We start from the raw sequence: 57,671 nt of genomic DNA on the forward strand, positions 1-57,671 counted from the left end.
CGGGGAACAGCCTGCTGCATGGCGCGGTATTGAGTTTATGGCGGCCCTTACCTGTCACTCAGGCGCTACTCGCCACCTTTACCGGCGGTATTCTGCTGGTGCCGTTCACCTACCTGATCTATGAATACTTAAAACAGCAGCATATTCGCAATCTATTCTCCCAGCAGATCCCTGATCCGCCGTTGCGCACCTCACTGCTGATTTGGTGCTCACTGATCTTTGCCATTTTGGTTTGCGTGCAGGTGGCGATTGCTCCCAATATGGAGCGCCTGTTGCTGATTTTCGTCTTTCTGCCCAATGTGTTTATGGCGTACAAATTTGGCTGGCAAGGTGGGGTATTGGCGGCGGTATTAGGTAGCCTGATGATCACTGTCACTCGGCAAGCCAGCGGCGCATTTCATGATTTAGCCGAACTGGAACTTTTCCTCTCGACCCAAGCACTATTGGGGCTGACTCTGGGGATCGCCATTAGCCGCCAGCAGCAACTGGCGCAGCGCCTACACCGCTATCGCAATCAGTTGGAGCAAGAGCTGCAAACCCGCCGCAAGCTGATGGCGCGCTTGGTGCATACCGAAGAGGATGTGCGCAAAGAGATTGCCCGTGAGCTACATGATGAGATTGGTCAGAACATCACCGCCATCCAAATTCAGGCGATGCTGGTTAATCGTAGTGCGCCTACACCGGCGGCGCAATCTGCGGCCAATCAGATCAGCAACTTATCGCAGCGAATCCATCAAACCACCCGCCAGCTACTACGCCAATTGCGCCCGCCGGTGCTAGATGAGATGCCGCTGGATGAAGCGCTACGTCATCTGGCGGAAGAGTTTGCCTTTGCCGAGCAAGGGATCGATTTCCAGCTCGACTATGCACTGCCGCCGACCCCCGGTGAAGATGCGGTGGTGTTTACCCTGTACCGGCTGGTGCAGGAGTTGCTCAATAACATTAATAAACATGCCAACGCGCGCAATATTCAGGTTAGCCTGCGCCTCACCGACAACATCATCACGCTGGATGTGCGCGATGATGGCATGGGCATTTCGGTGCAACCGCAAGGCGGAGGGCTGGGGTTGCGCGGTATTGAGGAGCGGGTGCGCGCGCTGGGCGGTGACTGGTTACTGCTACGCCGTTTAGGGACGCGGGTGGTGGTGAACCTACCCACGCAGGTCCGCACCAGCGATTCTGTGAGCCTGCCCACAGAACCAGATCAAAAACCGTCATAACTAAGCATTATTCCTAGCCGTCTAACATCTTGTCTCATCTCTTTCTCGTTTACCGTTCTTACACTCAACCCAATAACCGGAGAAATTCATGGCTGCATCATTTTTGTCGGCGAAGAGTTTACCCCCTGAACCTTTGACGCCGGAACAGGTGAATGCGCGTTACCGCTACTGGCGACCGCGCCTGATGGCCGCCATGGTGATGGGTTACGCCGCCTTTTATCTGACACGCAAAAGTGTCAACTACGCCATGCCGGTGATGCAGTTGGAATTGGGGCTGGATAAAGGGGATATCGGCTTGCTGGGCACACTGTTTTATCTGGCTTACGGCGGCTCTAAATTTGTCTCGGGGATCGTCAGTGACCGCACGCAAGCCCGCTGGATTATGGGTATCGGCTTGATGATGACCGGGGTGCTAAATGTGGTGTTTACCCTGTGCCACACCCTGCCCGCCCTCTTGGTGGTCTGGACATTAAATGGTTTCTTTCAGGGGTGGGGCTGGCCACCGTGTGCCAAATTGCTGAGCACTTGGTATTCACGCAATGAACGTGGCACCTGGTGGGGCTGCTGGAATACCTCCATCAGCATTGGCGGTGCGGCGGTGCCGCTGCTCTCGGCGTTTCTGGCCTCGCAATATGGTTGGCAGGCCGCGCTACTGGTGCCGGGCGCAATCGGTATCGTATTAGGTATTTGGCTGTGCTGGCAATTGTGCGATAAGCCGCAGCAGCAAGGTTTGCCGACTATCGGCCAATGGCGGCGCGACCCGCAGGATCAGTGGCAGGAGCAGCAAAGCCCGCCGATGCCGATGGGGCAAATTTTTCGCGATGCGATTTTGCGCAACCGCACTATCTGGTTGCTCGGCGTCTCTTATGTGCTGGTCTATCTGATTCGCATCGCCCTCAACGACTGGGGCAATATCTGGCTGGCAGAGAGCCATGGGGTGAATTTGCTCAGTGCCAACGCCACCTTGTCGCTGTTTGAGTTGGGGGGATTATGTGGCGCACTGTTTGCCGGTTGGGGGTCGGATCTGCTGTTTCGCGGGCAGCGGGCGCCGATGATTTTGTTATTCGCACTCGGGCTGTTTCTGACCATGACCGCGCTGTGGCTAGCTCCGGTGCATAACTATCCACTGCTGTCAGTGACCTTTTTCAGTATCGGTTTTTTTGTCTTTGGGCCACAAATGCTAATTGGTCTGGCAGCAACGGAGTACACCCATAAAGACGCCGCAGGGACGGTCACTGGATTTCTCGGTTTGTTTGCCTACCTCGGTGCCGCACTAGCCGGATGGCCACTGGCGCAGGTGCTGCAACATTATGGCTGGCCCGGATTTTTCGCCTTGCTAACACTAGCATCGGCCTGTGTCGGTTTGTTATTGATGCCGCTGTTGATGACCGGTATCAATCGATTAGGGTTTGAACCGACGGGAAAGCGCGTTGTCCCGACGGATAAAGAGTAAAAGTACGTCAAATAATACCTCTCCTACAACAACAGCTCTGTTTGCACCCGGATTCGGGCCATCAGGGAATAAAAAGGATAATGTTATGAAACTTGCACCACTCACTGTACTCGTTGCTGCGGGCCTCGCACTGAGCGCCTTTGCTACCGTCGCCAAGGCCGAAGGCCGGTTGGTTATCTATTGCAGCGCCACCAATGCCATGTGTGAAGAAGAAGCTAAAGCGTTTGGCGAAAAATATGATGTCAAAACCAGTTTTATCCGTAATGGCTCTGGCAGCACACTGGCCAAAGTGGATGCCGAGAAAAAGAACCCGCAGGCGGATGTCTGGTATGGCGGTACACTGGACCCACAATCCCAGGCCGGTGAAATGGATCTGCTCTACCCTTACCAGTCCCCTAATCTGTCTCAGATCATGCCGCAATTCCGTGACCCGGCAAAACGCAAAGGCAACTACTCCTCGGCGGTCTACATTGGCATTCTGGGCATAGGCGTGAATACCGACCGCCTGAAAGAGAAAGGGCTGCCAGAGCCAAAATGTTGGAAAGACCTGACCAATCCGGCCTACAAAGGTGAAATCCAGATTGCCGATCCACAAAGCTCCGGCACCGCCTACACCGCGTTGGCCACCTTCTCGCAGCTGTGGGGCGAAGATGCGGCCTTCGATTATCTGAAAAAACTGAATGCCAACGTGTCGCAATATACCAAGTCGGGTATTGCTCCGGCCCGTAACGCCGCCCGTGGTGAAACCACTATCGGCATTGGTTTCCTGCACGACTATTCGCTGGAAAAAGAGAAAGGCGCACCGCTGAAACTGATCTCGCCATGTGAGGGTTCCGGCTATGAGATCGGCGGCGTCAGCATTCTAAAAGGCGCGCGTAATCTGGATAACGCGAAGTTATTCGTTGATTGGGTGCTGTCAAAAGAGGCACAAGAGTTGGCGTGGCAGAAGGGCCAGTCCTACCAGATTCTGACCAATACCACCGCCGCGACCTCACCTAACTCACTCAAACTCGATGATCTAAAGCTGATTGACTACGACATGGACACCTATGGTGCGACCGAGATGCGCAAGAAGCTGATCACCAAGTGGGTTAATGACGTCAAGATGGGGCAATAGCAGCCCACTATAAATTCCGACGCATATAACTAATTTATCGCTTATCTCTCTAACCTCGTCATTGGCTTGCCGCCGCAAATAGGGCTGCAACGTCAATGACGAAGGTTATCTCAGGGGAATACCATGACACACGCCCTGCGGCTCCCGCAGACACGGGATGCCATCTTCTATTGGCTGGCTTTCGCCGTGGCTGCATTTGCCTTGTTACCTGCATTCAGTCTGGATTACGGCCTGCTTGAGGCCAGCCGCGCGGAGCTACTGGCCGCTTATGGTTGGTCTGGGCTGAACATCAGCACCTTGTGGTTTGCCCTGCCGCTACTGCTACTCTTGCGCCCTCTGTCACCGGCGGGCCGTGAGCAGCGTAGCCGCCACTATTTTGATGCCGGTTATGCGCTATTCTGCGCCCTGTTCGTGGTGGTGACCTCCGCCTGGCTAGGACGCGGGCTAGGCTTTGCCACCATTGGGCTGTTTATCGCCTTGGGCGCCATCATTACGTTGGCACTGGCTCGCCTTGAGTGGCTGGGGGGGGATCGTTTTGTCCTCGGCTCACTGGTGACCATTATTGCCCTGATTACCGTCTTTATCCTGTTCCCTAGCATCGCGATTTTCATCCCGATTTTTACCGATGAGAGCGGGGCTTTTGCGCCATGGCAATTTATGGCGATCCTCGGGCAGGCGCATATCCTGCAGGTGATCTGGAACTCGTTCCTGCTGTCGGTTGCGGTCGGCATCGGTTGTACTTTCTTCGGCATGGTGCTGGCGATTTACACCACCCGCATAGCCAAACGCTCGGCGCTGCTGGGGCGAATTTTCTCGATTTTACCGATTGTCACCCCGCCCTTTGTGGTCGGATTGGGTGTCACCCTGATGATGGGCCGCTCCGGCTACGTGACCGAGTTGATGGTCACCTGGTTCGGGCTGACCAATACCAACTGGCTATATGGCTTTACCGGCATCTGGCTGGCACAGGTTCTGGCTTTTACGCCGATGTCATTTATGATCCTCGACGGCGCGATTAAAACCATCCACCCGTCACTGGAGGAGGCCTCCTACACCTTGCGCGCCAGCCGTTGGCAGACCTTTATGCAGGTGTTCCTGCCACTGCTAAAACCTGCGCTAGCTAACTCATTTTTGATTGTTATTGTGCAATCCCTGGCTGACTTCAGTAACCCGCTGGTACTGGGGGGGAACTTTGACGTGCTCGCCACGCAAATTTACTTCTATATCACCGGCGCACAACTCGATTATCCGGCGGCCTCCACACTGGGTGTCATTCTGCTGATGTTCTCGCTGTTCATCTTCTGCATCCAGTATATGTGGATAGGTAAGCGCTCCTACGTCACTATCTCCGGCAAATCCTCCCGTGGCGATGTTCAGCCACTGCCGGTATCACTGGTGTGGGGCACCACCGCCATGTTGTATGTGTGGATTGCCTTTAACCTGTTGCTGTACGGCAGCATTTTCTACGGCAGTTTTACCGTCAACTGGGGGGTCGACTACACCCTGACGCTAAATAACTTTAATCAGCTATTTGGGCAAGGTTTCAGTGACGGCGCATGGCCTTCGCTGCTAGATACCCTACTCTATGCCGGTATTGCCGCGCCAATCACGGCCGCCTTCGGCCTGTTGATCGCCTATATCGTGGTGCGCCAACAGTTCCGTGGTAAAAAAACCATCGAATTCAGCACCATGCTCTGCTTCGCCGTCCCGGGCACCGTCGCGGGCGTCTCCTATATTCTGGCCTTTAACAGCGCGCCGGTCTATCTGACCGGAACCGCCGCCATTGTCATTATCTCCATGGTGATGCGCAATGTGCCGGTGGGAATACGTGCCGGGATTGCCGGACTGGGGCAGTTGGATAAGTCGCTGGATGAGGCATCACTGAGCTTGCGGGCCGGTTCACTACGCACCGTTATCTATATTTTGCTGCCCTTGCTACGTCCGGCGATTTTATCCGCGCTGATTTACAGCTTTGTCCGCGCCATGACCACCGTCAGTGCCATCGTCTTTCTGGTCACACCGGATACCCGCGTCGCCACCTCTTACATCCTTAACCGCGTGGAAGATGGGGAGTATGGGATCGCAATTGCCTATGGTTCCATCCTGATAGTGGTGATGCTCGCCATCATCTTCCTGTTCGATTATCTGGTTGGCGAGGCGCGTATTGCCCGCTCGAAAGCCAGCAATGCTGAATAATGACGTACTGATAAGGCCAAATATTATGTCTAATACCGATACCGCTTTTGATAAAAAACATTTTGTCGAACTCAAGCACGTCACCAAACGTTTTGGCAGCAATACCGTGATTGACGACTTAAATCTGGCTATCCCGAAAGGCGAGATGGTCACCCTGCTCGGGCCATCCGGTTGCGGCAAAACCACGGTTCTGCGGCTGGTCGCTGGATTAGAGAAACCCTCCGGCGGTCAGATTTTTATCGACGGTGAAGATGTCACCGACAGATCTATCCAGCAGCGGGATATCTGCATGGTGTTTCAGTCCTACGCCCTATTCCCCCATATGTCACTGGGGGAGAACATTGGCTATGGCCTGAAAATGCTCGGGCGACCGAAAGATGAAATTCGTGAGCGGGTGCAGGAAGCATTGGCGTTGGTGGATTTAGAGGGCTTTGCTGACCGTTTTGTCGACCAGATCTCTGGAGGGCAACAACAGCGGGTGGCACTGGCGCGGGCGTTGATCCTCAAGCCCAAAGTGCTGCTGTTTGACGAACCACTGAGTAATCTGGATGCCAACTTGCGCCGCAGTATGCGCGATAAAATCCGCGAATTGCAGCAACAGTTTAATATCACCTCGCTATATGTCACCCATGACCAAAGTGAAGCTTTTGCCGTCTCTGATACTGTTTTGGTGATGAATAAAGGCAAAATCATGCAAATTGGCGCGCCACAAACACTGTACCGCCAGCCAGCTTCCCACTTTATGGCCAGTTTTATGGGGGATGCCAACGTCTTTCCGGCGCGAATCAACAGTGACAGTGTTGAGATATTGGGTTACCACATCCCGCGCCCGCTAGGATTTGCCGCCGAACACCAGCACGCCACAGTGGGCGTGCGGCCAGAGGCCATCACCCTAAGCCAGCAGGGCGAACCGAGCCAGCGATGCATCATCAATAAAGTGGCCTATATGGGGCCGCAATATGAAGTTCTGGTGGATTGGCATGGGCAATCATTGCTGCTACAAGTGAACGCCACACAACTGCAACCAGCCCCTGGCGACAGCTATTATCTGCAAATCCACCCGTATGGCATGTTTGTGCTGGCGGATACCCCCGAATAACAGGGTGGCGGGCAGTGTAAAGCAGGGCTGCCCGCCCCTTTATCAGATACCTGCTCGCTATTTCTCGCATAAATATTGAGCTAAAAGCCAAAAATCTCAATAAGTTGCACAAACTCTAAGCAAACAATCCAAATTTACGGTTTCCCCTTTGACATGCCCCAGATACCCCGCTATTATTCGCCTCGTTCACACGATTCCTCTGTAGTTCAGTCGGTAGAACGGCGGACTGTTAATCCGTATGTCACTGGTTCGAGTCCAGTCAGAGGAGCCAAATTAGAAAATCCCGCTTAAGGAAACTTAAGCGGGATTTTTGCTTTTTTGTATTGTGACATCTGTTTTCCCCTCTCTTATCAATGTAGACGCAGCTTCACCCTGATGGCACTGGCCGAAAACATAGCAACTGATCAACGATGCGCTGAAAGATGCCATTCTGGGCAAATGCGGTATTGCCTTACTGCGATTGAGAACCATCGATAGTCAGATTGAAGTCAAAATAGCGGCGTTTCTGACAAGGGTCTTGCAAGAAGATACTATCGCGGAGGGCGCACTGTAGTTGACCTGCTTAGCCATCTAACCGTCGCTAATGTAATATCATTAATTGAATTATGCTGTGGGGGGATGTCATTATCAAAGCGCTAGCTATCCTCCTGATATTTATACCAGAATAAAAAGCAGAATCGATTATAGAATTTTCCTACACCCCAACCTGAAAAATCGTATATATTTACATTTAGAATTATAAATTAACTATTTCTCATCTTTTTTCCTGAATAATTTATTTTTATTTCAGTAAAAAAAATCCTAAATCGTTTATAATCAAATCACTAGGTTGAATAAGCCCATTGGGTTGAAGTGAGCTGCGTAACCTATACATAAGAAAGAATCTTTTCTTGATAATCTATAATTAGAGATTAGAATCACCGAAATAGTACTTTAGGCATCGGCAGTAGCGGTTCTTGTTTATCTCGTCTTGGGTAATCATTTGGAGTCTATCGGTGCAAGTGAGGGGCAGTGAATTAACCCTGCGAATCCCAAGATATAACAGTTTATGGAGATAACATGACAAAATCAGTGATGATAGTTGATGACCATCCGGCTATACGTGTCGCCATTCGGGCATTACTATCACAAAGCAATGAATTTTCAACAATTTATGAATCTGTCGATGGTAGCGAAGCACTAGAAATATTAAAAAACAGTCCTGTTGATTTAGTTATCATTGATATTGAATTACCTAATTTCGATGGTTTTTCGTTGCTAAAAAAACTGCAACAACGTGGATTTACCGGTAAATCATTATTCTTGTCCGCCAAAAATGAGCAAGTTTTTGCGGTACGGGCATTACAGGCTGGTGCCAACGGATTCATCAGCAAAAATAAAGATATTAGCGAAATTCTGTTTGCGGCACAGAACGTATTACGTGGGTATTCATTCTTCCCATCTGAAGCTTTGACCCAATTAGCCGGGCAACCTTCGAGCCATGATCCTGTCAATCGGGCGCGTTTGTTATCTGAGCGAGAAATTAATGTTTTACGTTATTTGGTAAATGGCTTGTCTAATAAGCAAATCGCCGACGAAATGTTTATCAGCAACAAAACTGTCAGTACCTATAAAACCCGTATCCTGACCAAATTAGGGTTAAGTTCTGTAATTGAACTGGCAGATTATGCGCATACCCATAATTTGGTGTAGTTCAGCCAGGTCTGATTTCCGACGAGCCGAATCTTCTTTACGTAGTGGGTTTTCCTTACTCATCTTACTATCTTGCTTGCTGTTACTTAGCGGGCAGCTTCATGCCGCCGTGATGACCGGCCGTCAGGGGTGTGACACCGGGCAACCCCTGTCGATACACAGCATCGCCAATAGTTACAGCGAAGATTTATTACTGACGCCCTCCACCGACACACGCCAATCGAGTCGACGCACGGTGAAAGTGGGCGTGGTGATTGATGCCAACACCCCATTTGTGGTTAATCGCGATGATAATGCCATTGAAGGTATTGTCGCCGATTACCTGCAAATCATCAGTGATGCCAGTCAGTTATCCTTCCAGATGATTGGCTATTGCGACTACGGACTAGTGTTAAATGCGCTGGAAAATGGTCAGATTGATTTAATGGCCGGAACCCCGATGCCCGCTCAGCCGGGGTTGATCGCCTCCCATGCATTCTTTACTAATCGGCATGTTGAAGTCCGCAGCAAAAAGTGGGACCCAACCAAACGTACCCACCCGGAAACAGTGGCTATCGTCAATAATGAGCCGCTCTCGCCAGAGTTTTTATTTAATTATCATGCCGATAAAATTGTCGCCTACCCTAACCAGTTACAAGGGTTGCTGGCGGTTGCCTATGGTAATGCTGATGTATTTGTCTCTAATGCCACCTCTGCCAACTATTTGATTGACCAATTGCAGTTGCTGACGTTGCAAATTCGCAACTTTGCCCCTTACCACCCGGCCCCCTATACATTTCTGGCGCGGGAAAGTAATCAAAAACTCATTGATTACATTAATCAGATTCTAGAACTGCTACCCACCCGGGCGACCGGTGATATTCAGCAGCGTTGGTTTGGTAGCAAACATCATTACAATATTGATGCTAAGTTGCTTTTGACCGAACAAGAAGTTAGCTGGATTCAGCAACACCCGGTGGTGAGTTATGTCGCCCCACTTGATTTGGCCCCCCTGATTTTCCGTGATCGTCAGACCGGCGAAATGGCCGGTTTCTCCATTGACCTCATTGATATTATTTCACGTCGGACCGGACTTAAATTTGAACCGGTTTTCACCAAAGATAGCGGTGAAGGGGTACGTGATTTTATCGCCGGTAAAATCGATATGCTGCCGATTGTGGCGGTACGTAACGGCATGTATGGGCACAATCTTTACTCCTCGCCTGTTGCCCAATCCCTATGGGGTATTTTGACCCGTGAAGATCGCATTGATATCAATAATGTGGCCGATCTGGCAGGAAAACGGGTAGGCGTACAGGCGGGTAGTGCTTCCAGTGGGATTATTGGTAATCCCCTATTAGCCCAGAAGATTACCTTTGTTCAAGCCCCCGATACCATGACGCTGGTGCGGTGGTTGCAGCAGGGTAAAGTTGATGCAGTCCTCAAAAATATGATGACGGCCAACTACTTATCAGCGCAGAATTTTAGTCCCAATATTAAAACCGTGGCTGTCGCCGGTGAAGAGCCATTGATGATGGCATTTGGCATCAGCCCGAGGCTACCTGAATTAAAAGCCATCATTGATAAAGTGATTGAATCTATTCCGCCGGAAGAGCTAGATAATCTGATCAGTGATTGGAGCACATTTAAACCTAACCCTGCGAGTTTCGATAACAACTCATTAGATAATGAATTACTGATGCTCGCGCTGAAAATAAGCTCAGGGCTATTATTGGTCTTCGGCTTATATCTTTGCTATCTCGTATTTAACAAGCGCCGTCAGGCCATGTTGTTACATACCCGCTTACTGCAACAAGAGTCCATTATTAATGCCCTACCCTTCGCCGTATTTATCCGTGCTAAGAATGGGGATCTTGCGGTTTATAACAGCCACTTTGCTGCCGCACACCAGGATAAACTGAACGATATGCTCAATCAAAAGAGCGAGTCTGCCCACTGGCCAATGACCAGTCAGCTCGATCGTGAGATAGATAAATATTGTCGATTCGTCTTGCTGGATAGAAAACCACAAATGGTGGATTTGTCCCTTGAGATTAACGAAGAGCTGCGGGATATCTTCCTGTGGATTATTCCGCTGGATAATGCTGAGCGCAGTTTACTGGGCGGCTGGCTGGATATCAGCCAACGGAAAACGGTCGAGCGTGAATTGGAAGCGGCCCGTGTCGAAGCCGAAAGCGCCAACCGCACCAAAAGTACTTTCCTTGCCACTATCAGTCATGAACTGCGCACCCCCATGTACGCCATTATGGGTTTGCTAGAGCTGGAAATTCGCAGTGAGCAGCCGGTCGAAAAAGATACCTTAGTCACCGTATCCAAAACAGCGCAGTCCCTGATGCTACTGCTGGATGACATTATCGACTCCGCCAAGATTGAGGCCGGTCAACTGAGTGTTCACCCGGCGGTGGTTGATTTCCGCCAGGAGATGGAGCGGATGTTCACTATCTATCAACCGATCGCCGATGAGCGCGGACTACGATTCTCTGGCTGGCTGGATGAGCAGATCCCGGCGTTGCTGATGGTCGATATGCTGCGAGTGCGGCAAGTCATGGGCAATCTGTTGGGCAATGCGCTGAAATTTACCGAGCAAGGTGGTGTCTCGGTGGATGTCACTTGGGAGCCGACGGATGGGCAACATGGCGTAATGAATATCGATATTACCGATACCGGCATTGGCATCTCGTCGGCCGCGCAGGCCACACTGTTCCAGCCATTTAGTCAGGCTAATGAAGGTAAATCACCGCGCTTTGGTGGTTCGGGATTGGGGCTTTGGATCTGTCATCAGTTGATTCATAAGATGGGCGGGCAAATCATCCTGGAGAGCAAACTGGGTAAAGGCACCAGCCTATTTATTACCTTGCCGCTGGAGATAGCCACTGAGGATGATATACCGCAAGATACGACTGTTTTGTATGCTGATGAAAAGCAACTGAATCATTTAAAAAACCTACGTGTTTTAGTGGTGGATGATTTACCGGCTAACCGTCAGTTACTGCAACAGCAGCTAGCTTTTATCGGAATTGAGCAGGTGATGAGCGCAGAAAATGGCGCGGAGGCCTGGCAGATATTGCAGCATTATAGTTTTGACATAGTCATCACCGATTACAGTATGCCATTGATGAATGGTTACGAACTGGCCGGCCATATCCGTAGTAGCCCAACAATAAAAGAGATGATCATTATTGGCTGTACCGCAGATGCGCGGGAAGAGAGCACGGCCCGCTGTTCTAATGCAGGGATGAATGATTGCATGATCAAACCGGTGACCATCGACACCTTGCGCACCGTGCTCCTTCGCCAAGAGATTATTGGTGATATAAGCGCGGACCGTCATCACAGCGCAAGTGACAATCCCGTTAGCCCAAAAAATAGTGAAACAGCTAAATTACCGCCATCCCCAGTGACGGCGGCGCAAGATAAATTAAGGTCGCTCTCTGGAGGCAGTGCTGAGGTGGAGTTGCAGTTATTGCAATCACTACTGGAAAGTCATTCGCAGGATAGCGAGGCGTTGACACAGCGATATCACCAGTTGGCGGCGGATAGCAACGCAATTTCCGATGATATTTACACAGAGATGGCAAGTCTGGTGCACCGGATTAAAGGCGGTGTACAGCTAATTGATGCACAAGCACTGGTAGATAGCTGTATTAAGTTCGAGTCGCTGCTGCATACGCATGATAAGCCGGCAATTATCACGCACGGAGTCGAATATCTGGCACTGCTAACCGAGACTAACCAATTATTAATTGAGCTACTGGCTTCATACTCCAAAATAGGTAGTAGTGATGCAGTAAATAGGCAGTAGTGACACAGTCAAATAGGTAGTGACGCGATAAAATAGAAGTGTATGGTGTGTCACCATTAAAACCCGTCAGAACTTGTGGCGGGTTTTCTTATTTAACTCGAAATTACTTTTACTTAGAATAAAAGCCTAATTGCGTCACCAGGCAAGAAAATCAACCTAACATAATAAAATAAAACGATTTTATTATTCTTCCATTTTTAACCGGATCTGTTCCTACATATTTTGTGGGAAATTTCAGATATAAAACAAGGACGCATCTCATTCTCCTCACCTCAATTTCCCCCTACACTAGCATCGGCCCAAAAACTGAACAGAAAAAACGAAATAACGGCTAATTCTATTCAACTGAGTGATCGCTCACTCACTGAATACAAAAGGTCTCTATTTGCCAGAATATTAATCATAAATTTAAGTAGGAATTCATGGGAAAAACTCTAATGGCGTTGATGCTACTTACCCTACCGGGTATAGCGTTAGCCGCTACCTCAAATAACACAATTAAGTTTCAGGGCGAAGTGGCCGAACAGACTTGCATGGTTGATATTAATGGCACAGCTAACACCCCGGTTGTTTTGTTACCCACAGTCTCAACTAGCAATCTGAATCAAGTTAATTCTGTTGCGGGTAAAACCAATTTCACGATTAACCTCACCGGCTGCAACATTGCCATTCAAGACACCAAAATCAGCTCAGTTTTTCAGGGAATGAATGTCACGAGCGCAGGTAACTTGGGTAATGTCGGCACAGCACAAAATGTTGCAATTCAGCTACTTGATACTCATGGCGCACCGATTCGCATGTCTGGCGGTAGCGTTGAAGTCCCCGGTATCACGCTAGTCGCTGGCGCAACATCCGCATCACAAGATCTGGCTGCACAATATATTACCGAAGAGGGTCGTGCGACGGCTGGGAGTGTCATTGCATCTGCCCAATATGCGATCACTTACCCCTGACTATTCGTGAAATCGTCCGTTTCATGAATATGTTGGCCACCCGGTAACGGAGCCTAAATAAACCAGAAAAACCAAGGATAAGTAAGCGCTATGACACTGACTGCCCACAAAATTATCGCCTGCTCGTTGTTGCTGCTCAGCGGCGTACCCTTATGGACAAAAGCCAGTGTTGTCATGACAGGGACTCGTATTATTTATCCTGAAGGCACGCGGGAGAAAGTATTACAACTCAGCAATAAAGATGACTACCCTAACCTGGTCCAACTCTGGATGGATGATGGTAATAATCAGTCCTCGCCATCAAAAAGTGATGTTCCTTTTACATTGACACCACAGATATTTCGCATGGAGCCTCAAAGCGGACAAGTGATACGGCTGGCATATATTGAGCGTAATTTACCCAAAGATCGTGAATCAGTGTTCTATCTTAATTTTTTGCAGATCCCGGCATTAAAAGCAGATAACCAGTCGGAGAATAAGCTGGTTTTGATCGTGAATAATCGACTGAAAGTCTTTTACCGCCCTGCCGCGCTAAAAGAAAATGTCGATACCTTAGGTGAAAAAATCCAAGTCACGCTGGATAGCGTTGCCGGTGATAAAATCAAGATACATAACCCAACGGGTTATTATATCAGCCTACGTGATGCCAAACTGGTCAGCGATGGGAAAACCATTTCGTTTGCTACGAGCGAAATGTTTGCTCCCAATTCAACCACTGATTTAGCCTTCCCCGCCGGGGTTAAGGGCAAAAAGGGTGAATTGTTGACGCTAAACGTGGTTAACGATTATGGCACCAACATCCCCTGTAATTATCATCTGTAATCTATCTGTGATGATAATCCAGAATCGACTCCGGCGCAGGGATAGCCAGTGAGGTATAGCTCCTGGCTATCCTACTTGCTAACACAGGGCTTGTTAGTCAGTTATAGCCTGTCAGCAGCGGATGAGCATCATCAAGATGAATACGTGTTTGAGGATGCGCTATTGCGTGGCTCCTCTCTCGGCTTAGGTTCTATATCTCGCTTTAATAAAAAAAATAGTTATGAGGCAGGCAAATACCAAGTTGATCTCTATATGAACAACAAATTTGTCGATCGTGTTGAACTGACCTTTATCACTAAAGGTGATGACGTTGTTCCCTGCCTATCAGGTGCGCAGTTACTACAGGCAGGTGTGGAAGAGTCAGCCCTGAAACAGGCCAATTTGGAAGATAACTGTCTGGATTTAAAAACTATTCTTCCTACCAGCGATTATCATTTTGATTACGCCAAATTACGTTTTGACCTGTCGGTTCCGCAGCTATTTGTTAAGAAAATGCCTCGGGGTTATGTCGATCCGCGCAATCTCACCTCAGGCGAGACTATTGGTTTCAGTAATTACAATTTCAACCAATATCACGTGGGCTATAACAAAGATGGCATTAAGCGCGCCACTGATTCGAGTTATTTGAGCCTGACCAACGGTATCAATGCCGGTATGTGGCGTTTTCGTCAGCAGGGCTCCTTGCGTTATGACCAGACCCGAGGGGCGAACTGGACCTCTAACCGGCTGTACAGCCAGCGCGCACTGCCGTCAATTGGCAGTGAAGTGACCGCCGGTGAAACTTTCAGCGCCGGTCAGTTTTTCTCAAGTATGGGGTTTACCGGCATCGCGCTGGCAACCGATGACCGCATGCTGCCGGAATCACAACGTGGCTACGCCCCTGTGGTGCGCGGCATCGCCAGAACCAACGCCAAGGTGACGGTATATCAGAATAACCGCTCGATTTACCAAGCTACCGTTTCACCGGGGCCGTTTGAGTTTGATGATTTATCAGCCACCAATTTTGGTGGTGACCTGACCGTCGAGATTCAAGAGGCAGATGGCAGCCTGAGTACCTTTCAGGTGCCCTTCTCCTCGGTGCCTGAGTCATTACGACCTGGCTATTCACGCTACAGTTTTGCCGCTGGGAAGGTGCGTGATCAGGGTAATCATGAACTCTTCAGTGAGCTGACCTATCAGCGTGGCGTCAGTAATGCCATTACGGCAAACAGTGGTTTACGTCTGGCCCCCGGTTATCAAGCCCTCATGCTGGGCGGCGTCTTTACCCACTATATTGGTGCCTTAGGGCTGGATGTCACCTATTCGAAAGCCAGCTTACCTGATGATGAGCAACAGAGTGGCTGGATGGCGCGAGCCGCTTTCAGCCGCACCTTTGAGGCCACCAACACCACGCTATCGGTGGCCGGTTACCGCTACTCAACTGAGGGCTACCGTGATTTGAGCGATGTATTAGGCGTTCGGGCCGCCACTCAGGGCAAAGTTTGGAGCTCCGGCTCTTATCAACAGCGCAGCCGAGCTGAAATTTCGCTTAATCAGAATTTTAACCGTTACGGTTCACTGTATTTAACCGCCTCCTCGCAGGATTACCGGAGTGACCGCAAACGGGATACGCAGTTGCAGTTGGGTTATGCCAATACCCTATGGCGCGATACCAGCTTCAACCTTGCAGTTTCACAACAAAAAACCGGGGGTGGCAGCAATGAAGTTTACTTTGTCGACCCCGGCAGTGGTATGCCTGCGGCAAATGGCGCCAATACTCTCGGCGTCAGCGAAACCCTGGTGCAGATCTCCATCTCATTCCCGTTAGGCGGTAGCCCACGTGCGCCCTATATTTCAGCCGGCGCGGTCAACAGCCAGGCCAGCGGTGCCAGCTATCAGACCTCATTATCCGGTGTGATGGGCGATGACCAATCAGCCAGTTACAGCATGGATTTTGCCCGCAGTGAGCAGAACAAAGAGAGCACCTTTAGCGGCAGTTTGCAAAAGCGGTTACCCGTGACCAGCCTGAGCGGCAGCGCCTCCAGCAGCCCCGGCTATTGGCAAGGATCAGCCAGTGCGCGAGGCTCGGCGGCCGTCCATAGCGGCGGTATCACACTGGGGCCATACCTGAGCGATACCTTTGCCTTAATCGAGGCCAAAGGTGCCAGCGGGGCCAAGGTGATGTATGGGCAAGGTGCGCGTATTGACCACTTTGGCTATGCCTTAGTACCCACCTTGACGCCCTATCGCTACAACACCATTACGCTCGATCCTGATGGTATGGATTTCAATACCGAGTTGCGAGATGGCGAGCGGCAGATTGCGCCCTATGCCGGCTCTACGGTGAAGGTCACTTTCCGCACACTGAGCGGATATCCGGTGTTAATTAACGTCAAGCTCGCTGATGGCAGCCAACTGCCCATGGGTACTGTGATTTATAGCACCAACGGCAGCGCCGATAGCAGGCATGACGACAGTAAACAGCAACATGAAGTCGGAATGGTCGGACAGGCCAGCCAAGCCTACTTACGGGCGGCATCCCCTAGCGGGACGCTCATGCTGGTATGGGGGGATGCTGCCGATGAGCGGTGTCAGCTTGATTACAATTTAGGCACCCCCAACAACGATCAGCAACTTTATAAACTCGATGCCTTGTGTGTCGTTACTCAGCCTTGAATCAGAGAAACAGTATGAATCCTATGACGACCCGCCGCGCTACGTTAGATCGACGCCGCCCCTTATTCTCTCAGGGTATGGGATTGTTTTTGGCATTCGGCTTACTGAGTGTGACGCTACCCAGTTATGCGCAATGTGTCTGGAAAGGTGCCAACATCGGTGGCGATAACTACGGTGCCTCATTGCAACTAGGCAATATCAATATGACGAGCAACTATATTCAGCCCGTTGATTCGATTCTGGCCTCCAGTATTATTAGTTTAGTCCCCGCCCGTTTCTGGGCAGATCCAGAAGCCGTTATCTATGAATGTGATATCGCCGATAAAGAGAGCATTTTCGAAGTTTTCGCCACAAATGGCGACAGTAATGTCGGCGGCTACACCAACATGGGGGATAACTATTTTCAGACGTTCTTCCCTTATACCGCATTGAAATTGATTCATGTCGATTCAGGTATTGAATTCAGCCGCATCTGGCAACAAGTGCCCCTGAAAAAATTCGATGTACTGGGCAATAAGATTCAGATTAAAGGCAAGCATTTCAGCCAGATCCGCGCTGAATTAAAAAAGGTCGGCTCAGTCGACCACAACCCTGGCCCCTCGACCTGGGGATGTCCGGGGCCAGCGGCAGATAACTACTCCGGCAGCTACACCTGCAATCAACCCAATGGCTATGTGGTTTTCAAAGGCCCCGGTATGCCAGTGCCGGAAGCCGGGTATGATTCGGCGACTAATTATCAAACATGGGGGAGTGGGCGCTATATGGCGTTTGGCATGAATACCTCGCCGGTCGCCGTCCTGACACGTAAAAATACCTGCGTGGTGCGCAACGTCACGCCTTATGTGGTTTTCCCTATCATCACCGTGAATGAACTCAACAATAACCAAACACGCAGTGCCGATATTACGGTGGATATTGAGTGCCAATCCGGCACGGAGTCGGGCATTAATAGCGGTCAAACGGCGCTGGGTATCCAAACCTCATTACCGGGCTACCTGAAAGCACAGAGCTTAGGGTTGGTGAACGCGGCCGGTGGCGTAAGCTACTTACTCTCCGACCATTACGGTACGGATAACCGCATTGCCACCGGGGTGGGGATCAGCTTGAGTGACAGCAATGGCGCGGCAATGAATTTTGTCGGCTGGGGCGGATGTGTCAGCAATTGCATCACGGGTTCCAGTGCTGCGGGTTGGTATCCCATCTTAACGGGGGCCAGCGCCAATGGCAGTAGTGCCGCCGGCTATAACAACTACTCCCATCACTTCACCGCCACATTGAAAAAACTGCCTAAGGGCAGCCCAACAACCGGTAAGATCGATGCCACCGCTTATGTTTTGGTGAAAATACAATGAGATATTTATGCTTATTTTTACTCATATTAACTATCAATCAGCACGTTTCGGCCGGTTTAGTCGCGGGAGCGACGCGCATGATCTATCAGCCGGAGTCGCGCGAACGCACACTGATGTTAGCGAATACCAATGATTATCCGGTGGTGGTACAAACCTGGATTGATGATGGTGATGTAGACAGCACGCCAGACCAGAGCAAAGCGCCATTTATGGTGTTACCGGCTGTATTTAAGATGCAAGCGGGCGCGGCTCAAGGGCTACGAATTATCAATAAAGGGGAGAATCTGCCTACCGATCGGGAGTCAGTTTACTGGCTGAATCTGTATGAGATACCGCCCAAAACGCGGCGTAATGTCGATGCCCATGCTCAGGTGGCGATGGCGATGAACACCCAGATGAAGATTTTTTATCGCCCCGACGGGTTAACGCCACCACCGGCCGAAGCGCTGAAAAAAGTGAGTTTCACCCTCAAAAAGCAAAATAGTGAATACGTTCTCATCGCCCATAACCCCACGCCATATCATGTCTCTTTCGGCCAGATTCAGCTGCAAAGCCAGCAAAAAAACGTTCTGGTCGCCCAAGAGATGGACATGATGTTGGCCCCATTTGCTGATCGGCAGTACCATTTTGAACAGCAGCCCACCTCACTTAACGGTGAGGTGACCCTGAATTATATTTATTTTAATGATGCGGGTAATGAGGTCAAAAATAGCCAACGCATAAAGGTGACAATGTAACAAATCACTTTTTGCCGGGTTAACCTGAGAGAAATTTTGACTTGAGCGGATACCTACCCGCGGCAGTGGGGCTTAAATCGCTATTTCAGCCCGCCACGGGAGGTGCTTAGATGATCTTCAGTGCAGAGGCCGTTTCCAGCCGTTGGTGATAGTTTCCTGCCGTTGGTAATAATAGTGCAGATTTAGCGCCCTTTCTTCTTACGCCCAGGCTGGGCAAAGCGCTTACGGGAAGCGGCATTACCATCAGGTTTTTCGGTTTTTTTCGGCCCGCTGATGCTCACTCTTTTCGCTTCAACCGCTTTAACCGGCGCTTTTTTTACTGGTTTTTCATCGGACGATGAGTTTTCGATCAACTTAAATAACTCGATGAGTTCATCTTCAGTCAAATCTCGCCATTCACCCTGCGGCAGCCCTTTCAGACTGATATTCATGATACGTACGCGTTCTAGCTTGGTAACTTCATAGCCAAAGTGCTTACACATGCGGCGAATCTGGCGATTAAGACCCTGCACCAGGGTGATACGAAACACAAAAGTGGCCTCTCTCTTCACTTTGCATTTCTTGGTCACCGTTCCCAGCATCGGCACACCGGCCCCTAAACCGAGAATAAATTCGTCAGTCACCGGTTTGTTGACGGTCACAACATACTCTTTTTCGTGATCGTTCCCAGCACGCAGGATTTTGTTGACCAAATCGCCGTGATTCGTCAGTAAAATCAGCCCTTGCGAATCTTTATCCAGCCGCCCGATAGGAAAGACCCGTTTGCTGTGGTTAACAAAATCAACGATGTTATTCTGCTCACCATCTTCCGTGGTGCTTATTACGCCGACGGGCTTATTCAGCGCAATCAGTATTAAGTCCTCTTCATTACGCGGCTCGATAATCTGACCGTTAACTTTCACCACATCTCCGGCAGAGACCTGAACGCCAACCGTAGCACGCTTGCCGTTAATAAAAACATTGCCTTGTTCGATATAGCGATCTGCATCGCGTCGAGAACAGATACCGCTCTCGCTAATGTATTTATTGAGACGAATGGAGGAGTTAGTCAGCATGATACCTTCGCAAAAAGCGGAACTATACCTTATCCGCGTGAGGATGCGAAGCTTGGTCGGGGGAATAATGTGAGCAGCTTAACAAGGGGGATAACTTGCGGGATAAATAGCAAGTTTGCTGAAAAACAAGCCAATAAGCTCATTCTCTCAGCAAACGCGCATTTATAACGTTTTTCCCCTTTGACATGCCCCAGATACCCCGCTATTATTCGCCTCGTTCACACGATTCCTCTGTAGTTCAGTCGGTAGAACGGCGGACTGTTAATCCGTATGTCACTGGTTCGAGTCCAGTCAGAGGAGCCAAATTAGAGAAGCCCGCTTAAGGAAACTTAAGCGGGCTTTTTGCTTTTCTGCTTACCCACGTTGCAATCCGTCATAGGCGATAGCACCATCATTCTCCATCAGGGTTCTGAGACCCTGGTTGCGCCGCATCCTTGCGGCCTAACATTTACGCCAACCCTAGCAGGGTATTGAGTTGTGCAATCTGCTGCTGCCACTGCTGTTGCAACACAGGTTTCTGATGTCTGGGTTTACGTGCTAAATCCTCCCCCAGCTTGCTTTCCAATTCCAGTAGTGTCGCCAGCAAGCGCTCCTCTTCGCTTTCCGCTTGCGTCTCGGCTGGCAATATTGTCGTTGAGTGAGTTGCCGTCGTGAGAGCCATTGGCACCGATTTATCAGCCAAAATAGCATAAACCGGTTCTAAATCGTGCCACTCTTCCAGCCGCTGTTTATTGATTAGCCAAAAACGATTGCAGCTTTGTTCAATCAATGTGCGGTCATGGGAAACCAGCAGCACGGCGCCACTAAATGTCTTCAGCGTGTCCGCCAGCTCCTCTTTGCCTTCCATATCAAGGTGATTGGTTGGCTCGTCGAGCAGCAGTAGCGAGTAGTTAGCCAGTGTTAGGCCGACAAACAGTAATCGCGAACGCTCGCCGCCGCTCAGCGTATTAACCCGCTGTTGATGCCGGAGATAAGGGAAACCTGCGCCGATTAGTGCCATTTTTCGCTGATCTTCCGTTAGCGGTGCGAACGGGGTCAAAGCCTCGGTTAATGTATCCTCATCCCTCAGTTGTTGCAGGCTCTGATCGTAGTAGCCCACACGCACTTTTGGATGGAACACCAGACCGACATCTGCGGCCTCTGGCTGGCTAACCGCCCGCCACAAGCAGTGCAGCAATGAGGATTTACCACAGCCGTTACGTCCAACCAACGCAATTCGATCACCGCTTTTTACCCGCAATTGATCCAACTCAAATAGCACCGGGGCCAGTGGCGCTGGCCGCACCCGCAGAGCTGACAATGCCAGCACGCGGTCTGCCGGTAAGGCCTCGCCGTTGAGACGCAACTGCCACTGATTACCCGCAGTGAGTTGGGTCTGCTCATCCTTAAGTCGATCGACCTGCCTCTCCATCTGCTTCGCCTTACGCGCCAGTTTTTCGCTGTCATACACGCTACCCCAGATAGCCAGCCGTTTGGCACTCTTTGCCACCCGATCAATCTCCTTCTGTTCGGCCTGACGGCGGTGGCTATCCACGATATCTTTTTCCGCTAATGCCTGTCGCGCCAACGTGCAAGGCAGACGAATGAACTGTAGATTTTTGTCGCGCAAGATCCAGGTGCAGTTGGTGACATGGTCCAGTAAGCTGCGATCATGTGAAACCAGAACAAAACTACCGCTCCAATTTAGCAGAAACTGTTCCAACCACAGCAGAGTGGGTAAATCCAGATGGTTACTGGGTTCGTCCAGCAGCAGCAAATCGGGTTGGCGAATCAGCGCCCGAGCCAATAGCAGGCGCGTGTGCTCTCCTCCACTCAATGTACCGGCAGTCAACTCCCAGTCGGCCTCGTCAAACCCCAAACTGGCGAGTAAAACTTCAGCTTGCCAGTATTCGGGTTGATGCAGGCTATCGGGCAGATGATTGAGCACCGCATCCAGCAGAGTGCAGTCAGCCAACATAGCGGGCAGATGTTGTTCAACACATGCCATCAGGCAATGATTGGCGGTGGTGATGGTGCCAGAGGTGGCGGGTAAATCCCCGCTGAGGATCTTTAGCAGCGTGCTTTTACCACTGCCGTTATGGCCAATCAGACCGATACGGTCACCTTTTTTCAGGCCAAAGGTGATCTCAGCCAGCAGTGGGCCGAAAGTGTTGTCGTAACAGACAGATTGTGCAGAAAGTAATGTGGTCATTGCTTACTCAAGTTTTACAGGCATAAAATGCCGATCGTCAAAAAAAACTGACGATAACCAGTAAGCTGGAGGGAAGTTCTCAGTGTGTTAGTTAGCTTCGCTCAAGCAGGTTATCGCAGCACGATACCGGTAATGCTTGAGCAAGCACGATCACTAAAGACGAGTGAATAAAGAAACAATTCACGGGTCAACATAGTAATCCTCCTTAAATAACGTTGGTTAATGAATAAACTGATTATATTGAGGTTTCTGCCATTACGCCAGTTTCAGTCTGTAACTGAGTAGTTGTCACTAGATGGGGGGTTCAGCATCTAAGCCATTATGTTGCAAGTCAATGGCTTAGATACCAAGATGGGAATGGCTGTTACGAATTTATCGCTTTTTTGGAATCCAGAGCACTGTGGATCGCCGCTTCCAATTCATTGACTTCAAATTTTGCTACGTAAGCATCCGCCCCAACTTTGCGGACATGATCTTCATTCGCACTACCGGACAGCGATGAATGGATAATCACCGGAATATTCTTCAGGAATTCATCGCGTTTAATATTCAGCGTCAATGTAAAGCCGTCCATCTCTGGCATTTCTAAATCGGTTAACACAAATGCGATTTTATCCGAGATAGGCCGCCCCTCCGCCCGCGCCTCATCAGCCATCTTACGAATTTTATTCCACGCCTCCAGGCCGGTGATATGCATCACCGCGGGAATATCCATCATCTTCAAGCCCTCTTCCAGCATCGAACGTGCCACCTTCGAGTCCTCAGCCACAATGGCGACTGAGCCAGGTTTCAGATCAAACGCCTTGGTTTTCTCACTGTCGATTTGGACATTACGATGAGCGGGAACGATGTCATACAAAATCTGTTCAACATCCAGCACCAGAGCTAGACGGTTACTTGCGGTGTCGTTATCCAGCCGTGCAATGCTGGTGATGCTGCGACTCTTAACACCCGCATCAGCAGCCAGTACCTGACTCCATTCAAGGCGGACGATATCATCAACCGACTCCACCGCGAATGCCTGAGTACTACGAGCATATTCGGTTACCAGCAGAATATTTAATCCGGTTTTTGGCTCACAACCGACAATAGCCGGGAGATCAATCACAGGAATAATCTCCCCGCGAATATTCGCCATCCCCATCATTGGCGATGCCATACCCGCCACCTTGGTTAGCGTAGGCATGGGCACAATTTCACGCAACTTAAACACGTTGATGCCGAACAGCTCAGATTTCTCTTCATCATGCGACTCGCCCAAGCGGAACAGCAACAGCTCAAACCGGTTCGATGAGGTGAGGTTAGTTCTCTCCTCTATCTCTTTTTGAAAATTATCCATACTTTCCCCAATGCGAATGAAGATTGATAAGTAGTAACAAGGCGAATTAAGTCATTCGGAAAATAAGGAATAACATTCTGCTTATCTATTTATCGGCAATGGGCCGAAAATACTTAATCATTCGGCTTAAGAAGATGTGGCGTGCCACTCCAGCCAGCGGTTGGCCGTAGGGGTTATGCCACTGGTCGATAGCGCCACAACCAGCGGCCTGTAGACATGCGGCGATAAAACAGTACGCCGCGCACTATCCAGTCGAGGAACATCCCCATCCAAACGCCTGTGACGCCAAATCCCAGGGTTATCCCCAAGATATAACCAACAATAATGCGGCAACCCCACATCCCTGCCAGCGCCACCCACATGGTATAACGAGCATCCTTCGCCCCTTTCAGGCCCGATGGTAGCACCCAAGAGGCCGCCCAGATCGGCATAAACAGCGCATTTATCCAGATCAGATGCTTCACCACATTGATAACGCCCGGTTCGTTGGTATAGAGAGAGGCCAAAAATCCAGCACTGGGGATCGATAGCAGCGCGATAAAACAGACGCCGACGGTGGATAGCCAGAAGATATGTTTGAGTTGGCGAATTGGCTGCAAAATCTGCCCTTTCCCCAATCGTGTGCCGATGATGATTGTCGAACTGTATCCCAACGCATTGCCCGGCAAGTTAATCAGCCCGACGATTGAAAAAGCAATAAAGTTACCGGCGATCACTTCAGTACCCATTCCCGCAACAAAGCGCTGGGTAATCAGCTTACCGATACTGAACATCACGGATTCAACACTGGCGGGAATGCCGATGCTCAGCACCTCAAACATAATGGCTGAGGTAAAGGGCAAAAAATAGGCCTTGAAGGGGATACGCAGAGTATTATTGGCACCGAAAATCAGCACCAGAACCACCACCAGCGCGCCGATATAGCGTGCAAGCGTGATACCAATACCCGCGCCGATAAAACCTACTCCCTGCCAGCTAAACAGGCCGTAAATCAGCACGCTACTGATAACAATATTGAGAATATTCATCGCAATATTGATAAACATCGGCAACCGCGTATTACCGGCCCCCCGTAGCGCACCACATCCCACCAGCGTGATCGCCATCGCCGGATAGTTCCAGACCGTCAAATTCAGGTAGGTCAGTGCCATGGCCTTAACGGCGGGATCGGCCTGATTCGCCATCAGATTGATAATGGCCTCACCGGCAAAATGCACCAGCAGCACCAAGAGTAAGGAGATTAAAACCAGCAGAGAGATGGATTCGCGGGCCGCCGTTTGCGCTTGCTTGCGCTTGCGCTGACCGAGACTGAATGACACCACCACCGATGTCCCCAGCGCCACTGAGGCAAAGAAAGCCGCAATCAACATATTGAAGCTGTCAGCCAGACCCACCGCCGCCATCGCCTCTTTGCCCAGCCAACTCACCAGTAAAGTGCTGAACACCCCCATCAACAGGACGCACAGCCCTTCAATAAACAGTGGGATCGCCAGCGGCGTTATCTCACGCCAAAATAGTACCCGGTAGGATTTTCGTTTTTTATACCACGCGCTTTCGCGAAAGATTTTCAACTTAACTGTCCCTGAAATCACGCCCAATTTGCTTACACCCGCGCTTTTCACCACTATGGTGAAATATCCCGATGCGCCGGTTTACAATGGCGGTTTTCCGCTTTAAATTTTAACGTGTTACACGTGATAAAAAATCGATGTAGATATCATAACAGAACGTGAAATTAATTTAAATGAAACGGAATTTCACCAAAGTACAAATTAAATACTTATGCAATAAAATTCACATAAATATGCAAAATATCTTTGACTCTACTACCGGTTTTGCGATATCAATGTAGCCATTGAAACCTTTGCCAGACTGACCTAAATTCATACAGGATTTAATTGATGACAACTATTCTCAAACACCTTCCTATTAATCAGCGTGTTGGTATTGCCTTCTCCGGTGGCCTGGACACCAGTGCCGCGCTGCTGTGGATGCAGAAAAAAGGGGCAATTCCTTACGCCTATACCGCTAATCTGGGTCAGCCTGATGAAGAGGATTACGATGCTATTCCACGTAAAGCGATGGAGTACGGTGCAGAGAAAGCCCGCCTGATCGATTGCCGCAAGCAGCTGGTCGCTGAAGGGATCGCCGCTATTCAATGTGGTGCCTTCCACAACACTACCGCCGGTGTCACCTATTTCAACACCACCCCGCTGGGCCGTGCCGTCACCGGAACCATGCTGGTCGCCGCCATGAAAGAAGATGGCGTGAATATCTGGGGTGATGGCAGTACCTATAAAGGTAACGATATTGAGCGTTTTTATCGTTACGGGCTGTTGACTAATGCTGAGTTGAAAATTTACAAGCCGTGGCTGGATACCGATTTCATCGATGAATTAGGTGGCCGCCATGAGATGTCCGAATTTATGATTCAATCCGGTTTCGACTACAAAATGTCGACCGAGAAAGCCTACTCCACCGACTCCAACATGTTGGGTGCAACTCATGAAGCCAAAGATCTAGAGTTTCTGAACTCCAGCCTCAAAATCGTTAACCCGATCATGGGGGTGAAATTCTGGGATGAGAATGTGGTCGTCAAAGCGGAAGAGGTTTCCGTCCGTTTTGAGCGCGGTTATCCGGTGGCACTGAATGGCGTGACCTTCGACGACAGCGTCGAGCTGATGATGGAAGCTAACCGCATCGGTGGCCGTCATGGTCTGGGCATGAGCGACCAGATTGAAAACCGGATTATCGAAGCTAAAAGCCGTGGCATCTATGAAGCCCCAGGGATGGCACTGCTGCATATTGCTTACGAGCGCCTGCTGACAGGTATTCACAACGAAGATACCATTGAGCAATATCATGCCAATGGCCGTGTTCTGGGCCGTCTGCTATATCAAGGTCGTTGGTTTGATCCGCAAGCGCTGATGCTGCGTGATTCAGCCCAGCGTTGGGTTGCCAGCGAAATTACCGGTGAAGTGACACTGGAACTGCGTCGCGGTAATGACTACTCGATCCTCAATACGGTCTCCGACAATCTGACTTACAAACCAGAGCGTCTGACCATGGAAAAAGGAGAGTCGGTGTTCTCACCAGATGACCGTATTGGTCAGTTGACCATGCGCAACCTGGATATCACCGATACCCGCGAGAAGCTATTCAACTATGCTGAAACCGGGCTGTTATCAACTTCTGCGACCACCGGTTTGCCGCAAGTGGATAATAATAATCTGAGCGTGCGTGGCATTCAGGATAAGAGCAAATAATTACCCCGGTTAAATACCCACCGGATCAGTGTTAAATGTTCCGGTTTTTTTAGCGGTGGCGTTTCGACTTAAAACGCCACTGCAATTATTAAGCCGTCGTGGTTGGCAACTCAATATGGCTCTCCGCTAGCGAGCCCATATTGTTGTACATCGCACAGGCTGCATCGACCAAATGCATGGCGAGGGCCGCACCACTGCCCTCACCCAGACGCATTTCCATCTGCAAATAGGGCTCCAGTTGCAGGTGATTCAGGGCGATCACCGCGCCTTTTTCTGCCGACATATGTGATGGAATCAGGTATTCGCGCACACCGGGGGCGATACGGCAAGCCGCCAACGCCGAGGCATACGAGAGGAAACCATCCAGCACCACCGGTAATCCCGCAGCCGCCGCACCTAACATCACGCCGGTCATACCCACCAGATCAAAGCCGCCAACTTTTGCCAGCACATCAATGCCATCACTGGCATCCGGCTGATTGGTTTCGATGGCGCGGCGCACCACCGCCACTTTATGATGCAGTTGCTCACTGGGGAAATTCGCCCCGATACCCACCACCGACTCAGGATCACTGTCGGTAAACACGCTAACCATCGCGGCGGCGGGCGTGGTGTTCGCCATACCCAGCTCACCGACACCAAACACTTTCACCCCATCAGCGGCTTGTTGTAGTGTCAGCGTGGCGCTGGCGAACAGTAGATCTTCTGCCTGTTGGCGGGTCATCGCCGCTTCGCGAGCAATATTGCCACTGCCACGGGCCACTTTCATATCCAGCACGCCGGGGAGTGTCTCGCTGTCGATACCCACATCGACAATCTTCACCTCCACACCCGCATTGGCGGCCAGCACACAAACACCGGTCACGCCCCTCACCATATTCAGCGCCTGAACCATGGTGACCACGCGGGGCGAAACAGCCACACCTTCGTCGTAGACACCATGATCAGCGGCCATCACAATAATTTGCTTGCGGCAGACTTGATGACCATATAACCCGCGCATCCCCGCCAGTTGGGTAGCCAATAGCTCCAGACGGCCCAAACTGCCGGGTGGCTTAAGCAAGCCGTCCAGCCGCACTTTGGCGCGGGCCATCGCTTTGTGGTCTAACGGTGGAATTCTCGCCAGAATCGATGAAAGTGTCTGCATCTGTTTAACCTCGTGTCGCAGGCTGCCAGGCAGCCCGACTGTTAAATGCACGCAGCGTGACAAACCCGTCATGGATCTCCAACACGCTGTATGCCCCCTGCTCAAAATGAAAGTGCCACATGGCCGCTGCGGGCATTGCCAGCAGGCGGGCCAACATCAGGCTTAACACCCCCTGATGGGCGACCAGTAGCCGATTATTGTCGTTATTTTGCACTGATTTGAGTTGCACAACGGCCCCTTCGATGCGGGCCAAAAACTGCGGAAAAGACTCCCCAGCGGTGGGGCTGGCCTGTTGCCAATCGGCCACCCATGCCGCCCATGCATCGGGATCTTCACGTTGTAAATCATGGTGATGGCGCATTTCCCAATCACCAAAATTCATCTCATTCAATTGCTCGTCGATAGTGGCGTTAATGTCCTGCCCCGCCAGCACGATATCGGCGGTATGGCGCGCGCGTAGTAATTGACTGCTCACCGCGTGGGTAAAATCAACATCTGCCAGCCACGCGGCGACCTGTCCGGCCTGCTCCACGCCCGGTGAGGTCAGCGGCAAATCGGTCATGCCGCAAAAAACACCGCGCAAATTGGCCTCGGTTTGCCCGTGGCGTACCAGAAAGAGTCGCATAGAATGGCCCACTATTGAGAGTGTTCAGGGGGTTGTGATATCACAGCAGCGCCAGCAAAAACAGGAGTTCGCCCATCTCGGCCGCGGCCCCCAGGGTATCACCGGTCTGCCCGCCCAGGCGGCTGCGCAGATAGGTCGCCAGCAGCCATACCACCGCCATGGTGATCACCAGCGCCAGCACCGCCGCCCCTTTGCCGAGCAATAGCGTCAATACCACGCCGCCTGCTAAGGTGATGGCCGTTTGTCTGCCAGTGACTTTACCAATGTATATGTTGCCCAGCCCATTACCTGCGCGGGCATAGCGCTGGCGGTACATCAGCAGCACAATTACCGTGCGGCCCGCGACCGAAGCGGCGGTCAGCATAGCAAGCATCGGCACATCGCGCAGCGCCAGTTCGCTCACCACCAGCACTTTTGCCACCACCATAAAGATCAGCGCCAACCCGCCATTAGTGCCGAGGCGACTGTCGCGCATGATCTCCAGCATCTGCTCGCGCTTACGGGCGGAAAACACCCCATCACAGGTATCTGCCAGCCCATCGAGATGAAAAGCGCCGGTGATCAGTGCCAGGGCCAGCACATAGCCCAGTGCCGCCAAGGGCACACCGCACCAAGGGGCCAGCAAGGTAAAGAGCACGCCACCGATCCCCCCAACAATCAAGCCAATCAGTGGGAAGCCGACAATACCGCGTTCGTATTGATCCATCGCCAGCCCTTGTGTCCAGCGCTCAGGCACCGGAATGCGGGTCATAAACTGCAAGGTGGCGAGAAATAGCCGCAGGCTCATTTAATTTTGACCTCAATACCAGAAACCACTAAAAACACCTCGTCAGCCGCTGCCGCCAGCCGTTGATTGACCCGCCCCGCGATATCGCGAAAATGCCGCGCGAGGCGGTTTTCCGGCACGATCCCCATGCCCAGCTCATTGGTGACCAGATAGATTGGCGCTGAACTGCGGGCGCAGGCGGCCAGCAGATCGGTAATCTGTTGCTGGACCCCCACCTCCAACTGGGTAAAATCCATCTGTTCAGGTGGCGTGTCGCCCGCCTGCTCAAACAGCAGATTGGTGATGAGCGTGGTGATGCACTCTAGCACCACCGCCTCACCCCCAGCCACTTGCTGCTCCAGTACCGCGGCGAGATCCCGATACCCCTCCCAAGTGCGCCAGTGTGCCGGGCGGGTGGCACGGTGGAGCGCAACCCGCTCGGCCATTTCGGTGTCAGTCACCACCGAGGTGGCGATGTAAAACACCCGATCGCACGCCTGTGCCGCCAGCCGTTCAGCCAGCGAACTCTTGCCGCTACGCGCACCGCCGGTAATCAAAATCACTGTGTGCTCTCCTGTTGATGTGCGGCCATTAGCTGATAAATACGTTCTATATCAATATGCTGGCGCATGTGTGCCGCCAAAATATCAAACTGTTGCTGCTTATGCTCCGCATAATTGACACTCACACCATCAAACGCCGCCAGCCCTTTACGTTGCCGCAACTTATCTAGCAGGGCGCGGGTAAAGTGGTGGCTGTCGAACAGGCCATGAATATAGCTGCCCAGCACATTGCCGTCACTGTTCACCGCCCCATCGACCCACTGCTCCGCTTGCCCGTTACGCAGTGTTAGGCGGGCAAAAGGGGTGGCATCAGCCCCCAATTGGGAAACTCCCATATGGATCTCATAGCCCTCCAGTGGGTGCTCCGCGCAGCTTGCCAGCATCCCCGGCAGGGCCGCCAAACAGTGGCCGCTGACCCGTGTGGTGACTTTATCCGGCGCGAATTGGGTCTCTACGTCTAGCAAACCGAGGCCCTCCATCTGCTCAAGGCCCGACTCCACGCCATCGACAATGCGCTTACCCAACATCTGATAGCCGCCGCAGATCCCGATCAGCGGTAGTTGCCGCTGATGCTGCGCCAGCAGTGCCGCCGCCAGCCCGCTATGATGCAGCCACTGCAAATCACCTAGCGTATTTTTGCTGCCGGGCAGGATAATCAAGTCCGGCTGACCCAACGCGGAGAGCTGCGCAACATAGCGTAAGCGCACATCTGGCTGCGCAGCCAGGGCATTAAAATCGGTAAAGTTGGCAATGTGTGGCAGGCGAATTACCGCGATATCTAGCGCCTGTTCTGTCGCATCATCATATTTGCCATTTTGCAGCGCCACACCATCTTCATCTTCCAAATCAATATCCAGCCACGGCATCACCCCCAAAACAGGGACATCCGTCAGGGCTTCAATCTGTTCTAAGCCGGGTTTAAGCAGCGCGATATCCCCGCGAAACTTATTGATGATCACCCCTTTAACCCGCGCTTTTTCATCCGGGTGTAGCAACGCCAGCGTGCCATAAATAGAGGCGAATACACCGCCGCGATCAATATCAGCCACCAATAAAACCGGCGCATCCGCCATTATTGCCATGCCCATATTGACGATATCGCGGTCGCGCAGATTAATCTCCGCAGGGCTGCCGGCCCCCTCTAGCACCATCACCTCATATTCAGCGGCCAGACTGTGGTAGACCTCACTGATCTGCTGCTGCAACTGCGGCTTGTACTGGTGATACTCCACCGCATCCATATTGCAGGCCACTTTGCCCATCAACACCACCTGCGCCTTGCGGTCACTGGTGGGTTTTAGCAGCACCGGATTCATGCGCACATCAGGGACGATACCCGCCGCTTCGGCCTGAAAAATCTGCGCCCGCCCCATCTCCTCGCCTTGCGGCGTAATACCCGAATTCAGCGCCATATTTTGCGATTTGAAGGGGGCGCAACGATACCCATCCTGCATAAAAATGCGGCATAGCCCCGCCACTAACACACTTTTGCCGACGTCAGATGCCGTGCCTTGCACCATGATCGATAAACTCATCGCGCTTCCTCCGCTTCACGCTGACGCATCAACGCAAAAAGTTGTTCTTCGGTTTTGCACAGCGGCAACCCTAGCTCAGTGTGCATTTTCACCAGCCACGGCTGAACCAGCCCGGCGGCTTGCAGTTTTTCCTGTTGCAGGAACACCTCGGTGGTTTCACCAGCCATCATCAGGTGCCCATGAGATAGGACATACAGGTAGTCACAAACCTTATAAATCAGGTCGATATCATGGCTGGATAGAATAACCCGTTTTCCTTCCGCCACAATGCGCTCAATAAGGGTAATCATATGTTGGCGGCCCGCAGGATCGAGTCCCGCTGTCGGTTCATCCAGCAGCAGATACTCCGCCTCCATCACCAGCGCCCCGGCAATCGCCACCCGTTTTTTCTGCCCGTGGCTCAGGTGCTGGATCGATTTATGGCGAAACCCCTGCGCATCCACCAAAGTCAGCGCCCGATCAACCCGCTCGGCAATAATCGCCTCTGGCATCCCCAGATTGCGCAAGCTGAAAGCAATATCACTGTCGATATCGGTATAAAAGATCTGCTGTTCCGGGTCTTGAAACACCGTGGTTACCCGCTGGCGTAGTGCCCGTAACGAAGCTTTTTTGTAGCTAAGCGGCTCATCTTGCCACAACACCGCCCCCTGCTGCGGTTGCAGAATGCCGGTCAGATTCATAAATAGCGTGGATTTGCCGCAACCATTGGCCCCCAAGACACCGGTGACCGCGTGTTGGCTGAAATCCAGTGTCAGATCATGCAGCACCTGCTCATCCTGATAGCTGAAACATAACTGCCGGGTGGCTAACATCACATCCTGCCTTACAGGTGAAAATCACCCTGATAGAGTTTCATATCCAGCGAGATGACCATCTGCTGATAGCGAATCATCACGCGGGTAAATAGCATACCAACCAGCATTGCCAGCGAGCGGTAACCCGTGGGCAATGAGATATAGCCAAATCTCAGTGACTGCGCCTGATGAATCGCCGCCGCCTCCTCGATCAAAATAAAGATAAAGCGCCATGTCAGCAGGATCTGCTCGGTAAGCAGACGGGGGGCATGGCAGCGTTTCAATAGTTGAATCAGCTGCGGAAATGGTGTGTTGAGCACAAACCAGAAGGTGGCTGCCAGTGCCGCCAGACTACGCCACAATGTTTGATTGGCGGTGGCGAGGCCGATTTTATCGATGCCGAACCACCAGTTGCCCATTTGCACCCCCCACCACAAGCTCTCCGGTTGACGGGCCAGCGATAGCACAATGGTCACCAGCCCCAGCAACAAAAAAGAGAGCGGGATCGCCAGCCAGCGCAGATAGCGGCGCGGGCCAACCCGCAGCAAATAGCAGGTCAGCGCGGCGATAAACAGCAGCAGCAGCGCCTGATACATCGGCGGGCTGAGCATGGCGAGCAGCAGGAATACCCCATACAGCAGCAGTTTTCCCATCGGGTCAGCCTGTCGCCAGCGGCTCTGATAGCTCAGCTTATCAATCCCCAGCATGCTCACCGCGTTTCCCCCGGTAGTAGCCCAAGATATAGAAGATCACCGCCGCACCCATGGAGCCTTGCAGGGTAAAGAGTAAGCTTTCGATTTCGCCGCTGGCCGGTTCATATAGCGGCGTGAACCACGGCTGATAGTGTGGTGCGGTGACCTGAATTAAAGCTTCAGCCTCGCCATCCGAGCCGCCATATTCGCCGCCGTGATTGATAAAAAACGGCAAGATCACCAGTGCTATCACCATCGCCAGCAGGATAAGGGTCTTTTTCATGTTAATGAGCCTCCGAGTGGATTAACTGGCGTTTGGTTAATTGGTCGTAAATCATCACTGTCAGCAAACCTTCCGCAATGGCTATCGGGATCTGGGTAATGCAGAACACCCCCATAAATTTGATAATCGAGCCGCTGACACCAAATTGCGGGTCTGGGAAGGCCAATCCGAGCTGAACCGAGGTGACAAAATAGGTGGTTAAGTCGGCGAGCATGGCGCACAGGAACACCCCAACATCACGGCGTAACCCCGCTTTACAGGCCAGTTTCCAGACCAGATAACCCACGACCGGCCCAATCACCGCCATCGACATGCCATTCGCGCCCAAGGTGGTCAACCCGCCGTGTGCCAATAGCAGCGCCTGAAATAGCAGCACAATCGCCCCTAATACCGCCACCACCACAGGCCCGAACAGAATCACCGCCAGCCCAACACCCGTGGGGTGCGAGCAACTGCCGGTCACCGACGGAATTTTCAGCGCGGAGAGCACGAAAATAAAGGCACCACACAGTGCCAGTAACACTTTTTGATTACTGTCTTCAGCCACAATCTGCTTTAAGCGCACCAGCCCCATAAACAGGCACGGCAGGAACAGCACCCACCAGGCCAGTGCCCACATCGGCGGCAAAAAACCTTCCATAATGTGCATCGCAAAAACATCATTCGGGGCCAGTGTTAACAGAATTGCCATCGCAACTCCGCTATACGAAAGTTTCTTTAACTCTTTTTCCATTTCCATTAGTTGCTCCAATCACTTTGGATATCGGTTAAAAAACTTAACTATCGGATATTTATTAGCTAGCGGTTATCCATTAACTCGTTGCTGCTTATTCACTAAAATGGTCGAGAAATAGGGCAATGGCTGGTCAGCGGCAATACTATCCAACTGACGCCAACACAGCTCCCCCGGTAGTGAGGCTTCCGCCATCAGCAGCGCATGGGGGAAGAGTTCCAGGCGGGCCAACAGCGCCTGAATGCGGGCGAAGCGGCCATAAACTTTCATCAATACCACGCAATCGTGATCGCGCAATGCCCGCTCCAGCTCCGCTTCCGGCGCGGTACAAGAGATAATCGCCAGCGACTGTTGATCCATCGCCAACGGCAAGGCCGCGCGGGATGCAATGGCGGCGAAAGAGGTCACGCCCGGAACAATCTCCAACCAATCAGGGCGACCAATGCGTTCTAGCAAAAATACCCAGGTGCTAAATAGCATCGAGTCGCCGAGGGTGATAAAGCCGACCTGACGCCCATTGGCGACCTCGGTTTGCAACTGCTGCGCCACCTCATCCCAGACCGCCTGCTTTTCACTATCATCGGCACTCATCGGGAAGTGGCAGGTACGAATTTCAGTGGTGGGTGACAAATATTCGCGCACGATAGAGAGTGCCAGGCTATCACCACCTTTGCGCCCTGCCGGGGCATAGAGCACATCGAGTTTAGCGACCAGTCGTGCGGCTCGCACCGTGATCAAATCACTGGCACCGGGGCCGACACCTAAGGCATAAAGTCTGCCGCTCATTACGCTGCCTCCTGCTGTTTTTGTTGTAGGGCGTGGTCTAGATGTTCCACAAACATTTGGCGAATCAAGGGGTTTTCACCTAATCCTTGCAGCCATGATTGAGCGCTGATACCGGCCGCTTCCAATTGTGAGCGCCATGAGTCCGGTTCGTCAGAGGCCATGTCGTTGATGGCGTGATCCCCTGCTACCAGCATCAGTGGCATCAAGTGCACTTTGCGCACCCCCTGCTGCTGTAGGCGGCTAATGATATGGCTGATCTCCGGGTAGCTCTCCACCGCGCCGACCAGCGCGGGGAAGTTCAGCGAGGCCATTAAGTGGTCAAGGCAGGCATAAGCGGAGAAGGCGAAATGGCTGGCACCGTGGCCCATAAACACCACCCGTTCATCCGCCGCCAGTGGTGGCATCTGCGCTCGCAGCGCAACCAGCAACTGTTGGTAATCGGCAAAGCTGCTCAGCAGCGGCGTGCCCAGCACCAGATGGTGGAAAAGGTCGCTGAAGGCGCGAACTTCATTGGCGACTTTTTCATATTCATCGCCGTTGATCACATGCAGTGATTGGATGGCGACATCCTGATAGCCCAACTCGGCCAGCTGTTTCAGGGCTTCACGCGGGTTATTGATCAGCAGGCCATCGCGCTTACGCAATTTGCGAATAATCATCTCCGAGGTAAAGGCGCGGAAAATATCGCGGTCGCTGTAAGCCGCCGCCAACTGCTGCTCGCAGGTATCAATATTCTTCTGGCGGGTCTGTTCGTAACTGGTGCCAAAACTGATCACCAACAGTGCTTTTTTCATTTTATTCTCCTCGTTGTTGCTGCCAGTGGGTCAGATGTTGGGTCAATTCATCTAATGAAGTCACTTGCTGCCCAATATGGCCCAAGTGCACGGCGGGCGGGCGGCACACTACAATGCAGGGGATATTCAGCGCCAGACAGGGGGCCACTTTCTCCTGATAGCCCCCCTGCACACCGGACTCTTTGGTGATGACCACATCCGGCTGGCAAAACTGATACAGCGCCTGATTGAACTGCGCACTAAATGGCCCGCGCAGCGCGATAATATTGTCCACCCCCAGCCCCAGCGCTTCGCACTGACTCAGCACCTCGGCGGTGGGCAGCACACGCGCTAACACTGTTTTACCTGTCAGCCGGCGCTGATACTCCGCCAGCTGTTTGCTGCCGGTGGTGAGCAGCACCCGTGGCCCCAGCGTCTGGGCCACGGCACAGGCCGCGCTTAAGCTATCGACTTTGTGCAGCAGTGGATGATTGATCGCGTCAATTTCACTTGGGCGCTGATAGCGAATCATCGGCACATTCGCCTGTGCACAGGCGGCGACCACATTGTCACTGAGCAGCTCGGCATAAGGGTGTGAGGCATCAATCACCCAGCGCACCGCGCGGGCGGTCAGAAAATCGGCCATCGCCGCCGCATCCATGCGCCCGACCAACACTTCGCCGCGAATATCACCCGCCAGCTGCCTGCCCGCATCAGTGGCGACCGACAGGCTATAGCGCTCGCCTGCGCCATCAAGCAATTGGCAAATCAGCCGTGCATCACTGGTGCCGCCAAACAGGTGGATCGCTGGGTGGCTGCTCGTCATAACCAATGGCCTATCACAGTGAATGCCCGCTCATAATGAGTAGCCCCTAGGGGTGATCATCAGCCCGTTGCGACAGTAGGTGGCCTGATTACCAACAATCACCAGACTGGTCATATCCACCGGCTCAAAATCCATCTCACCCAAGGTGGTTAGCCATTTCTCCTGTTTTTTACGCCCGGCCGCTTTCACCACCCCCACCGGCGTGGTCGCTTTTTTCCACGGCTGCATTAACTCAAACGCGCGCGCCAAATGCCCTTCACGACCACGGCTGCGGGGATTGTAGAAACAGATCACAAAATCGGCCTGCGCGGCAGCGATAATGCGTTTTTCAATCACTGCCCACGGGGTCATCAAATCACTCAGGCTGATATGACAGAAGTCATGCATCAGCGGCGCGCCAAGCAGTGAAGCCGCCGCGATACTGGCGGTGATCCCCGCCACCAGCCGCACTTCCAGCACCAACTGCTGCTGCGTGACCAACTCCAGCACCAGCCCCGCCATACCATAAATACCGGCATCGCCGCTGCTGATCAGTGCCACCTTATGGCCCGCTAGCGCCAGATCGATAGCCGCCTGACAGCGCTCAATCTCTTTGCACATGCCGGTTTTGATCACCTGCTTATCCATGGTCATCGACTTGACCAGATGGGTGTAGGTTTTATAGCCGACGATAATTTCAGCGTCCTGGATAGCCGCAATGGCCTCCTGCGTCATCATCGATTCACTGCCCGGCCCGATGCCAATCACGGTTAACATTAATGCGATACTCCCAGAGTGATGGTGACGCCCTGCTGACGCAGAGTATTGCCAACTAATTTACCGTCGCTCATTAGCCAGGCGACCGGTTGTGAAACGCTGCCGACACCCACCGTTTGGCGGACAAATTCAGAAGCAGGGAAACGTTGTTCATGGCGGCTCAGTTCGCCGACGCTGAACAGTTCGAATGGCACGCGCCAGCACTGCGCGAGCTGATGGAGCGCAGGTTCATCTTTTTTGATGGTGACACTGCCAATGGCCCGTAGCGCCATGAGATCAAAGTGATTTTCTGCCATTTGCTGTTGCAGCAGCTCCACCAGCGTTTGCAGCGAGGTAGCACGGCGGCAACCGATCCCCGCCACCACGCGGCGCGGCACCAGTTTGTAGACCGGCAAAGAGAGCTGTTGCCCAGCAGATAGCGGCAGGCTGTCGCGCAGGGTGATGCACACCAGGGCGTCCAGTGGCGGCAAATCGTCCAGCGAATCAACGGGGAGAAAGCCTCGGGTGTCGCAGCGCGTCCGTTCGGCCAGTAGCGGCGTGTCCCACCACAGCCCCACTTTTTGGTTGCTAACCAGCATTTGATTGACCACTTTGACCGCGTGGCGGAAATCCTGCATTTCGGCATCCAGCTGGTTTGCGAGGGTGTCCAGCGCCGCCATTTGGTTGACGTCAGTGGCGGTGGTAATCACCGGGTCTGCCCCCAAAATGCCCGCCAGATAGCGGGTTAGCGTGTTCGCGCCGCCGACGTGGCCCGATAGCAAGCTGATGACGTGCTGCCCGCGCTCATCAATCACCACTACCGCAGGATCGGTCATTTTGTCATTCACCAATGGCGCAATGACCCGCACCGTCAAGCCAATAGCCCCGACCACCACCAGCGCCGAGTACTGCTTAAACGCCTCGCGCATTGTCTCGCCAAAACTGCCATTGAACGGCAAGAAGCCCGGCTCCAGCAACTTGTCACTGGTAAAACAGCTCAGCGGTAAGTGGGTTTGTAAGCGCCGCGCCAGCCGCACCCCACCGGGGGTCAGGCAAAAGACCGCTATCGATTCAGGCTTGACGGTATTCATGGCTAAACCCCGCGTCATAAAGTTTGGAGTAGTGGTACTCATCCCCCAGAAAGGCCCCCACCAAAATCAGCGCGGTTTTATTGATAGCGGCGGCGCGTACCAACTCGGCGATATCTGTCAGGGTGCCGCGCACCGTGCGGCTTTCAGCCCAGGTGGCTTTGTACACCACCGCGACCGGGGTGGTGGCGGGATAGCCGCCGGCGATTAAGCGCTCAGCGACACTGCCCACCTCTTGTACCGAGAGGAAAATAGCCATCGACGTTTGATGCGCAGCGAAGGCTTCCAACTGCTCCAGTGGCGGCATCGGCGTGCGCCCCTCGATGCGGGTAATAATCAGGCTCTGCGCCACTTCCGGCACCGTGTACTCCACGCCCAGTTGTGCCGCTGCGCCGAGGAATGCACTGACCCCCGGCACCGACACAAAACCAATGCCATGCTCAGCCAAGACTTCACCCTGCTCACGAATCGAGCCGTACAGCGAGAGGTCACCGGTTTGCAGCCGCACCACCAACTTGCCCGCCTGCACCCCCTCCACCATTAGAGTGATGATCTGTGCCAGATTCAGGCCCGCACTGTCGTGGCACTCCGCCTGTGGCGAGCAATAGCTCAGCAGCTCGGTATTGATCAGCGATCCGGCATAGATAACCACCTGCGCCTGTTGTAGCAAGCGGTAGCCTTTTAGCGTGATCAGCTCTTTATCACCCGGCCCGGCCCCGACAAACCAGACTTTTTGCGTATCCCATGTTGATGCGGTATTAGGATGCTCAGACATTGCGCGCCTCCTTGTGGCAGGAAATAAGATAAGTAGGATTATTAGGTTTAAAATAGTGTCCGCTGCCCAGAGGCGTCAGGTTGGCGAGCTGCAACTGCACGCAATCCAACTGGCTAACCGCGCAGCTCTGTAAGTGGCTCAATGCATCATTTAGGTTGTTGAGCAGAATAAAGGTCAATACCAAGCGTCCATCGGGGTTGAGCATCATCAGCGCCCAGTCGATAAGCGCGGTCAAGTGGCCGCCGCTGCCACCAATAAAAATGGCATCGGCGCTATCTGGCAGGGGCATTGGGGCCACGCCGGCGATGATCTCAACATTGCGACACCCTAGCCGCTGGCGGTTTTCATGAATCAGCTCAAGGGCCGCTGGATTGCGCTCAATGGCCGTTACCCGTAAATCGGGGCGGCGCAGTGCCGCTTCCAGCGCCACACTGCCGGTTCCCGCGCCGACATCAATCAGGTGAGCGGCAGTGGTCAGCTCCAGCCGCTCCAGTGCCAGTGCACGTACCGCCTCTTTGGTCATTGGGACACTTTGCCCACGAAAAAAAAGTTCATCTCTCATTGAGGATCACCACCACATTCATGTCGTAACGGGCCGCCACTTGATCCACCGACAGGCGGTGAATACGTTCATTGGGCTGGGAGAGGTTTTCACCAATAATCAGGCTGCGGACGAGGCCGCGTTGTTGCAGCGCATCGGCTATGGCGCGCGGGCCGATAATAGCGTCGGTCACCATCGCCACTTTGTCGTGCTGGAATATCCAGTCAAAATCTGGCTCCCGCCCATGGCTGCTAGTGAGGAACAGGTCATTCATATCCAGCGCCACGCTGGCGCACAGATATTGGATGGCGCTAATGCCAGGGACGATATGCAACTGGTCGGCGCTGAAGTTCGCCGCCAGCAATTTGCCGATGCCGAACAGCAGCGGATCACCGGAGGCCAGCACCACAATGGCGCGCTGCTTATTGCTGTCCAGCCACTCCAGCAGGCCCAGCAGATCAGCATCCAGCACCCGGGTTTCGCGGCCATCACCGCTGAAGGTCGCCAGATGGCGTCTGCCGCCCACCAGCACCTCGGCCTGATCGATGGCCTGCCGCGCACTGGGAGTTAAATGTTTGGTATCACCAGGGCCAATGCCCACCACGGTAATCATCGTAGCGCCTCCAGGATCTCATCCAGTGGTCGGCTGCTACCCAGCACCTGATTATCGAAAGAGAATAAAATGGCGTCGCACTGTGGTGGATTTACCGAAAAACGCATCATCTCGGCGATTCTTTCACAAATGCGTTCAGCAATGCGGCTGTAGACCCCCTGCCAGCCCTGCGCTGCAATCAGCTCCATGGCGGCCTCGGTGGTATCACACTGATTAACCTCCACTAACAGCCGATGGGGCGCGCCCATCAGCGCCAGATTGGCCACCAGTGTTTCCATGCGTCCATCGGCAATATGGCTATGGGTGTGGAAGATACCGGCGGCAACTTTAACCAATTTTCCGGGGTGCCCCACTAACAGCACGCGGCGAAAACCCAGCCGCACACACTCTTGCAACATGTAGCCGACAAAGTTGCTCATGGTGACCACCCGCTGGCTATCCAACCCCAGATGCTCGCGGACAAAGCGCTCGCCGTGGTTACCCGGCACCAGAATCACCCGCTCCTCCCCCGCCGCCCGCTTCATCTCCAGCTCCAGCGCCAGTGAGCGTTTCCAGCTCTCCTCTGACATCGGCGTCACAATGCCGGTGGTGCCGATAATGGAGATGCCGCCGAGGATCCCCAGCCGCCCGTTGTAGGTTTTTTTCGCCCGCGCCTCCCCCTCCGGCGCAAAAATTTCAACTGTCGCGCCGCGTAATGGGCCGATAACCTCGCGCACCACCGCCTCAATCGTCTGGCGTGGGGTGCGATTAATGGCGCAGCTACCCACCGGCAGGCCAATGCCTTTGCGCGTGACTGTGCCCACCCCTTCGCCGCCACGCAGGGTGATTTCACTCTGTTCGGTGAGGGTCACGCGGGCGAAAATCAGCATACCGTGGGTGGCATCGACATCATCACCGCCATCTTTGCGGATCGCCGCCGTGGCTTGCTGGCCCTCAATCAGCGGCTGTTCGACATTCAGACTCAAGGTGATGCCGGATGGGGTGACAATGGAAATCTGATCAATCACTTGCTGGCGCAACACCATTAGCGCCGCCACTTTCGCCGCCGCAGTGGCACAAGAGCCGGTGGTGTAACCTTTGCGATACGCCTTGCCGTTATGCCAAATGCTATCCAGTGGCTGATTTTGCCGCTCTTGATTATCACTCAGGGCAATATCACTCATAGCGCCCCCCGCAACTGGTAGAGGATGGCATTGATGATGGCGGCTGCCACATTACTGCCGCCCTTGCGCCCCAGTGCCGCGATGCAGGGCAGGTCACTTGCCGCCAAGGCATCTTTGGATTCCGCCGCGCCGACAAAACCGACCGGTACGCCAATCACCGCCACCGGAGCCGCTTGCCGCTCCAGCAGGCGGAACAGCGCCGTGGGCGCATTGCCGAACACAAACAGTTTTTCGCCCACTTCTGCCAGCGCCACATCCACCGCCGCCATCGAGCGGGTGATGCCCTGTTGCGGCGCGCTCTCCACCACCCGAGGATCACTGATATAGCAGCGGCATTCACAGCCCATCTGCTTAAGTAGCGTCTTATTGATGCCGGACATCGCCATGGTGGTGTCGGTGTAGAGAGTGCAACCCCGTTGGATTCCCGCTGTAATCTGGGTCAGCACCTGTGGCGAAAAGTGCAGAATATCCAGCCAGTCAAAATCGGCCGTGGTATGGATAACCCGTTTGATCACCGCTTCGTGCATCTCACTGGCAAAGTGATAATCAGGCCGCTGCTCAGCAATGATATCGCCGATAATCACAAAACTGTTTTGCTCGATCTGTTGCGGGTTTTTTATATAATTCATCAGGTTATCCTTATTAAATGCCGACCAGCAGCAGGTGGATCAGAGCAAACAGTAAAAGAGCTAGCAGTGATGCCATTAGCATCAGATGGATGCTGCGCGGAATATCATTAAGTGCCACCTCACGCCGCTCATCACCAATCCAGAGTTTCTCTACCCGCTCGCCAAAGTAATCATTCGGGCCGCCGAGGCGCAGCCCCAGTGCACCGGCCACCGTGGCTTCTGACCACGCGCAGTTTGGGCTGGCATGTTGATAGCGATCGCGCCAACCAATGCGCAGCGCCTGCCGATAGTCGGCCTGAATCAACCACGCCGCCGCACTGAGCAATAACCAGCTCAGACGCGCCGGCAGCCAGTTGGCCAGATCATCCATCCGTGCCGACACATAACCGATCGCCCGGTATTTCGGGGTTTTGTAGCCGACCATCGAATCAAGGGTATTGACCGCTTTGTAGGCCATCGCCAGTGGCGGGCCGCCTAACATCAGGAAAAACAGCGGCGCAATCACACCGTCGACACTGTTTTCAGCCACCGTCTCCACCACCGCACGGGTGATCTGCGCTCTCTCCAGTTGCGAGGTGTCGCGCCCGACAATCCATGACAGCTTTTCGCGGCTCTGCGCCAGCGAGCCATGTTGTAGCGCATCAAATACCCGCAGTGCCGCGTCACTCAGACAGCGCCCCGCCAGCAGGGTGTAAATCATCCACACCTGCGCCAGCCAGCCGAGCCAGGGGTGAATGTGCGTTATCAGCGATAAAAAGCCCCAGCTCACCAGCCAGGTCACCCCCACCACCAGCAGCCACAGCACCGCACCGCCCCACTTCAGCGCCAGTTCGCTACGGCAAACAGCACGGATCGCCCGTTGCAGCAAGGTGATCAGATTACCAATCCAGCGCACCGGATGCGGCCAGTGCGGCGGATCGCCGAGCCAGTTATCGAGCAAGAAAGCAACAAACCAGGCGGCGAGGGTCATAGCAGGCTCCGGGCGGCACTTAGCCAGCCATTCAGTAAACCGGGGCGTTGGGCGAAATGGATATGCAGGTAACTGGCTTGGGTGCGCTGCACCTGATAGCCGCTTTGCCAGCGCTGGATTTCCATCCCATCGCGCCACTTGCTGCTATCAAATACCGGCGTCAGTGCGCTGGTAAAATCGGAATAGTGGAATTCATGGCCGCGCAGGATCTCGCCTTGCGCCGCCAATAAAGTGTCGCTGCGCGCCTCGGCCTGACAGTAACCAAAGCGGGCCAGCCGTTCTCCCATCCGGCTCTCGCCGGCCAAAATTCCCACCATCGGATGGCGCTGCCCCTGTTGGTCGGTTAAGCCATCGGCGAGATACATCAAGCCGCCACACTCGCCGTACAGTGGGATCTGTTGGCGGTGAGCCTGCTGTAACGCCCCGCGCATCGCCGTGTTGGCAGCCAATTTGGCGGCGTGGATCTCTGGATAACCGCCGCCTAGATAGATCATTTGGCACGCGGGCAACTGGTGGTCATGCAGCGGGCTAAAACGTTGGATGCGCACCCCAGCCTGCTCAAGCAGATCCAGATTATCGGGATAGTAGAAATTGAATGCTTCATCCTCGGCGAGGGCCAGGGTCAGGCCCTCAGCCAGTCTCTGGGGCGGTAATTCAGGTGGGGTGCCTGCGGGCAGTGCTGAGCAGTGGGTCAGCGCCAATAGCTGGTCGAGATCAAGGGTTGCCTCAATCTGCTGTGCCAGGCGCTGCCAGCGAGGGTCGCTATCGGGCGGCCGATTTTTACCCCGCATCGCCTCGCCGCACGGTTGCGCCGGGATCAGTCCTAGATGGCGCGATGGCAGCGCCACATCTTCCATCACCGGCAGACGCCCCAATACCGGAATACCGCAATAGTGTTCGATGGCGTGGCGCAGCAGCTGATAGTGATGGTCAGAATTGACGCGGTTCACTATCACCCCGGCAATCACCACATTGGGGTCAAACTGATTGAAGCCCATCACGGTGGCGGCAATTGAGGTCGATACCGCCCTGCCATCCACCAGTAAGATCACCGGACAGCCCAGCTGCTTGGCCATTGCGGCACTGCTGCAATAGTCGGGGTCAGTGCCGTAACCATCATATAACCCCATGACGCCCTCAATGACCGCCACATCGGCATGGCGCATATGCTGCTTATACAGCCCATTCAGGGTGGCGGTGGGCAACATAAAGGCATCAAGATTGCGTGACGTCACACCACTGACGGCGGTATGCCAGCCCGTATCGAGGTAGTCTGGCCCCACCTTGAACGGCTGCACCGCTAATCCGCGATTAATCAAGGCGCGCAGGATACCCAGCGTCATGGTGGTTTTGCCACATCCGCTGCCGGTGCCCGCGATAATAAAAGCGTGTTTGCCTGACCGTTGCATAAAAAATCCCGCCATTTCAAGCGGGATATGCAGTGTCAAAAAGGTGCGCCTACGCAACGTCACCGCTGCGCGCATCTGATGACAACCCGCTTCCCACCGAAGGAGTTGAATATCTTTTACCGATCTGGCTGGTCTTCTGGCTTAGCGTCACTCTCACCCGCAACCTTCCCAATCCGATGGATCAGTGGTAACAGCGGGTTCGTCAGCATCACAGCAGCGGGGGCTGCGGGGGATTGTCACCCCCTTCCCAGTTATGCTTTTGCGCATAACATGACCATTTCGATATATAAAAAATTGCTCTGAAATTAGTAACAAATCAATTTATCGCTCGGCGTCTGGCGGGGCGACTGTACCGCTGGGCACTCCGACGGCTCACGCCGTTTACGACCCATGCGGTACATTTCCCCACCTATCAGCTTTATCTGTTTCTGTTATTTAATTTCTTATTTAGTTATCTAATTTATCTCTTTATTTACACTGTTATAACAGTGTGTTTATTAATTGGTATCTTATTAGCGTGCCATAAAATTAATATACGCCTTTCTGTTCAGAAAAAATGGTGAATTTCCTTTTTTGCTGATGATTTTCTTGCACCCGCACAACAAAATATTGTCATAATACTCTAAAATAAGATTTAAAAACAGTAAGTTATGACACTTAACTCCTTTTAAAGGATAACAAAATATTGTCATTAATCATTTTAAATAGTTAATTTTTAGTTTGTTTTTTAAAATAGAAAATCAAAACGCGTGGCAAGATTGAATAATATTAGCTCAATGGCAGTTATTCCATTTCGCTGCGATCAGATGAAAGTGAACGAAATACCTGCGGTGTTACATTATAGGTCTGACGGAACACCTTACAGAAATAGCTGGTTTGCGAAAACCCCAGATTTTTGGCGATGCTGGCAATGCTCCAATCGCTGTGTTGCAGCATCTCTCTGGCATTAGCCATCCTTTGCTGGTTCACCCAGGCATTAAATCCGATACCCTGATATTTTTTAAATAATTTGCTGAAGTAATAGGGGCTGAGATAGACCTTGCTCGCCACATCTTCTAGCCGCAGCTCCTCCGACAGATGGGTATCAATATAGCGTAATACTTTCTTCATTTTGCTGTCATGTGGATGAACAGGCCGTATCTTGCCCGCCTCTTTGCTGCCCATATTGTCATTAATTACCACAAAATTGAGGTGCTTTTTCAGGCAATTTTCGACAATCAGCTTAAGTAAATCCGCCGAGGCGATCACCCGCGAGAAATCCATTATCGGCACATTATGAAACTCATCCATCAGTGCTGGATCCTGCTGCCAGTGGTTATCAACATTCAAAATATCAATTAGATAAACATCAGAGTGCAGCCGCACCTGACCACATAGAACAAAACCAACTAAATGGCCGGCAATCACCAGGGGGATAGAAAAATCCGTCAACCCGGCATGACAGCGGTAAATACATGGCTCATTGGATTTTGAGGCCTCAAGGCCACCGCAGCGATCACTCATTCGACAACGAAGGTGGTTAACCGGGTCCTGGCGCATCAATTGACAAAACGGGGTGAAATTAAATAAATCGGAAATCTCTTCACCGTGAATATTGACCACGACTACGGCCAACCCGGTTGCCTGAGCAAAATCCTGCGCGATTTTATTTATGAGCTCTGAGTTTAGAGAACTGGCAGAAATCATGATAAAACCTCTCAGTTAATTTTAATTTATTGTTATTGAATTTTTGTTTACTGCTATAACTCATCCCTGTGATGTTTAATGTGTTAACGCATTGTTATATTTCATTCCCGTTAGTTAGGAGAAAAAACCTATTTCCCTGTGAAGACTGACTCTCCTGTGAAATGAAGACAAATAACAGTTCACCTTACCAGAGTCATAATCTACAGGGGATAATAAATGATCCATTAAGGTAAATGGATCACGAAATTTCCTCATCTAACGATAGAGTGACAGTCGTAAGATGAGGAGACCGCGTTAACTGATATACAACTAATGAGTGGCTTCTTCATCCTCTAATTTACAGCTGTTACATGCCAGATTTTTGCCAATAAAGAAACGATAGACCGCTGCACCCAGGCAAGCACCAATAATAGGGGCCACAATAGGGATGATGAAATAGGGAATATCGCGGCCACCGGTCATGGAGATTTTCCCCCAACCAGCAAAGAAGGTAAATAATTTAGGGCCGAAATCACGCGCCGGATTCATGGCAAAACCAGTTAATGGGCCGGTAGACGCCCCGATCACCGCCACCAGAATACCAATCAACAATGGCCCTAATGCTCCACGTGGCACACCATTACCATCATCGGTCAGGGCCATAATTAGCCCCATCAGTATTGAGGTGATGATGATTTCAACAAATGCGGCCTGCCATACGCTAATAGCCGGTGATGGGAAGGTACTGAAAATACTGGCTAATTGCAGACTTTCCATGCTGCCGCGCACCATTTGATGTGCGGTTTCAAAATCAGTAAATAAGTTGTGATATAGCATATAGGAGAGTGCCGCGCCGCCAAAAGCACCCGCGATTTGTGCAATAGAGTAAGGAATGACTTTATGGCCTGGGAAGCAAGCAAACAGCCACAAAGCAATGGTAATGGCTGGGTTGAGATGAGCGCCGGAAATACCGGCGGTTAGGTAGACTGCCAGTGAAATCCCCAGCCCCCACACAATACATATTTCCCATAAACCAAAACTGGCCCCCGCCACTTTCAGTGCCGCCAGACAACTAATACCAAAAAATAAAAACAGCCCAGTACCGAGAAATTCTGCAATACACTGAGCCTTGAGTGAATCGTTCATAGAGTTACCCTGCTTGTGATTATTATGATCAATCTACCTAACAGTAGATGAAGTAATGCACGGCCCTTGACTCAGCCACTATAAAGAGGCGCAAAATGAAAGTGTTGTCGTGATTGGTGATTCATTAAATAAAAACTAAGCTCTCAATAACAAATTATTGTCATTACTGGCGATAAAATCAGGATCAACCCCGTGTAAATAGAGACTTTTATGCTTTATTCACCAATATGACTTTCTTGCTGTTTATTCTTTCTATTATTGTTATCAGGCTCGCACTTTTGCCGCTAACATCCCCACCCCCATCGCTTGATATTTAATGCGCACAGCCAGACACTTTATTTACTGGGCAGGCGCGTGATTAGCAAAATAAATATGCGCTGTCACCTACTTAATTGTAATTCTGAATATTCAATAACCAGTTATTACCATGAAAGAGAAGTGAAATACCTATAAAAAACACTCCATTAGCCCATTATGATGACAATATTTTGTTATTTAGTCGCTAACCATTCCTGCCAGTAAATTCAATACAGCCATTCTTTTTCATTGCTTGTTTGTATATTCGTTCTCAGCACGAACCTGACAATTCAATATTTCAACATGACATTTCAAGCCAGAACAAGGCTCCTGATATTCCGTCGAGGTATTTATGCAACAAGAAGCACTAGGAATGGTGGAAACCAAAGGGTTGACCGCGGCCATTGAGGCCGCTGACACCATGGTGAAATCGGCCAATGTGACGTTAGTGGGCTACGAAAAGATCGGCTCGGGTCTGGTGACCGTCATCGTCCGCGGTGATGTCGGGGCGGTTAAAGCGGCCACCGATGCCGGTGCCAGCGCGGCCGCAAAAGTGGGCGAAGTGAGATCAACCCACGTTATTCCGCGCCCGCATACCGATGTCGAGGCTTTTTTACCCAAGGGCCGGTTACCAAAGGGCAGCTTATCAAAGGGAAATAACGAATGAAAAGCAATGACCTGGTCGACCAAATCATGGCGCAGGTGATAGCGAAAGTCAGTGAGCACGCTCCGGCGTCTTCTACGCAACCCTCTCATAAACAACGAGATACGGCTATGGCTGAGAAAACTTGCAGTTTAACGGAATTTGTTGGAACCGCGATCGGTGACACGGTCGGACTGGTGATAGCCAACGTCGATAGCGCCCTGCTAGACGCAATGAAGCTGGAAAAACGCTATCGCTCCATCGGCATTCTGGGCGCGCGTACTGGTGCCGGCCCACACATTATGGCGGCCGATGAAGCGGTAAAAGCCACCAATACCGAAGTGGTCAGTATTGAGTTACCCCGCGATACCAAAGGCGGCGCCGGTCATGGCTCGCTGATTATCTTCGGCGGTGATGATGTTTCTGACGTCAAACGCGCCGTGGAAGTGGCACTGAAAGAGCTGGATCGGACATTCGGCGACGTTTACGCCAATGAAGCGGGCCACATTGAGCTGCAATACAGCGCCCGCGCCAGTCATGCATTAGAAAAAGCCTTCGGCGCACCACTGGGCCGCTCTTGTGGCGTGATAGTCGGTGCGCCAGCTTCGATTGGGGTGCTGATGGCCGATACCGCCGTGAAATCCGCCAATGTTGACGTGGTGGCGTACAGCTCGCCGGCACAAGGCACCAGCTTCAGTAACGAAGTGATTCTGGTTATCTCCGGTGATTCTGGCGCAGTCCGTCAGGCAGTGATTTCTGCCCGTGAGATCGGCAAAACGGTATTAGGAACCTTAGGTTCTGAACCGAAAAACGACCGCCCTTCTTATATCTGACGCCACAGCGAGGCTGTTTCATGAAATCGAAAAGATTTGAAGCATTGGCGAAACGCCCGGTTAATCAGGACGGTTTTGTCAAAGAGTGGATCGAGGAAGGCTTTATTGCCATGGAAAGCCCGAATGATCCTAAACCCTCCATCAAGATAGTCAACGGTGTGGTCACCGAGCTAGATGGCAAACCACAGAGCAGTTTCGACCTGATCGATCACTTTATCGCCCGCTACGGTATCAATCTGGACCACGCGGAAGAAGTGATGAAGATGGATTCCATCAAGCTGGCCAACATGTTGTGTGACCCAAATGTGTCGCGCCGCACCATTGTGCCACTGACCACCGCCATGACGCCGGCCAAAATCGTCGAGGTGGTTTCCCATATGAATGTGGTGGAAATGATGATGTCGATGCAGAAAATGCGCGCACGTCGTACCCCATCACAACAAGCTCACGTTACCAACGTGAAAGATAACCCGGTGCAGATTGCCGCTGATGCTGCCGAAGGGGCATTCCGTGGCTTCGACGAGCAGGAAACCACCGTCGCCGTCGCCCGTTACGCCCCCTTTAACGCCATCGCGCTGCTGGTCGGATCGCAAGTGGGCCGCCCCGGTGTACTGACCCAATGTTCGCTGGAAGAGGCGACCGAGCTGAAGCTGGGGATGTTGGGCCATACCTGTTATGCCGAAACCATTTCGGTCTACGGGACTGAACCGGTATTTACCGACGGCGATGACACCCCATGGTCGAAAGGCTTCCTCGCCTCCTCCTATGCATCACGCGGTTTGAAAATGCGCTTTACCTCTGGCTCCGGTTCCGAAGTCCAAATGGGCTACGCCGAGGGTAAATCCATGCTCTATCTGGAAGCCCGCTGTATCTACATCACCAAAGCGGCTGGGGTGCAAGGGCTGCAAAACGGCTCCGTTAGTTGTGTCGGTGTGCCATCTGCGGTGCCATCAGGTATCCGTGCCATTTTGGCAGAAAACCTGATCTGTTCGGCGCTGGATTTGGAGTGCGCCTCCAGTAACGACCAGACCTTTACCCACTCCGATATGCGTCGTACCGCACGCCTGCTGATGCAGTTCCTGCCGGGGACTGACTTTATCTCCTCTGGTTATTCTGCGGTGCCGAACTACGACAACATGTTCGCAGGCTCCAACGAAGACGCCGAAGACTTTGATGACTACAACGTGTTGCAGCGCGATCTAAAAGTGGATGGTGGTCTGCGCCCGGTGCTGGAAGCTGACGTGGTGGCGATTCGTAATAAAGCCGCACGCGCCCTGCAAGCGGTGTTCGCCGGTATGGGTCTGCCGCCAATTACTGACGAAGAAGTGATTGCTGCCACTTATGCCCACGGCTCGAAAGATATGCCGGAACGTAACATTGTCGAAGACATCAAGTTCGCTCAGGAGATCATCAGCAAAAACCGCACCGGTCTGGAGGTAGTTAAAGCATTGGCACAAGGCGGTTTTGAGGATGTGGCGCAAGACATGCTCAACATCCAGAAAGCCAAAATTGCCGGTGACTACCTGCACACCTCGGCGATCATCAAAGGTGACAACCAAGTGCTGTCAGCGGTGAATGACGTCAATGACTACGCGGGCCCAGCTACCGGTTATCGGCTGGAAGGTGCACGTTGGGAAGAGATCAAAAACATTCCAAACGCGCTTGATCCGAATGAGCTTGGCTAAGGGGTTCACGAGATGGTCGATATTAACGAAAAACTGTTACGCCAAATTATCGAAGGCGTACTGCAGGAAATGCAGGGAGAGAAAAACAGCGTCTCCTTTAAGCAAGAGTCTCAGCCTGCAACGGCCGTGGCATCCGGGGATTTCCTCACCGAAGTGGGGGAAGCCCGCCCTGGCAGCAATCAGGATGAGGTGATCATTGCGGTCGGCCCGGCATTTGGTCTGTCGCAAACCGCCAACATCGTCGGCATCCCGCACAAAAACATTCTGCGCGAGCTAATTGCCGGTATCGAAGAGGAGGGCATCAAAGCGCGGGTGATCCGCTGCTTTAAATCCTCCGATGTGGCCTTTGTCGCGGTAGAGGGCAACCGCCTGAGCGGTTCCGGTATCTCTATCGGCATTCAATCCAAAGGCACGACGGTCATTCATCAGCAGGGTCTGCCGCCACTCTCTAATCTGGAGTTGTTCCCGCAAGCACCACTGCTGACGCTGGAAACCTACCGCCTAATTGGTAAAAACGCAGCGCGCTACGCCAAACGGGAGTCACCACAACCGGTGCCGACCCTGAACGACCAGATGGCTCGGCCAAAATATCAGGCCAAATCAGCGATTCTGCACATTAAAGAAACCAAATATGTGGTGACCGGCAAGAATCCTCAGGAACTCCGGGTGGCGCTTTAACAAAGGAAAACACAATGAATTCCGAAGCTATTGAATCCATGGTTCGCGATGTGCTGAACAAGATGAACAGCCTGCAAGGCCAAGCGCCAGCAGCTTGTCCAGCACCGGCGGCCAGTTCGCGCAGTGATGCCAAAGTCTCAGATTATCCACTGGCAAACAAACACCCTGATTGGGTGAAAACCGCCACCAATAAAACGCTGGATGATCTGACGCTGGCTAACGTGTTGAACGGCAGTGTCACCTCACAGGATTTGCGCATTACCCCGGAAATCCTGCGCATTCAAGCCTCCATTGCCAAAGACGCGGGCCGCCCGCTGCTAGCAATGAACTTCGAGCGTGCCGCTGAGTTGACCGCAGTACCGGATGACAAGGTGCTGGATATCTACAACGCCCTGCGCCCTTTCCGCTCGAGCAAAGAGGAGCTGAACGCCATTGCCGATGATCTGGAAAAAACTTACCAAGCGACTATCTGCGCCGCCTTCGTGCGCGAAGCTGCCGTTTTGTATGTTCAGCGTAAAAAACTGAAAGGCGACGATTAATTCATCAATTAATTGTTATACCCAATAGATTTCAAGTTGCAGGTAGGCGGCAAGAGAAAGAAGCCCCGGGAGCTGACTCAACTCAGTGACTGGGGTGAGTGAACGCAGCCAACACCGCTGCAAATTGAAAGATGAAGGGGATTGAATATGGATTACATCGTCGGTGTGGATATCGGCAACTCATCAACGGAAGTGGCACTGGCACAATGCGCGGCTGACGGTCAGTTGCAATTTGTCACCAGCGCCTTGACCGAAACGACCGGTATCAAGGGGACGCAACGTAACATTTTCGGCATCAACAAAGCGCTGACAATGTTGGTGGAAAAGGCCGGTATTGCGCTGGGCGATATCAGTCTGATCCGCATCAACGAGGCAACGCCAGTGATTGGTGATGTGGCGATGGAAACCATCACTGAAACCATCATCACTGAATCCACCATGATCGGCCACAACCCGAAAACCCCCGGTGGACTGGGGTTAGGGGTCGGGCTGACCATCACCCTTGATGAGCTGATCACCCGTGATCCTGCCCAACCCTACATTCTGGTAGTGCCATCGACGGTCGATTTTGCTGATGTTGCGGCGGTCGTCAATGCCGCCAACGGGGCCGGATACCGCATCACGGCGATTATCTTGCAACGAGACGATGGGGTCTTGGTCAGTAATCGCCTCAGCCACCCACTGCCGATCGTCGATGAGGTGCTGCATATCGACCGTATCCCGATGGGCATGTTGGCGGCGGTGGAAGTTGCCATGCCGGGTCAGGTGATTGAAACCCTCTCTAACCCTTATGGCATTGCCACGGTATTTGAACTCAGCGCCGAAGAGACCAAAAACATTGTTCCGGTGGCGCGCGCCTTGATTGGCACACGTTCAGCGGTGGTGGTGAAGACGCCGGAGGGGGACGTTAAAGCGCGCTCGATACCGGCGGGTCATCTGGAGCTATTCGCCGAGGGCCGCACAGTGCGGGTAGATGTCGCTACCGGCAGCGAAGCCATTATGTCGGCGGTTAACAGCTTGCGCCATCTGGACAATGTCAGCGGTGAAGCGGGCACCAATATCGGCGGCATGCTCGAACACGTGCGCCAGACCATGGCGGAACTGACCAACAAACCGACCAGTGAGATCTTCATTCAAGATTTGCTGGCCGTCGACACGGCGGTGCCTGTCAATGTCATTGGTGGTCTGGCGGGCGAGTTCTCCCTTGAGCAAGCGGTCGGTATCGCCTCAATGGTGAAATCTGACCGCCTGCAAATGGCGCATATCGCCAGTGAGATCGAAAAAACCTTGGGCATTGATGTACAGATTGGGGGGGCGGAGGCCGAAGCGGCGATACTCGGCGCGCTGACCACACCAGGGACACGGCGGCCACTCGCCATCCTCGACTTGGGGGCAGGTTCTACCGATGCCTCCATCATCAATGCCCAAGGGCAAATCGTCGCCACTCATCTGGCAGGGGCGGGCGACATGGTGACGATGATCATCGCCTCGGAACTGGATCTGCAAGACCGCTATCTGGCCGAGGAGATCAAAAAGTATCCGCTCGCCAAAGTGGAAAGTCTGTTCCATCTGCGCCACGAAGACGGCAGTGTTCAGTTCTTCCCACAACCGCTGGCGCCAGAAGTTTTTGCCCGACTGGTGGTGGTCAAACCGGAAGGTTTGGTGCCACTGCCGGGTGATTACGCACTGGAAAAAGTCCGCAATATTCGCCGCTCCGCCAAACAGCGGGTGTTTGTCACCAATGCGCTGCGCGCCCTGCGCCAGGTCAGCCCAACCGGCAATATCCGCGACATCCCCTTCGTGGTGCTGGTCGGCGGCTCGTCGCTGGACTTCGAGATCCCGCAATTGGTCACCGACGCCCTCTCCCACTACAAATTGGTAGCGGGTCGCGGCAACATCCGCGCCAGTGAAGGCCCACGTAATGCCGTGGCAACCGGCTTGATTCTGGCTTATCAGCGGGAGAGTCACTGATGAATTTCACCTATGACGCCCCCGCCATCGTGATTAGCCTCACCACGCCAACCCCCGAGGCCGTCTGGCATCAAGTGTTGCTGGGTATTGAGGAGGAGGGTATTCCCTGGCAGTGGCAACAAGACGACGACGGCGATGCAACACAACGCGCCTGGCAAGCCGCCACCCGCTCCCCGTTATTGGTGGGGCTGGCCTGTTCTGCCGACGAAGTGCTGGTGCATTTCCGTAATTTACCCCCCGCCAGCCCGCTATTTCGGCAGGCGCGGGAGCAAGACGCAGAGCAATTACGGCGGCTCGGCAACAACGCCGCCCGGTTAGTGAAAGGTTTACCGTTTAAGTGATCCCAAATCGAAGGGCGTTATCGGTGCAGGCAGTTTGGACTCGGCAAGCCGCACAGCCACCGGAGCGTACACGCAGTACGTGAGGATGGCGAGCACGGCCCGAGTTCAAAATGGCAAACAAGATAGCCCTTACTTTATAACAAGGAAATCAAATTTATGAATAATGCACTTGGACTCATCGAAACCAAAGGTCTGGTCGCCGCCATCGAAGCAGCTGACGCCATGGTCAAATCTGCCAACGTCCAACTGGTGGGCTACGAAAAAATCGGCTCCGGCCTGGTCACTGTGATGGTGCGCGGTGATGTCGGCGCAGTTAAAGCGGCAGTCGATGCTGGCTCTGCGGCGGCCAGCGCGGTAGGTGAATTGACCTCCTGCCACGTGATCCCGCGCCCGCACAGTGATGTAGAAGCCATTTTACCGACCTCTGCCTAAGGGTAAGACGAGGAGCACAGCGTGAAAACGTCACTGGGTTTACTTGAAGTTAGCGGTCTAGCGCTGGCTATCGGCGCGGCGGATGCCATGGCGAAAGCCGCCTCCGTTAAGCTGATCGGCATAGAAAAAACCAACGGCTCCGGCTGGATGTTAATCCGCCTGACCGGTGATGTGGCCTCAGTTCAGGCGGCAATCAGTACCGGTGCCGCCTTTGCCGAACAGCATCAGGGTTTGGTTTCTCGTGCAGTACTGGCTCGTCCGGCAGATAGCCTGATGGCCTATTGGCAGGCACCCGCCGCTGAAACCTCCGCCGAAGTGCCCGCTAAAGCTGAAAAAGCGAGCGAATCGGCGGAAATTGCCAGCGCCGAGGAGGCGATGACCGCGACACCCGCCACCGAGGAGACAGAGGAAGCCGATGCTCCTACCGCGGCTGACACTGCCACCGACGATGCACCCGGCACATTGGCAGATATAGATACCAACAGCGCAGACAATCACAGTTTAGATAACAGCAAGAGAGAAAGTGAGGCCCTGTCAGCTCCTCGTGTGAGCTGTAATCTCTGCCTCGACCCGGCTTGCCGACGCCATAAAGGTGAGCCTCGCTTTCGCTGCATCCACTTGGGTAAACGAGGAAAAGTCTGATGGAAAAAGCGTTACTGGAACCCGTCGTCAGTAAGATCCTCGACGAAATGCGTCTTCGTCCGATCCCACTTGGGGTTTCCAACCGACACCTGCATCTCTCAGCGCAGGACTACCAACGGCTGTTCCCCGAGCAGCCGCTCATTGAGAAAAAAGCGCTACACCAGCCCGGTCAGTATGCCGCCGAACAGACAGTGACCTTGGTCGGGCCGAAAGGCAGCCTAAAAAACGTCCGCATTCTGGGGCCGTTACGTAACCAAAGTCAGGTGGAGATCTCCCGCACCGATGCCCGCACACTGGGGATCAATGCACCACTGCGCATGTCCGGCAATCTGGAGGGGACAGCGGCGATAAGGTTGGTCAGCCCTTACGGCGCAGTGGAGTTGCCCCATGGGGTGATTGTGGCACTACGGCACATTCATATGTCGCCGCTGGATGCCCTTATCTATCGGGTCAAGCACGGTGACCGGGTACAAGTGGCGATTCACGGCAGTGGCCGTCGGCTGATTATGGATGATGTGGCGATCCGCGTTTCACCGCAAATGAAACTGGAGATGCACATCGACACCGACGAGGCCAATGCCGCAGGCGCGGATGATCCGGCGGCGTTTGCCACACTACTCACGCCACCACGGACAACACAGCCATGAATCTGACTCAGGCGCAAACCGAACAACTGGTCAGCCAGATTGTCACGCGGTTGACCGAGCGCGAACGCCGGGTTCACGCCTTGCTGCTGCCTCAGTTGCGCGCCGGGCTTGACTCATGGGTCTTCGTCCACCATGCCACGCTACATCTAATGTTGCCGGATCTGGCATTTATGCACCGCCTGGCGCACTCCGATAGCCACTGCCCGGCGGTCATGGCACTGCACGAGGCGTGGTCATGGGGTATGAAAGTGCATATCAGCTTGCATCGCCAACTGCTAGCGGCCCTGCCCGCCGCCACACTGCGCCCATTGCCGCTGAGTTTTAGCGACAGTCAGGGGGTCGCGGTACGGCTACACGCAGGCAAGGTGTTGAGCTATCGCGATATTGCCACCCTCGACGCCGGCTGGCTGCTGATTGATGCCTACACGCTGGTTACACCGCTGGCACAGGACACCCTGTCAGCCCGTCACATTCAACTGTTAAGGCAGGAGTAAATCATGCAACTGGCCAGAGTGGTAGGTTCCGTGGTCTCAACGCAAAAATCGCCGACGCTGATTGGTAAGAAGCTGCTACTGGTGCGCCGTGTCGCCGGTGACGGCTCATTACCCCCCGACAGCAAAACCCCAGATGAGGTGGCAGTCGACTCCGTCGGCGCGGGTCAAGGAGAGCTGGTGCTACTGGCGGGAGGCTCCAGTGCCAGGCGCGTCTTTGCCGAGCCGAATGATGCCATCGATCTGGCGATTGTCGCCATCGTCGATGAGTGTTCTTACTGATGATCAGTGATCTGACTGAGTTAACGGTGATTTTATGAGCATCTATACCAAAACCGGCGATGCGGGGACCACTACCCTATTCACCGGTCAACGGGTGAAAAAGAGCCACCCACGGGTGGAGACCTACGGCACGCTGGATGAACTTAACGCCGCGCTGAGCCTGTGCGCCCGTGTGACGCAAGGCGAGGAGAACCGCCAGCTACTGGATGCCGTACAACATCAGCTGTTCTATTTCAGCGCTGAATTAGCCAGCGAAGATAGCGACACCCCGCCGGTCGGGCGCAAAAGCATCAGTGAGCAGGATATTCAGGCGCTGGAGCGGGCAGTTGACCGCTGCATGGCGCAGTTACCGCCGGTCAAAGGTTTTATTCTGCCCGGTGATACCGAAGCCGGTAGCCGTCTACATTTTGCCCGCACCCTTGCGCGGCGCGGTGAACGGCGGTTGATAGAGCTGGCTGAACAGGTGCCAGTGCGCCCGGTGCTGTTGCAGTATCTCAACCGCTTATCCGATTGCCTGTATGCCCTGGCCCGCGATGAGGATCAGCGCCAACAGTTGCAGCAGACCGCGCAAACCGTGCTGGCCCGTTATCTGGCGGCAACCGAGGCAGCGCATCCTAGCATCGCGCCAAAAGCGACCCAGCCGACGACCGCTGGACTCGGTTTTTCTGATGTCCATCAGTTGGTTAAGTTGGCGGTTGAGGCTGCAATGACACTCAAAATCGCCGTGGTTGTGGCACTGGCTGACCGCCACGGCAACCTCATCATGACCTACCGTATGCCCGATACCTTACTGGTCAGCAGCGAACTGGCACCGAAAAAAGCCTGGACCGCTGTCGCCCTGAAAACCGCCACTCATCAACTCAGCAGCGCCGTACAACCGGGGGCTGACCTGTTCCAACTGGAAGCCAGTACCGGCGGCAAAGTGGTGAGTTTTGGTGGCGGCTACCCACTGTGGCGTAGCGGCCAACTGGTGGGCGGCTTAGG

General features: G+C 53.0%; 53 protein-coding genes, 2 tRNA genes and 1 riboswitch (2 of these 56 only partly in view). Of the genes, 28 read left to right on the forward strand and 27 right to left on the reverse strand.

Annotation, left to right across the window (positions count from 1 at the left end):
* From FFE93_RS13220 to FFE93_RS13280, 13 genes are all read left to right on the forward strand, one after another.
* Window positions 1-1,220: the 3' portion of an MASE1 domain-containing protein gene (locus FFE93_RS13220; protein WP_005279146.1), read on the forward strand. The gene continues 358 nt to the left of window position 1, outside the view; only the last 1,220 of its 1,578 coding nucleotides appear in the window; its start codon lies beyond the left edge, outside the window; it ends in the stop codon at window positions 1,218-1,220.
* An 88-nt stretch (window positions 1,221-1,308) separates the two neighbouring features.
* Window positions 1,309-2,673 (forward strand): MFS transporter family glucose-6-phosphate receptor UhpC, encoded by a 1,365-nt coding sequence (gene uhpC, locus FFE93_RS13225; protein ID WP_005279148.1) that lies wholly within the window; start codon window positions 1,309-1,311, stop codon window positions 2,671-2,673.
* Between the two features lie 85 nt (window positions 2,674-2,758).
* The gene (locus FFE93_RS13230) at window positions 2,759-3,790 is read left to right on the forward strand and encodes an ABC transporter substrate-binding protein (RefSeq protein ID WP_049599099.1); all 1,032 of its coding nucleotides are present in this window, start codon (window positions 2,759-2,761) and stop codon (window positions 3,788-3,790) included.
* A 123-nt stretch (window positions 3,791-3,913) separates the two neighbouring features.
* A complete protein-coding gene (locus FFE93_RS13235) occupies window positions 3,914-5,986 on the forward strand; it encodes an ABC transporter permease (RefSeq protein ID WP_005279903.1) in 2,073 nt (690 codons plus the stop codon).
* Window positions 5,987-6,011: 25 nt separating this feature from the next.
* Window positions 6,012-7,085, forward strand: a complete 1,074-nt coding sequence (fbpC, locus tag FFE93_RS13240; protein ID WP_005279905.1) for a ferric ABC transporter ATP-binding protein — start codon at window positions 6,012-6,014, stop codon at window positions 7,083-7,085.
* A 195-nt stretch (window positions 7,086-7,280) separates the two neighbouring features.
* Window positions 7,281-7,356, forward strand: a tRNA-Asn gene (locus tag FFE93_RS13245).
* 788 nt (window positions 7,357-8,144) lie between these two features.
* On the forward strand, window positions 8,145-8,777 hold the full coding sequence (locus FFE93_RS13250) for a response regulator transcription factor (RefSeq protein WP_005279477.1): 633 nt from the start codon (window positions 8,145-8,147) through the stop codon (window positions 8,775-8,777).
* A 79-nt stretch (window positions 8,778-8,856) separates the two neighbouring features.
* The gene (locus FFE93_RS13255) at window positions 8,857-12,579 is read left to right on the forward strand and encodes an ATP-binding protein (RefSeq protein ID WP_186367719.1); all 3,723 of its coding nucleotides are present in this window, start codon (window positions 8,857-8,859) and stop codon (window positions 12,577-12,579) included.
* A gap of 422 nt (window positions 12,580-13,001) precedes the next feature.
* Window positions 13,002-13,532: a fimbrial protein gene (locus tag FFE93_RS13260; RefSeq protein WP_005279482.1), complete on the forward strand. Its 531-nt coding sequence runs from the start codon at window positions 13,002-13,004 to the stop codon at window positions 13,530-13,532.
* Between the two features lie 90 nt (window positions 13,533-13,622).
* Complete coding sequence (locus tag FFE93_RS13265; RefSeq protein WP_005279484.1) at window positions 13,623-14,354, forward strand: molecular chaperone; 732 nt, start codon at window positions 13,623-13,625, stop codon at window positions 14,352-14,354.
* Window positions 14,355-14,402: 48 nt separating this feature from the next.
* Window positions 14,403-17,009, forward strand: a complete 2,607-nt coding sequence (locus FFE93_RS13270; protein ID WP_138775332.1) for a fimbria/pilus outer membrane usher protein — start codon at window positions 14,403-14,405, stop codon at window positions 17,007-17,009.
* Window positions 17,010-17,023: 14 nt separating this feature from the next.
* Window positions 17,024-18,361, forward strand: a complete 1,338-nt coding sequence (locus FFE93_RS13275) for a fimbrial protein (RefSeq protein WP_186367656.1) — start codon at window positions 17,024-17,026, stop codon at window positions 18,359-18,361.
* Window positions 18,358-19,098, forward strand: a complete 741-nt coding sequence (locus tag FFE93_RS13280) for a molecular chaperone (RefSeq protein WP_032899066.1) — start codon at window positions 18,358-18,360, stop codon at window positions 19,096-19,098. The genes FFE93_RS13275 and FFE93_RS13280 overlap by 4 nt, the downstream gene beginning before the upstream one ends.
* Before the next feature lie 182 nt (window positions 19,099-19,280).
* On the opposite strand, the gene rluF is transcribed toward FFE93_RS13280, so the two are convergent.
* The gene (gene rluF, locus FFE93_RS13285) at window positions 19,281-20,153 is read right to left on the reverse strand and encodes a 23S rRNA pseudouridine(2604) synthase RluF (RefSeq protein ID WP_005279491.1); all 873 of its coding nucleotides are present in this window, start codon (window positions 20,151-20,153) and stop codon (window positions 19,281-19,283) included.
* A gap of 227 nt (window positions 20,154-20,380) precedes the next feature.
* On the opposite strand from rluF, the gene FFE93_RS13290 reads away from it, so the two are divergent.
* Window positions 20,381-20,456 (forward strand) — tRNA-Asn (locus tag FFE93_RS13290).
* 145 nt (window positions 20,457-20,601) lie between these two features.
* On the opposite strand, the gene FFE93_RS13295 is transcribed toward FFE93_RS13290, so the two are convergent.
* From FFE93_RS13295 to FFE93_RS13305, 3 genes are all read right to left on the reverse strand, one after another.
* Complete coding sequence (locus tag FFE93_RS13295; protein ID WP_138775333.1) at window positions 20,602-22,344, reverse strand: ABC-F family ATP-binding cassette domain-containing protein; 1,743 nt, start codon at window positions 22,342-22,344, stop codon at window positions 20,602-20,604.
* A 364-nt stretch (window positions 22,345-22,708) separates the two neighbouring features.
* Window positions 22,709-23,683, reverse strand: a complete 975-nt coding sequence (locus FFE93_RS13300) for a chemotaxis protein (protein ID WP_005274553.1) — start codon at window positions 23,681-23,683, stop codon at window positions 22,709-22,711.
* Window positions 23,684-23,856: 173 nt separating this feature from the next.
* A complete protein-coding gene (locus FFE93_RS13305; RefSeq protein WP_032897989.1) occupies window positions 23,857-25,254 on the reverse strand; it encodes an EmmdR/YeeO family multidrug/toxin efflux MATE transporter in 1,398 nt (465 codons plus the stop codon).
* Between the two features lie 330 nt (window positions 25,255-25,584).
* Between FFE93_RS13305 and argG the strand changes: the two genes are divergently transcribed.
* On the forward strand, window positions 25,585-26,949 hold the full coding sequence (argG, locus tag FFE93_RS13310; protein ID WP_005274558.1) for an argininosuccinate synthase: 1,365 nt from the start codon (window positions 25,585-25,587) through the stop codon (window positions 26,947-26,949).
* Between the two features lie 88 nt (window positions 26,950-27,037).
* On the opposite strand, the gene cobT is transcribed toward argG, so the two are convergent.
* The 23 genes from cobT to pduF form a co-directional block, all read right to left on the reverse strand.
* On the reverse strand, window positions 27,038-28,096 hold the full coding sequence (gene cobT / locus FFE93_RS13315) for a nicotinate-nucleotide--dimethylbenzimidazole phosphoribosyltransferase (RefSeq protein WP_032897956.1): 1,059 nt from the start codon (window positions 28,094-28,096) through the stop codon (window positions 27,038-27,040).
* 4 nt (window positions 28,097-28,100) lie between these two features.
* Window positions 28,101-28,721 (reverse strand): adenosylcobalamin/alpha-ribazole phosphatase, encoded by a 621-nt coding sequence (locus tag FFE93_RS13320; protein ID WP_005274561.1) that lies wholly within the window; start codon window positions 28,719-28,721, stop codon window positions 28,101-28,103.
* Between the two features lie 40 nt (window positions 28,722-28,761).
* The gene (cobS, locus tag FFE93_RS13325; protein WP_138775334.1) at window positions 28,762-29,508 is read right to left on the reverse strand and encodes an adenosylcobinamide-GDP ribazoletransferase; all 747 of its coding nucleotides are present in this window, start codon (window positions 29,506-29,508) and stop codon (window positions 28,762-28,764) included.
* Window positions 29,505-30,050, reverse strand: a complete 546-nt coding sequence (gene cobU / locus FFE93_RS13330; protein ID WP_054872162.1) for a bifunctional adenosylcobinamide kinase/adenosylcobinamide-phosphate guanylyltransferase — start codon at window positions 30,048-30,050, stop codon at window positions 29,505-29,507. Before cobU ends, cobS begins: the two co-directional genes overlap by 4 nt.
* Window positions 30,047-31,585: a cobyric acid synthase gene (locus tag FFE93_RS13335; protein ID WP_054872163.1), complete on the reverse strand. Its 1,539-nt coding sequence runs from the start codon at window positions 31,583-31,585 to the stop codon at window positions 30,047-30,049. Before FFE93_RS13335 ends, cobU begins: the two co-directional genes overlap by 4 nt.
* Entirely contained in the window at window positions 31,582-32,397 is an 816-nt protein-coding gene (locus tag FFE93_RS13340) for an ATP-binding cassette domain-containing protein (RefSeq protein WP_005274572.1), read from the reverse strand. Before FFE93_RS13340 ends, FFE93_RS13335 begins: the two co-directional genes overlap by 4 nt.
* An 11-nt stretch (window positions 32,398-32,408) precedes the next feature.
* On the reverse strand, window positions 32,409-33,086 hold the full coding sequence (locus FFE93_RS13345) for an energy-coupling factor ABC transporter transmembrane protein (protein ID WP_057647144.1): 678 nt from the start codon (window positions 33,084-33,086) through the stop codon (window positions 32,409-32,411).
* Window positions 33,073-33,354, reverse strand: coding sequence for an energy-coupling factor ABC transporter substrate-binding protein (locus tag FFE93_RS13350; protein ID WP_005274578.1), 282 nt, complete (start codon window positions 33,352-33,354; stop codon window positions 33,073-33,075). The genes FFE93_RS13345 and FFE93_RS13350 overlap by 14 nt, the downstream gene beginning before the upstream one ends.
* A gap of 1 nt (window position 33,355) precedes the next feature.
* Window positions 33,356-34,093 (reverse strand): cobalt ECF transporter S component CbiM, encoded by a 738-nt coding sequence (cbiM, locus tag FFE93_RS13355; RefSeq protein WP_005274581.1) that lies wholly within the window; start codon window positions 34,091-34,093, stop codon window positions 33,356-33,358.
* A 66-nt stretch (window positions 34,094-34,159) separates the two neighbouring features.
* Window positions 34,160-34,873: a cobalt-factor II C(20)-methyltransferase gene (locus tag FFE93_RS13360; protein WP_032897961.1), complete on the reverse strand. Its 714-nt coding sequence runs from the start codon at window positions 34,871-34,873 to the stop codon at window positions 34,160-34,162.
* Window positions 34,873-35,667: a sirohydrochlorin cobaltochelatase gene (cbiK, locus tag FFE93_RS13365; RefSeq protein WP_005274584.1), complete on the reverse strand. Its 795-nt coding sequence runs from the start codon at window positions 35,665-35,667 to the stop codon at window positions 34,873-34,875. Before cbiK ends, FFE93_RS13360 begins: the two co-directional genes overlap by 1 nt.
* A 1-nt stretch (window position 35,668) precedes the next feature.
* Window positions 35,669-36,472 (reverse strand): cobalt-precorrin-6A reductase, encoded by an 804-nt coding sequence (locus FFE93_RS13370; RefSeq protein WP_138775335.1) that lies wholly within the window; start codon window positions 36,470-36,472, stop codon window positions 35,669-35,671.
* Window positions 36,473-36,502: 30 nt separating this feature from the next.
* Complete coding sequence (locus FFE93_RS13375) at window positions 36,503-37,228, reverse strand: precorrin-3B C(17)-methyltransferase (protein ID WP_054872165.1); 726 nt, start codon at window positions 37,226-37,228, stop codon at window positions 36,503-36,505.
* Window positions 37,228-38,298, reverse strand: a complete 1,071-nt coding sequence (cbiG, locus tag FFE93_RS13380) for a cobalt-precorrin 5A hydrolase (RefSeq protein ID WP_032897963.1) — start codon at window positions 38,296-38,298, stop codon at window positions 37,228-37,230. The genes FFE93_RS13375 and cbiG overlap by 1 nt, the downstream gene beginning before the upstream one ends.
* Window positions 38,279-39,070 (reverse strand): cobalt-precorrin-4 methyltransferase, encoded by a 792-nt coding sequence (locus FFE93_RS13385; protein WP_032897964.1) that lies wholly within the window; start codon window positions 39,068-39,070, stop codon window positions 38,279-38,281. Before FFE93_RS13385 ends, cbiG begins: the two co-directional genes overlap by 20 nt.
* Window positions 39,063-39,632, reverse strand: a complete 570-nt coding sequence (locus FFE93_RS13390; RefSeq protein ID WP_032897965.1) for a decarboxylating cobalt-precorrin-6B (C(15))-methyltransferase — start codon at window positions 39,630-39,632, stop codon at window positions 39,063-39,065. Before FFE93_RS13390 ends, FFE93_RS13385 begins: the two co-directional genes overlap by 8 nt.
* Entirely contained in the window at window positions 39,622-40,224 is a 603-nt protein-coding gene (locus tag FFE93_RS13395) for a cobalt-precorrin-7 (C(5))-methyltransferase (RefSeq protein ID WP_057647134.1), read from the reverse strand. The genes FFE93_RS13390 and FFE93_RS13395 overlap by 11 nt, the downstream gene beginning before the upstream one ends.
* Window positions 40,221-41,387: a cobalt-precorrin-5B (C(1))-methyltransferase CbiD gene (gene cbiD / locus FFE93_RS13400; protein ID WP_138775336.1), complete on the reverse strand. Its 1,167-nt coding sequence runs from the start codon at window positions 41,385-41,387 to the stop codon at window positions 40,221-40,223. Before cbiD ends, FFE93_RS13395 begins: the two co-directional genes overlap by 4 nt.
* Window positions 41,384-42,016: a cobalt-precorrin-8 methylmutase gene (locus FFE93_RS13405; RefSeq protein WP_005274601.1), complete on the reverse strand. Its 633-nt coding sequence runs from the start codon at window positions 42,014-42,016 to the stop codon at window positions 41,384-41,386. The genes cbiD and FFE93_RS13405 overlap by 4 nt, the downstream gene beginning before the upstream one ends.
* Before the next feature lie 13 nt (window positions 42,017-42,029).
* Window positions 42,030-42,986 carry an adenosylcobinamide-phosphate synthase CbiB gene (gene cbiB / locus FFE93_RS13410; protein WP_138775337.1) on the reverse strand — a complete coding sequence of 319 codons (957 nt, stop codon included), beginning with the start codon at window positions 42,984-42,986 and terminating at the stop codon, window positions 42,030-42,032.
* Window positions 42,983-44,395, reverse strand: coding sequence for a cobyrinate a,c-diamide synthase (locus FFE93_RS13415; RefSeq protein WP_138775338.1), 1,413 nt, complete (start codon window positions 44,393-44,395; stop codon window positions 42,983-42,985). Before FFE93_RS13415 ends, cbiB begins: the two co-directional genes overlap by 4 nt.
* Window positions 44,396-44,503: 108 nt before the next feature.
* Window positions 44,504-44,689: riboswitch (cobalamin riboswitch) on the reverse strand.
* Between the two features lie 489 nt (window positions 44,690-45,178).
* Window positions 45,179-46,081 (reverse strand): transcriptional regulator PocR, encoded by a 903-nt coding sequence (gene pocR / locus FFE93_RS13420; protein ID WP_054872170.1) that lies wholly within the window; start codon window positions 46,079-46,081, stop codon window positions 45,179-45,181.
* A 309-nt stretch (window positions 46,082-46,390) separates the two neighbouring features.
* On the reverse strand, window positions 46,391-47,206 hold the full coding sequence (pduF, locus tag FFE93_RS13425; protein WP_005274611.1) for a propanediol diffusion facilitator PduF: 816 nt from the start codon (window positions 47,204-47,206) through the stop codon (window positions 46,391-46,393).
* Window positions 47,207-47,855: 649 nt separating this feature from the next.
* Between pduF and pduA the strand changes: the two genes are divergently transcribed.
* From pduA to FFE93_RS13490, 13 genes are all read left to right on the forward strand, one after another.
* On the forward strand, window positions 47,856-48,170 hold the full coding sequence (gene pduA, locus FFE93_RS13430; protein WP_005274614.1) for a propanediol utilization microcompartment protein PduA: 315 nt from the start codon (window positions 47,856-47,858) through the stop codon (window positions 48,168-48,170).
* Window positions 48,167-48,979 carry a propanediol utilization microcompartment protein PduB gene (gene pduB / locus FFE93_RS13435; protein WP_032813071.1) on the forward strand — a complete coding sequence of 271 codons (813 nt, stop codon included), beginning with the start codon at window positions 48,167-48,169 and terminating at the stop codon, window positions 48,977-48,979. Before pduA ends, pduB begins: the two co-directional genes overlap by 4 nt.
* Before the next feature lie 20 nt (window positions 48,980-48,999).
* A complete protein-coding gene (pduC, locus tag FFE93_RS13440; RefSeq protein ID WP_005274619.1) occupies window positions 49,000-50,664 on the forward strand; it encodes a propanediol dehydratase large subunit PduC in 1,665 nt (554 codons plus the stop codon).
* A 12-nt stretch (window positions 50,665-50,676) separates the two neighbouring features.
* Window positions 50,677-51,342 carry a propanediol/glycerol family dehydratase medium subunit gene (locus FFE93_RS13445; RefSeq protein ID WP_005274621.1) on the forward strand — a complete coding sequence of 222 codons (666 nt, stop codon included), beginning with the start codon at window positions 50,677-50,679 and terminating at the stop codon, window positions 51,340-51,342.
* Window positions 51,343-51,356: 14 nt separating this feature from the next.
* Window positions 51,357-51,881, forward strand: coding sequence for a propanediol dehydratase small subunit PduE (gene pduE / locus FFE93_RS13450; protein WP_005274623.1), 525 nt, complete (start codon window positions 51,357-51,359; stop codon window positions 51,879-51,881).
* A 147-nt stretch (window positions 51,882-52,028) separates the two neighbouring features.
* Window positions 52,029-53,852, forward strand: coding sequence for a diol dehydratase reactivase subunit alpha (locus tag FFE93_RS13455; protein WP_054872172.1), 1,824 nt, complete (start codon window positions 52,029-52,031; stop codon window positions 53,850-53,852).
* Window positions 53,852-54,193, forward strand: coding sequence for a glycerol dehydratase reactivase beta/small subunit family protein (locus FFE93_RS13460; RefSeq protein ID WP_138775339.1), 342 nt, complete (start codon window positions 53,852-53,854; stop codon window positions 54,191-54,193). Before FFE93_RS13455 ends, FFE93_RS13460 begins: the two co-directional genes overlap by 1 nt.
* 156 nt (window positions 54,194-54,349) lie before the next feature.
* On the forward strand, window positions 54,350-54,625 hold the full coding sequence (gene pduJ, locus FFE93_RS13465; RefSeq protein WP_005274628.1) for a propanediol utilization microcompartment protein PduJ: 276 nt from the start codon (window positions 54,350-54,352) through the stop codon (window positions 54,623-54,625).
* Between the two features lie 21 nt (window positions 54,626-54,646).
* Window positions 54,647-55,267, forward strand: a complete 621-nt coding sequence (locus tag FFE93_RS13470) for a BMC domain-containing protein (RefSeq protein ID WP_138775340.1) — start codon at window positions 54,647-54,649, stop codon at window positions 55,265-55,267.
* A complete protein-coding gene (locus tag FFE93_RS13475) occupies window positions 55,267-55,914 on the forward strand; it encodes a phosphate propanoyltransferase (RefSeq protein WP_005274631.1) in 648 nt (215 codons plus the stop codon). The genes FFE93_RS13470 and FFE93_RS13475 overlap by 1 nt, the downstream gene beginning before the upstream one ends.
* Complete coding sequence (pduM, locus tag FFE93_RS13480; protein WP_138775341.1) at window positions 55,911-56,408, forward strand: microcompartment protein PduM; 498 nt, start codon at window positions 55,911-55,913, stop codon at window positions 56,406-56,408. Before FFE93_RS13475 ends, pduM begins: the two co-directional genes overlap by 4 nt.
* A 3-nt stretch (window positions 56,409-56,411) precedes the next feature.
* Window positions 56,412-56,687, forward strand: a complete 276-nt coding sequence (locus FFE93_RS13485; protein WP_004873635.1) for a EutN/CcmL family microcompartment protein — start codon at window positions 56,412-56,414, stop codon at window positions 56,685-56,687.
* A gap of 34 nt (window positions 56,688-56,721) precedes the next feature.
* Window positions 56,722-57,671 carry the 5' portion of a cob(I)yrinic acid a,c-diamide adenosyltransferase gene (locus FFE93_RS13490; protein WP_138775342.1) on the forward strand. The gene runs 79 nt beyond the window's last position, so 950 of the gene's 1,029 nt are visible here — the first part of the coding sequence; its start codon is at window positions 56,722-56,724; the stop codon falls past the right edge of the window.

The sequence above is a fragment of the Yersinia sp. KBS0713 genome, from assembly GCF_005937895.2.
GTDB lineage: Bacteria > Pseudomonadota > Gammaproteobacteria > Enterobacterales > Enterobacteriaceae > Yersinia > Yersinia bercovieri.

Excerpts from the sequence above, each read along its gene's own strand:
- uhpC (WP_005279148.1), top strand. The coding sequence starts at position 1,309 with ATGGCTGCATCATTTTTGTCGGCGAAGAGTTTACCCCCTGAACCTTTG.
- FFE93_RS13230 (WP_049599099.1), top strand. The coding sequence starts at position 2,759 with ATGAAACTTGCACCACTCACTGTACTCGTTGCTGCGGGCCTCGCACTG.
- FFE93_RS13235 (WP_005279903.1), top strand. The coding sequence starts at position 3,914 with ATGACACACGCCCTGCGGCTCCCGCAGACACGGGATGCCATCTTCTAT.
- fbpC (WP_005279905.1), top strand. The coding sequence starts at position 6,012 with ATGTCTAATACCGATACCGCTTTTGATAAAAAACATTTTGTCGAACTC.
- FFE93_RS13250 (WP_005279477.1), top strand. The coding sequence starts at position 8,145 with ATGACAAAATCAGTGATGATAGTTGATGACCATCCGGCTATACGTGTC.
- FFE93_RS13260 (WP_005279482.1), top strand. The coding sequence starts at position 13,002 with ATGGGAAAAACTCTAATGGCGTTGATGCTACTTACCCTACCGGGTATA.
- FFE93_RS13265 (WP_005279484.1), top strand. The coding sequence starts at position 13,623 with ATGACACTGACTGCCCACAAAATTATCGCCTGCTCGTTGTTGCTGCTC.
- FFE93_RS13275 (WP_186367656.1), top strand. The coding sequence starts at position 17,024 with ATGAATCCTATGACGACCCGCCGCGCTACGTTAGATCGACGCCGCCCC.
- FFE93_RS13280 (WP_032899066.1), top strand. The coding sequence starts at position 18,358 with ATGAGATATTTATGCTTATTTTTACTCATATTAACTATCAATCAGCAC.
- rluF (WP_005279491.1), bottom strand. The coding sequence starts at position 20,153 with ATGCTGACTAACTCCTCCATTCGTCTCAATAAATACATTAGCGAGAGC.
- FFE93_RS13295 (WP_138775333.1), bottom strand. The coding sequence starts at position 22,344 with ATGACCACATTACTTTCTGCACAATCTGTCTGTTACGACAACACTTTC.
- FFE93_RS13300 (WP_005274553.1), bottom strand. The coding sequence starts at position 23,683 with ATGGATAATTTTCAAAAAGAGATAGAGGAGAGAACTAACCTCACCTCA.
- argG (WP_005274558.1), top strand. The coding sequence starts at position 25,585 with ATGACAACTATTCTCAAACACCTTCCTATTAATCAGCGTGTTGGTATT.
- cobT (WP_032897956.1), bottom strand. The coding sequence starts at position 28,096 with ATGCAGACACTTTCATCGATTCTGGCGAGAATTCCACCGTTAGACCAC.
- FFE93_RS13320 (WP_005274561.1), bottom strand. The coding sequence starts at position 28,721 with ATGCGACTCTTTCTGGTACGCCACGGGCAAACCGAGGCCAATTTGCGC.
- cobS (WP_138775334.1), bottom strand. The coding sequence starts at position 29,508 with ATGAGCCTGCGGCTATTTCTCGCCACCTTGCAGTTTATGACCCGCATT.
- FFE93_RS13335 (WP_054872163.1), bottom strand. The coding sequence starts at position 31,585 with ATGAGTTTATCGATCATGGTGCAAGGCACGGCATCTGACGTCGGCAAA.
- FFE93_RS13340 (WP_005274572.1), bottom strand. The coding sequence starts at position 32,397 with ATGTTAGCCACCCGGCAGTTATGTTTCAGCTATCAGGATGAGCAGGTG.
- FFE93_RS13345 (WP_057647144.1), bottom strand. The coding sequence starts at position 33,086 with ATGCTGGGGATTGATAAGCTGAGCTATCAGAGCCGCTGGCGACAGGCT.
- FFE93_RS13350 (WP_005274578.1), bottom strand. The coding sequence starts at position 33,354 with ATGAAAAAGACCCTTATCCTGCTGGCGATGGTGATAGCACTGGTGATC.
- cbiM (WP_005274581.1), bottom strand. The coding sequence starts at position 34,093 with ATGGAAATGGAAAAAGAGTTAAAGAAACTTTCGTATAGCGGAGTTGCG.
- FFE93_RS13360 (WP_032897961.1), bottom strand. The coding sequence starts at position 34,873 with ATGAGCGGCAGACTTTATGCCTTAGGTGTCGGCCCCGGTGCCAGTGAT.
- cbiK (WP_005274584.1), bottom strand. The coding sequence starts at position 35,667 with ATGAAAAAAGCACTGTTGGTGATCAGTTTTGGCACCAGTTACGAACAG.
- FFE93_RS13370 (WP_138775335.1), bottom strand. The coding sequence starts at position 36,472 with ATGACGAGCAGCCACCCAGCGATCCACCTGTTTGGCGGCACCAGTGAT.
- FFE93_RS13375 (WP_054872165.1), bottom strand. The coding sequence starts at position 37,228 with ATGTTAACCGTGATTGGCATCGGGCCGGGCAGTGAATCGATGATGACG.
- cbiG (WP_032897963.1), bottom strand. The coding sequence starts at position 38,298 with ATGAATACCGTCAAGCCTGAATCGATAGCGGTCTTTTGCCTGACCCCC.
- FFE93_RS13385 (WP_032897964.1), bottom strand. The coding sequence starts at position 39,070 with ATGTCTGAGCATCCTAATACCGCATCAACATGGGATACGCAAAAAGTC.
- FFE93_RS13390 (WP_032897965.1), bottom strand. The coding sequence starts at position 39,632 with ATGAGAGATGAACTTTTTTTTCGTGGGCAAAGTGTCCCAATGACCAAA.
- FFE93_RS13395 (WP_057647134.1), bottom strand. The coding sequence starts at position 40,224 with ATGATTACCGTGGTGGGCATTGGCCCTGGTGATACCAAACATTTAACT.
- cbiD (WP_138775336.1), bottom strand. The coding sequence starts at position 41,387 with ATGAGTGATATTGCCCTGAGTGATAATCAAGAGCGGCAAAATCAGCCA.
- FFE93_RS13405 (WP_005274601.1), bottom strand. The coding sequence starts at position 42,016 with ATGAATTATATAAAAAACCCGCAACAGATCGAGCAAAACAGTTTTGTG.
- cbiB (WP_138775337.1), bottom strand. The coding sequence starts at position 42,986 with ATGACCCTCGCCGCCTGGTTTGTTGCTTTCTTGCTCGATAACTGGCTC.
- FFE93_RS13415 (WP_138775338.1), bottom strand. The coding sequence starts at position 44,395 with ATGCAACGGTCAGGCAAACACGCTTTTATTATCGCGGGCACCGGCAGC.
- pocR (WP_054872170.1), bottom strand. The coding sequence starts at position 46,081 with ATGATTTCTGCCAGTTCTCTAAACTCAGAGCTCATAAATAAAATCGCG.
- pduF (WP_005274611.1), bottom strand. The coding sequence starts at position 47,206 with ATGAACGATTCACTCAAGGCTCAGTGTATTGCAGAATTTCTCGGTACT.
- pduA (WP_005274614.1), top strand. The coding sequence starts at position 47,856 with ATGCAACAAGAAGCACTAGGAATGGTGGAAACCAAAGGGTTGACCGCG.
- pduB (WP_032813071.1), top strand. The coding sequence starts at position 48,167 with ATGAAAAGCAATGACCTGGTCGACCAAATCATGGCGCAGGTGATAGCG.
- pduC (WP_005274619.1), top strand. The coding sequence starts at position 49,000 with ATGAAATCGAAAAGATTTGAAGCATTGGCGAAACGCCCGGTTAATCAG.
- FFE93_RS13445 (WP_005274621.1), top strand. The coding sequence starts at position 50,677 with ATGGTCGATATTAACGAAAAACTGTTACGCCAAATTATCGAAGGCGTA.
- pduE (WP_005274623.1), top strand. The coding sequence starts at position 51,357 with ATGAATTCCGAAGCTATTGAATCCATGGTTCGCGATGTGCTGAACAAG.
- FFE93_RS13455 (WP_054872172.1), top strand. The coding sequence starts at position 52,029 with ATGGATTACATCGTCGGTGTGGATATCGGCAACTCATCAACGGAAGTG.
- FFE93_RS13460 (WP_138775339.1), top strand. The coding sequence starts at position 53,852 with ATGAATTTCACCTATGACGCCCCCGCCATCGTGATTAGCCTCACCACG.
- pduJ (WP_005274628.1), top strand. The coding sequence starts at position 54,350 with ATGAATAATGCACTTGGACTCATCGAAACCAAAGGTCTGGTCGCCGCC.
- FFE93_RS13475 (WP_005274631.1), top strand. The coding sequence starts at position 55,267 with ATGGAAAAAGCGTTACTGGAACCCGTCGTCAGTAAGATCCTCGACGAA.
- pduM (WP_138775341.1), top strand. The coding sequence starts at position 55,911 with ATGAATCTGACTCAGGCGCAAACCGAACAACTGGTCAGCCAGATTGTC.
- FFE93_RS13485 (WP_004873635.1), top strand. The coding sequence starts at position 56,412 with ATGCAACTGGCCAGAGTGGTAGGTTCCGTGGTCTCAACGCAAAAATCG.